General features: G+C 44.6%; 58 protein-coding genes and 1 pseudogene (2 of these 59 cut by a window edge). 21 read left to right on the top strand and 38 right to left on the bottom strand.

Annotated features, from left to right (window positions below):
• Window positions 1-506: the 3' portion of a TfoX/Sxy family protein gene (locus HC752_RS05560; RefSeq protein WP_190334123.1), read on the top strand. 97 nt of this gene lie to the left of the window's left edge; the window shows 506 of its 603 coding nt (coding positions 98-603); its start codon lies beyond the left edge, outside the window; its stop codon occupies window positions 504-506.
• Between the two features lie 193 nt (window positions 507-699).
• A complete protein-coding gene (locus HC752_RS05555) occupies window positions 700-1,266 on the top strand; it encodes an SOS response-associated peptidase (protein WP_238930420.1) in 567 nt (188 codons plus the stop codon).
• A 60-nt stretch (window positions 1,267-1,326) separates the two neighbouring features.
• Here the strand turns inward: HC752_RS05555 and HC752_RS05550 are convergent, their stop codons facing one another.
• The 3 genes from HC752_RS05550 to HC752_RS05540 all read right to left on the bottom strand — a co-directional run bounded on the left by HC752_RS05550 (window position 1,327) and on the right by HC752_RS05540 (window position 3,233).
• Window positions 1,327-1,710, bottom strand: a complete 384-nt coding sequence (locus HC752_RS05550; RefSeq protein ID WP_190334122.1) for a hypothetical protein — start codon at window positions 1,708-1,710, stop codon at window positions 1,327-1,329.
• 95 nt (window positions 1,711-1,805) lie between these two features.
• Entirely contained in the window at window positions 1,806-2,627 is an 822-nt protein-coding gene (locus tag HC752_RS05545; protein WP_190334121.1) for a helix-turn-helix domain-containing protein, read from the bottom strand.
• A 3-nt stretch (window positions 2,628-2,630) separates the two neighbouring features.
• On the bottom strand, window positions 2,631-3,233 hold the full coding sequence (locus HC752_RS05540; RefSeq protein WP_190334120.1) for a LysE family translocator: 603 nt from the start codon (window positions 3,231-3,233) through the stop codon (window positions 2,631-2,633).
• Between the two features lie 179 nt (window positions 3,234-3,412).
• Between HC752_RS05540 and HC752_RS05535 the strand changes: the two genes are divergently transcribed.
• The 5 genes from HC752_RS05535 to HC752_RS05515 all read left to right on the top strand — a co-directional run bounded on the left by HC752_RS05535 (window position 3,413) and on the right by HC752_RS05515 (window position 5,968).
• Window positions 3,413-3,901: an RDD family protein gene (locus tag HC752_RS05535; RefSeq protein WP_238930419.1), complete on the top strand. Its 489-nt coding sequence runs from the start codon at window positions 3,413-3,415 to the stop codon at window positions 3,899-3,901.
• 86 nt (window positions 3,902-3,987) lie between these two features.
• On the top strand, window positions 3,988-4,431 hold the full coding sequence (locus tag HC752_RS05530) for a GNAT family N-acetyltransferase (RefSeq protein WP_190334119.1): 444 nt from the start codon (window positions 3,988-3,990) through the stop codon (window positions 4,429-4,431).
• 176 nt (window positions 4,432-4,607) lie between these two features.
• Window positions 4,608-4,886, top strand: a complete 279-nt coding sequence (locus HC752_RS05525) for a hypothetical protein (RefSeq protein WP_190334118.1) — start codon at window positions 4,608-4,610, stop codon at window positions 4,884-4,886.
• 338 nt (window positions 4,887-5,224) lie between these two features.
• Window positions 5,225-5,746 (top strand): hypothetical protein, encoded by a 522-nt coding sequence (locus HC752_RS05520; RefSeq protein WP_190334117.1) that lies wholly within the window; start codon window positions 5,225-5,227, stop codon window positions 5,744-5,746.
• Between the two features lie 30 nt (window positions 5,747-5,776).
• Window positions 5,777-5,968, top strand: coding sequence for a hypothetical protein (locus tag HC752_RS05515; protein ID WP_238930418.1), 192 nt, complete (start codon window positions 5,777-5,779; stop codon window positions 5,966-5,968).
• 153 nt (window positions 5,969-6,121) lie between these two features.
• Here the strand turns inward: HC752_RS05515 and HC752_RS05510 are convergent, their stop codons facing one another.
• Window positions 6,122-6,784, bottom strand: a complete 663-nt coding sequence (locus HC752_RS05510) for a CatA-like O-acetyltransferase (RefSeq protein ID WP_190334116.1) — start codon at window positions 6,782-6,784, stop codon at window positions 6,122-6,124.
• A 175-nt stretch (window positions 6,785-6,959) separates the two neighbouring features.
• Between HC752_RS05510 and HC752_RS05505 the strand changes: the two genes are divergently transcribed.
• Complete coding sequence (locus HC752_RS05505; RefSeq protein ID WP_190334115.1) at window positions 6,960-7,532, top strand: chloramphenicol phosphotransferase CPT family protein; 573 nt, start codon at window positions 6,960-6,962, stop codon at window positions 7,530-7,532.
• Window positions 7,533-7,622: 90 nt separating this feature from the next.
• On the opposite strand, the gene HC752_RS05500 is transcribed toward HC752_RS05505, so the two are convergent.
• The 8 genes from HC752_RS05500 to HC752_RS05465 form a co-directional block, all read right to left on the bottom strand.
• Complete coding sequence (locus tag HC752_RS05500) at window positions 7,623-8,543, bottom strand: 5-oxoprolinase subunit C family protein (protein ID WP_190334114.1); 921 nt, start codon at window positions 8,541-8,543, stop codon at window positions 7,623-7,625.
• Window positions 8,533-9,225: a 5-oxoprolinase subunit PxpB gene (gene pxpB, locus HC752_RS05495; RefSeq protein WP_190334113.1), complete on the bottom strand. Its 693-nt coding sequence runs from the start codon at window positions 9,223-9,225 to the stop codon at window positions 8,533-8,535. The genes HC752_RS05500 and pxpB overlap by 11 nt, the downstream gene beginning before the upstream one ends.
• A complete protein-coding gene (locus HC752_RS05490; RefSeq protein ID WP_190334112.1) occupies window positions 9,225-9,959 on the bottom strand; it encodes a 5-oxoprolinase subunit PxpA in 735 nt (244 codons plus the stop codon). The genes pxpB and HC752_RS05490 overlap by 1 nt, the downstream gene beginning before the upstream one ends.
• Before the next feature lie 42 nt (window positions 9,960-10,001).
• On the bottom strand, window positions 10,002-11,309 hold the full coding sequence (locus tag HC752_RS05485) for a TRAP transporter large permease (protein ID WP_190334111.1): 1,308 nt from the start codon (window positions 11,307-11,309) through the stop codon (window positions 10,002-10,004).
• Window positions 11,310-11,321: 12 nt separating this feature from the next.
• Window positions 11,322-11,801, bottom strand: a complete 480-nt coding sequence (locus HC752_RS05480) for a TRAP transporter small permease (RefSeq protein ID WP_190334168.1) — start codon at window positions 11,799-11,801, stop codon at window positions 11,322-11,324.
• Between the two features lie 115 nt (window positions 11,802-11,916).
• Window positions 11,917-12,888 (bottom strand): TRAP transporter substrate-binding protein, encoded by a 972-nt coding sequence (locus HC752_RS05475; RefSeq protein ID WP_190334110.1) that lies wholly within the window; start codon window positions 12,886-12,888, stop codon window positions 11,917-11,919.
• Window positions 12,889-12,959: 71 nt separating this feature from the next.
• Window positions 12,960-13,781 (bottom strand): putative hydro-lyase, encoded by an 822-nt coding sequence (locus tag HC752_RS05470; protein ID WP_190334109.1) that lies wholly within the window; start codon window positions 13,779-13,781, stop codon window positions 12,960-12,962.
• Between the two features lie 96 nt (window positions 13,782-13,877).
• Window positions 13,878-14,774 (bottom strand): LysR family transcriptional regulator, encoded by an 897-nt coding sequence (locus tag HC752_RS05465; protein ID WP_190334108.1) that lies wholly within the window; start codon window positions 14,772-14,774, stop codon window positions 13,878-13,880.
• 220 nt (window positions 14,775-14,994) lie between these two features.
• Between HC752_RS05465 and HC752_RS05460 the strand changes: the two genes are divergently transcribed.
• On the top strand, window positions 14,995-15,879 hold the full coding sequence (locus tag HC752_RS05460; protein ID WP_190334107.1) for a DMT family transporter: 885 nt from the start codon (window positions 14,995-14,997) through the stop codon (window positions 15,877-15,879).
• A gap of 6 nt (window positions 15,880-15,885) precedes the next feature.
• On the opposite strand, the gene HC752_RS05455 is transcribed toward HC752_RS05460, so the two are convergent.
• The 8 genes from HC752_RS05455 to HC752_RS05420 all read right to left on the bottom strand — a co-directional run bounded on the left by HC752_RS05455 (window position 15,886) and on the right by HC752_RS05420 (window position 23,915).
• Window positions 15,886-17,991 carry a peptidase domain-containing ABC transporter gene (locus HC752_RS05455; RefSeq protein WP_190334106.1) on the bottom strand — a complete coding sequence of 702 codons (2,106 nt, stop codon included), beginning with the start codon at window positions 17,989-17,991 and terminating at the stop codon, window positions 15,886-15,888.
• Between the two features lies 1 nt (window position 17,992).
• Window positions 17,993-19,231 carry an HlyD family efflux transporter periplasmic adaptor subunit gene (locus HC752_RS05450; RefSeq protein WP_190334105.1) on the bottom strand — a complete coding sequence of 413 codons (1,239 nt, stop codon included), beginning with the start codon at window positions 19,229-19,231 and terminating at the stop codon, window positions 17,993-17,995.
• A 67-nt stretch (window positions 19,232-19,298) separates the two neighbouring features.
• Complete coding sequence (locus HC752_RS05445; protein WP_190334104.1) at window positions 19,299-20,285, bottom strand: MvdC/MvdD family ATP grasp protein; 987 nt, start codon at window positions 20,283-20,285, stop codon at window positions 19,299-19,301.
• Between the two features lie 21 nt (window positions 20,286-20,306).
• Window positions 20,307-21,341 carry an MvdC/MvdD family ATP grasp protein gene (locus HC752_RS05440; protein WP_190334103.1) on the bottom strand — a complete coding sequence of 345 codons (1,035 nt, stop codon included), beginning with the start codon at window positions 21,339-21,341 and terminating at the stop codon, window positions 20,307-20,309.
• Window positions 21,342-21,449: 108 nt separating this feature from the next.
• Window positions 21,450-21,686, bottom strand: coding sequence for a microviridin/marinostatin family tricyclic proteinase inhibitor (locus HC752_RS05435; RefSeq protein WP_190334102.1), 237 nt, complete (start codon window positions 21,684-21,686; stop codon window positions 21,450-21,452).
• A gap of 390 nt (window positions 21,687-22,076) precedes the next feature.
• The gene (locus tag HC752_RS25405) at window positions 22,077-22,232 is read right to left on the bottom strand and encodes a microviridin/marinostatin family tricyclic proteinase inhibitor (RefSeq protein WP_190334167.1); all 156 of its coding nucleotides are present in this window, start codon (window positions 22,230-22,232) and stop codon (window positions 22,077-22,079) included.
• Window positions 22,233-22,259: 27 nt separating this feature from the next.
• Entirely contained in the window at window positions 22,260-22,493 is a 234-nt protein-coding gene (locus HC752_RS05425) for a microviridin/marinostatin family tricyclic proteinase inhibitor (RefSeq protein ID WP_190334101.1), read from the bottom strand.
• Window positions 22,494-22,973: 480 nt separating this feature from the next.
• Window positions 22,974-23,915 carry a porin gene (locus HC752_RS05420; protein ID WP_190334100.1) on the bottom strand — a complete coding sequence of 314 codons (942 nt, stop codon included), beginning with the start codon at window positions 23,913-23,915 and terminating at the stop codon, window positions 22,974-22,976.
• A 506-nt stretch (window positions 23,916-24,421) separates the two neighbouring features.
• On the opposite strand from HC752_RS05420, the gene HC752_RS05415 reads away from it, so the two are divergent.
• On the top strand, window positions 24,422-25,204 hold the full coding sequence (locus HC752_RS05415; RefSeq protein ID WP_190334099.1) for an EAL domain-containing protein: 783 nt from the start codon (window positions 24,422-24,424) through the stop codon (window positions 25,202-25,204).
• Here the strand turns inward: HC752_RS05415 and HC752_RS05410 are convergent.
• The 4 genes from HC752_RS05410 to HC752_RS05395 form a co-directional block, all read right to left on the bottom strand.
• Window positions 25,161-26,096 carry a DMT family transporter gene (locus HC752_RS05410; RefSeq protein WP_190334098.1) on the bottom strand — a complete coding sequence of 312 codons (936 nt, stop codon included), beginning with the start codon at window positions 26,094-26,096 and terminating at the stop codon, window positions 25,161-25,163. The genes HC752_RS05415 and HC752_RS05410 overlap by 44 nt on opposite strands.
• A gap of 282 nt (window positions 26,097-26,378) precedes the next feature.
• Entirely contained in the window at window positions 26,379-27,140 is a 762-nt protein-coding gene (locus tag HC752_RS05405) for a DsbA family protein (RefSeq protein ID WP_190334097.1), read from the bottom strand.
• 11 nt (window positions 27,141-27,151) lie between these two features.
• Window positions 27,152-27,637 carry a protein disulfide oxidoreductase gene (locus tag HC752_RS05400; protein ID WP_190334096.1) on the bottom strand — a complete coding sequence of 162 codons (486 nt, stop codon included), beginning with the start codon at window positions 27,635-27,637 and terminating at the stop codon, window positions 27,152-27,154.
• Window positions 27,638-27,640: 3 nt separating this feature from the next.
• Window positions 27,641-29,713 carry a protein-disulfide reductase DsbD family protein gene (locus tag HC752_RS05395; RefSeq protein WP_190334095.1) on the bottom strand — a complete coding sequence of 691 codons (2,073 nt, stop codon included), beginning with the start codon at window positions 29,711-29,713 and terminating at the stop codon, window positions 27,641-27,643.
• A gap of 683 nt (window positions 29,714-30,396) precedes the next feature.
• Here HC752_RS05395 and cspE point away from each other — a divergent pair.
• Window positions 30,397-30,606, top strand: a complete 210-nt coding sequence (cspE, locus tag HC752_RS05390; RefSeq protein ID WP_004402847.1) for a transcription antiterminator/RNA stability regulator CspE — start codon at window positions 30,397-30,399, stop codon at window positions 30,604-30,606.
• Window positions 30,607-30,968: 362 nt separating this feature from the next.
• Here the strand turns inward: cspE and HC752_RS05385 are convergent, their stop codons facing one another.
• The gene (locus tag HC752_RS05385; RefSeq protein ID WP_190334094.1) at window positions 30,969-31,712 is read right to left on the bottom strand and encodes a flagellar brake protein; all 744 of its coding nucleotides are present in this window, start codon (window positions 31,710-31,712) and stop codon (window positions 30,969-30,971) included.
• Window positions 31,713-32,075: 363 nt separating this feature from the next.
• On the opposite strand from HC752_RS05385, the gene HC752_RS05380 reads away from it, so the two are divergent.
• The 4 genes from HC752_RS05380 to gnd all read left to right on the top strand — a co-directional run bounded on the left by HC752_RS05380 (window position 32,076) and on the right by gnd (window position 37,091).
• Window positions 32,076-33,083 (top strand): phosphotransferase, encoded by a 1,008-nt coding sequence (locus HC752_RS05380; protein ID WP_238930417.1) that lies wholly within the window; start codon window positions 32,076-32,078, stop codon window positions 33,081-33,083.
• A gap of 323 nt (window positions 33,084-33,406) precedes the next feature.
• Window positions 33,407-34,909, top strand: coding sequence for a glucose-6-phosphate dehydrogenase (gene zwf / locus HC752_RS05375; protein WP_190334166.1), 1,503 nt, complete (start codon window positions 33,407-33,409; stop codon window positions 34,907-34,909).
• Window positions 34,906-35,622: a 6-phosphogluconolactonase gene (gene pgl, locus HC752_RS05370; protein ID WP_190334093.1), complete on the top strand. Its 717-nt coding sequence runs from the start codon at window positions 34,906-34,908 to the stop codon at window positions 35,620-35,622. Before zwf ends, pgl begins: the two co-directional genes overlap by 4 nt.
• Window positions 35,623-35,642: 20 nt before the next feature.
• Window positions 35,643-37,091, top strand: coding sequence for a decarboxylating NADP(+)-dependent phosphogluconate dehydrogenase (gene gnd, locus HC752_RS05365; protein ID WP_190334092.1), 1,449 nt, complete (start codon window positions 35,643-35,645; stop codon window positions 37,089-37,091).
• A gap of 126 nt (window positions 37,092-37,217) precedes the next feature.
• Here gnd and HC752_RS05360 read toward each other — a convergent pair whose 3' ends face one another.
• From HC752_RS05360 to HC752_RS25400, 3 genes are all read right to left on the bottom strand, one after another.
• Window positions 37,218-37,655, bottom strand: coding sequence for a DUF5360 family protein (locus HC752_RS05360; protein ID WP_190334091.1), 438 nt, complete (start codon window positions 37,653-37,655; stop codon window positions 37,218-37,220).
• A 21-nt stretch (window positions 37,656-37,676) separates the two neighbouring features.
• Entirely contained in the window at window positions 37,677-38,003 is a 327-nt protein-coding gene (locus HC752_RS05355) for a DMT family transporter (RefSeq protein WP_190334090.1), read from the bottom strand.
• A 278-nt stretch (window positions 38,004-38,281) separates the two neighbouring features.
• A complete protein-coding gene (locus HC752_RS25400; RefSeq protein ID WP_446751423.1) occupies window positions 38,282-38,923 on the bottom strand; it encodes an acyltransferase family protein in 642 nt (213 codons plus the stop codon).
• 287 nt (window positions 38,924-39,210) lie between these two features.
• On the opposite strand from HC752_RS25400, the pseudogene HC752_RS24755 reads away from it, so the two are divergent.
• The 3 genes and pseudogenes from HC752_RS24755 to HC752_RS05340 all read left to right on the top strand — a co-directional run.
• Window positions 39,211-39,333 (top strand): annotated as a pseudogene (locus tag HC752_RS24755) (IS630 family transposase); the annotation flags it as partial.
• A gap of 862 nt (window positions 39,334-40,195) precedes the next feature.
• Complete coding sequence (locus HC752_RS05345) at window positions 40,196-41,197, top strand: metal-dependent hydrolase (protein ID WP_190334088.1); 1,002 nt, start codon at window positions 40,196-40,198, stop codon at window positions 41,195-41,197.
• 46 nt (window positions 41,198-41,243) lie between these two features.
• On the top strand, window positions 41,244-41,390 hold the full coding sequence (locus HC752_RS05340; RefSeq protein ID WP_190334087.1) for a hypothetical protein: 147 nt from the start codon (window positions 41,244-41,246) through the stop codon (window positions 41,388-41,390).
• 201 nt (window positions 41,391-41,591) lie between these two features.
• Here HC752_RS05340 and HC752_RS05335 read toward each other — a convergent pair whose 3' ends face one another.
• Window positions 41,592-43,403, bottom strand: a complete 1,812-nt coding sequence (locus HC752_RS05335; protein ID WP_190334086.1) for a glycosyl hydrolase family 18 protein — start codon at window positions 43,401-43,403, stop codon at window positions 41,592-41,594.
• Between the two features lie 1,729 nt (window positions 43,404-45,132).
• Here HC752_RS05335 and HC752_RS05330 point away from each other — a divergent pair.
• Window positions 45,133-46,131, top strand: coding sequence for a hypothetical protein (locus HC752_RS05330; RefSeq protein WP_190334085.1), 999 nt, complete (start codon window positions 45,133-45,135; stop codon window positions 46,129-46,131).
• A gap of 275 nt (window positions 46,132-46,406) precedes the next feature.
• Here HC752_RS05330 and HC752_RS05325 read toward each other — a convergent pair whose 3' ends face one another.
• Entirely contained in the window at window positions 46,407-46,883 is a 477-nt protein-coding gene (locus tag HC752_RS05325; protein ID WP_190334084.1) for a YHS domain-containing (seleno)protein, read from the bottom strand.
• Window positions 46,884-46,995: 112 nt separating this feature from the next.
• On the opposite strand from HC752_RS05325, the gene HC752_RS05320 reads away from it, so the two are divergent.
• The gene (locus tag HC752_RS05320) at window positions 46,996-47,838 is read left to right on the top strand and encodes an AraC family transcriptional regulator (RefSeq protein WP_190334083.1); all 843 of its coding nucleotides are present in this window, start codon (window positions 46,996-46,998) and stop codon (window positions 47,836-47,838) included.
• Window positions 47,835-48,758 carry a ribokinase gene (gene rbsK / locus HC752_RS05315; RefSeq protein WP_190334082.1) on the top strand — a complete coding sequence of 308 codons (924 nt, stop codon included), beginning with the start codon at window positions 47,835-47,837 and terminating at the stop codon, window positions 48,756-48,758. Before HC752_RS05320 ends, rbsK begins: the two co-directional genes overlap by 4 nt.
• 29 nt (window positions 48,759-48,787) lie before the next feature.
• Here rbsK and HC752_RS05310 read toward each other — a convergent pair whose 3' ends face one another.
• The 8 genes from HC752_RS05310 to HC752_RS05275 all read right to left on the bottom strand — a co-directional run.
• The gene (locus HC752_RS05310) at window positions 48,788-49,546 is read right to left on the bottom strand and encodes a DeoR/GlpR family transcriptional regulator (RefSeq protein ID WP_190334081.1); all 759 of its coding nucleotides are present in this window, start codon (window positions 49,544-49,546) and stop codon (window positions 48,788-48,790) included.
• 82 nt (window positions 49,547-49,628) lie between these two features.
• The gene (locus HC752_RS05305; protein ID WP_190334080.1) at window positions 49,629-50,048 is read right to left on the bottom strand and encodes a GNAT family N-acetyltransferase; all 420 of its coding nucleotides are present in this window, start codon (window positions 50,046-50,048) and stop codon (window positions 49,629-49,631) included.
• A gap of 238 nt (window positions 50,049-50,286) precedes the next feature.
• Complete coding sequence (locus HC752_RS05300; protein ID WP_190334079.1) at window positions 50,287-50,952, bottom strand: HAD family hydrolase; 666 nt, start codon at window positions 50,950-50,952, stop codon at window positions 50,287-50,289.
• Window positions 50,953-51,074: 122 nt separating this feature from the next.
• Window positions 51,075-52,610, bottom strand: coding sequence for a xylulokinase (locus tag HC752_RS05295; RefSeq protein ID WP_190334078.1), 1,536 nt, complete (start codon window positions 52,608-52,610; stop codon window positions 51,075-51,077).
• Between the two features lie 26 nt (window positions 52,611-52,636).
• Window positions 52,637-53,728: a sn-glycerol-3-phosphate ABC transporter ATP-binding protein UgpC gene (locus tag HC752_RS05290; protein WP_190334077.1), complete on the bottom strand. Its 1,092-nt coding sequence runs from the start codon at window positions 53,726-53,728 to the stop codon at window positions 52,637-52,639.
• 141 nt (window positions 53,729-53,869) lie between these two features.
• Complete coding sequence (locus tag HC752_RS05285) at window positions 53,870-55,339, bottom strand: extracellular solute-binding protein (RefSeq protein WP_190334076.1); 1,470 nt, start codon at window positions 55,337-55,339, stop codon at window positions 53,870-53,872.
• A gap of 133 nt (window positions 55,340-55,472) precedes the next feature.
• On the bottom strand, window positions 55,473-56,597 hold the full coding sequence (locus HC752_RS05280) for a carbohydrate ABC transporter permease (RefSeq protein WP_190334075.1): 1,125 nt from the start codon (window positions 56,595-56,597) through the stop codon (window positions 55,473-55,475).
• Window positions 56,594-56,861: the final stretch of a carbohydrate ABC transporter permease gene (locus tag HC752_RS05275; RefSeq protein ID WP_190334074.1), read on the bottom strand. Its footprint extends 629 nt past the window's final position; 268 of the gene's 897 nt are visible here — the last part of the coding sequence; its start codon lies beyond the right edge, outside the window; it ends in the stop codon at window positions 56,594-56,596. The genes HC752_RS05280 and HC752_RS05275 overlap by 4 nt, the downstream gene beginning before the upstream one ends.

Below are 56,861 nucleotides of genomic sequence, written 5' to 3'. Positions count from 1 at the left end.
ATGTCATTTTCGCGGTGGCGCGCGATGACCATGTTTTTCTAAGGGCTGGGGACCAACTCAAAGGTCAATTGGTTAAAATGGGTTGCGGCGAATACCAACCAGAGCCACAAATGAAGGGTGATTTTAAAATTGCCGCTCACTATTTTTCACTATTTTCCGATCTCGATGAATTCACTTTCGTGGAGGCGGTTCGCTTGTCTATCGACGCTGCCAACCGTGATCATCGAGCCAACCAACCTTTGCGGTTGTTGCCCAATGTTCGTCGTCTTCACCTTAAGCTGTTTCGTCGAATTGGTATTGGCTCGATGACCGAGCTTCAGCGAGATACAACCGCAGATATAGTGAGCAAAATCGTAAAGCTCGGGCTTGATTTGGATGTGTCGCCTAAGTTGCTTTACGAAATTGAAGGGGCGAGAACGGGCCAGCATTGGACGGTACTCCCCGAAGAAGAAAAGCGCAGGCTAGATGCCGATTATCAAATGATCGTAGGCAAGCAAGCATCCTAGCTGAGACTTTTCAATGCATCGTTTGATGCAGTTGTTGAGGGACTGATAGCCATAGTGGTTATCGCGATGTCAGCACGTAATAATCTACTCGTTTAGCAGATCTTCGGATCTGCTTTTTTTATTTTCATTTTTACAAATAGGTATGACGTAAAAACCGCAGACTATACTGAATCTGTAGGATTCAGTGGAAATTATGATGTGCGGCAGACTGAATGTTATGGACGATCCATTTGCTCAGCAGGTTTGTGAGCAGCTTGGTATTCGATTTTTGACACAACCCAACTCCGATGTCAGACAAACAGATACGCTTGCTACGGTAGGCGCAGCCCCATTTGGTTTACAACAATACGACCTTAGCTGGGGTATCAAGCCCCATTGGGCTAAAAAAGTCATCATTAATGCGCAAGCAGAAACGGTCGCTTCCAAGCCAACATTTCGAAGTGCTTATGAATCGTCACGCGTGGTAGTGCCCTGCAGTGGTTGGTATGAATGGGTATCACGTGAAGGTTTAAAGCAAAAGTACCTTTTCGAACCACCAAAAGATGAACCGCTTTATATGGCTGCGATTGGGTTAGAGTCCATGAACAATGTTGTTACATTAACGACTAAACCCGATAAAGTTTACGAACCTTACCACCATCGAATGCCGCTTCTCATCCCACCTAACGAAGTAGACCGGTGGCTATGTGCACCCTCAGTCGATACCACCGATTTACTTGAACGTTCCGGTGACTTGCTTTTGAAAGTCACAAAGTGTTGATTTATCCCTGCTAATTTTTGCTAAGTAACCTGAACTCGGGATAAACGGTTAAGTAGCCCACTAGTCTTCTATCACGTTGCAGCACCCGCTATAGGCTTCCTGACCGTGCACAAGGAGTATCGTCTCGTATTGATATACTTTATCGCTCATGTCATCAGAGCAGGTGTGAGTGTCGGCTAACGTTATAACAATCTGTTGGTGAAACTGGTCATCTTCAGCTGTGATGACCCATTTATTGGTGTGATTATCGGTCTCTATTGATTGTGTAACGCTGACCGAGAATTCGTCGGTAGAGAGTGATTCGAACGACGCTTTTTTCGGCGTGACTTCTAGGTACCAATCGGGCTCACTGCCTACGCAGTTCAATACGTCACTGGGGATAGACATCTCTTCAGTTGCAACATGAACGTTAAACATCATTAGGCTTAAAAGAAGTGTTCGCATCACCTATTCCTTCCCATATTCTATAGAATCGATAGTAAGTTCGACTCTATATTGAATTATTTTTAATATGCAACTGTACGTTATTGGTGTGCGAGCTAGGTAATGAAAAAGGACTGATAAAGCTTAGGGGTGATCGCCATGCGTTTTTTGAAATGACGTTGAAAATGCGCCTGATCAGAAAACCCAGTTTCAGAGGCGGTATCGGCTAAAGATAACCCACGTTTAAGTAGAGATTTTGCTTTGATTATCCGTTGGTCTAATTGGTAGGCATGAGGAGAAACACCATATTGCCGATTGAATGCTCGAATTAGCTGGTATCGACTCATGTCTACTTCATTTGCAAGCTTATCCAGTGCGACATTGACTTCCAATTGATCGCACAGCATCTCTGCTGCCCGATTCAATTTTGATTCCGTTTTCAGGGGCTTATTGAGGCTTGGGCTAACAGGATGTTCAAAGATACTTGCCAAGTATTCAACCATCAGCGATTCAGTCACCAACGCGTTTTTCTCTGATAAAAGCGATTGATAGAGCTGATGAAATAACCGATACAAATCAGAGCGCTGTTCGTATTGATGGAAGAAAGGTTGGTAATCCACACCGCTTTTTTTGGTCCACTCTTGCTGTAATTTGCCAATCCACTGGGTATCGACAAATAGCATTCGATAAGACCACTGCGTTTTGTCTGGATTGCAAGAATGCATGTCTCCGGGGTTAATCGTCACGGTGTGACCTTGATGCACCTGATGGGTGTGATTCAGGTTGCGATAGCTTGCACATCCACCATCGATAACACCAAAAGAAAACTCATCGTGGGAGTGAGCTTGATAGCATGCGAATGAATCAGACGCTGTGCGCATGTCGACAAATGGTAGGCTTTGAGATTGGGTCAAAAATACTGAATCATCTTGCTTCATGTTTTAACTCCACCACATCCCTATCACCGTTGCCGTTAATAGCAAACCCATTGTCCAATTGAATGCTCTTTGACGCTGAGTGCTATTGAGCCACTGACCGATAGCTTGCCCAAAACATGCCCAAATACCGACACCAAAAAGGCAAACTAATAAAGAGATAGTGACGAATAGCGGTAAATGCAAGTCTTGGGTACTGCTGCCAGCAACAAACAAAGACACGCCAGACGAAGCGTAAAGCCATGCTTTAGGGTTCAATACTTGAGTTAATGCACCCTTACCAAACCCCGGCGCATTCTGCCCAATATCCGTCGCCTTCAGCGGTTCAGGGGAAGCGGTAGCGATTTTATACGCTAAATAGATCAAGAAAACCGACCCGACCAATTTAAGGTAGAAAGTAAATGCAGGCAGGGTTAGTAAAAGTGAACCAATCGTTATCCCACTGAGCAGCACAACAATTGCGTAAGAAACAGATGCGCCAACGACATAAACCGAAGCCTTGCGTAAGCCGTATTGAGCGCCAGATGCCGCGGCAATGATATTCACCGGACCAGGTGTCGCCGCGCCAGCGAACGCGAAGACAATCATAGACAAGACTAAAGACTCCATTCTGTATTTCCTTGATTGACGTGGAAAGACAAACGTATCGAGATTGCTGACTGAAGTATTGAACGAAATTGCGGGGCACATATAATAGAACCTTCGCTCAGCCGTTTCATTTCACCAATGAAACCGCTAGATTTTTTCGTTCACGTTTTATTTTTAATAGAGTAAATGGATACGGTTAAATGAAAGTCGAACCGACAGTCGTTGATGTAAAAGCTGTAGAGATGGCGGATGCCAATCCAGAACAAATTCGACAGGGAAAACGGGGAGAGGATATGGAAGATACGCGTATTCTAGCGAGCCCCGGTAGGCGATATGTTGGGCAAATAATAGATGGTGCTATTTCTTGGGCGATTTTTCTCACAGTAATGGTCGTAACGGACTATTTACAGGTTGGAAGCGATGTTGAAGTTCTGACTTCTATCGCTGCTGCCGCCACCTATTTTATATTCTCGGATGCCCTGCCACGGGGTAAAAGCATCGGGAAATTGGTATTGGGTATGTCGACCATCAACAAATCTACGGGTAAAAGCTGTACTTTGTGGCGCGCATTTTTACGCAATATTTTATCGCCCATAATTGGCACTATCGACGCTCTCTTTATATTGGGTAAAGGTCGGCAAAGAATAGGGGATAAATTAGCGAATACGATTGTAGTGTTAGATAAATAAAGTTTTTGTAATCAAAGAGTTGTTTTCATACACTCTGAACACGACAATGTCGGAATAATTGGCTTAATTAAAGAACGGATTCTTATATGGATTTAATGAAAGCAACCACCGAACATGTCGCTATTGCAGCGGACCTATTTAACCAATATCGAGTCTTTTATGGCCACGAAAGTGATATCGGTGTCGCGACGACGTTTATCCAAGAGAGGCTCGAAAACAACGAGTCTGTGGTCTTTTTGGCTTTGAATGAGCAAGGTGAAGGCATCGGGTTTACCCAGCTTTACCCGACCTTTTCATCGGTATCTGCGCAGCGCTCTTGGATTTTAAATGACCTGTTTGTAACGGAGAATGCGAGAGGGAAAGGTGTAGGAAAAGCGCTCATGAACGTAGCGAAAGAATTGGCGGTAAGCACCAATGCCAAAGGTTTAGCCCTTGAAACCGCACGCGATAACCTTACTGCGCAAACGTTGTATGAATCTTTAGGGTATGAACGCGATACCACCTACTACAGTTACTTTTTGAGGGTGTAAAGTTCAGAGATTTTTTCTTCTAGAATCGGTACGTTGCCGTCATGCGTAAAGCTCTCTAGCCGATGACCTGCACCATCGTTCCACAAGAAACATACGGCAACTTGGATGTAGATACTTCACACCCTATTGTATAATCCCACAACAATGAGATCAGCAGATTCTAGAAATGGGAGATTATGATGAACGCGTTGGAGCACAAATTTAAGCGTTGGAAACAAAAACGAGAAGCAGGAAAAATCCGATACATTTTTAACTGGACCATTTTCTCTGGTTTCGTCGCTTTGCTGGCAGCGTATTCGATACCAGCTTTGTCGAAGCATGATGTTTCGGCTTTAGTCAGTTTGTCACAAGCCGCTGGGATTGGTTTGGGTGGCGGTTTCGTTTTCGGTGCGCTGAGTTGGTTCATCAATGAAACTTGGTATCAAAACGAGCTAAAAAAACGAGAAGAAGAGTAGGGCTTTAGAAAGTAGAGGAAAGCTTATCTTTTCAAGACGAGTTTCAGTATTTGGAAGCACACATAATGCTCTTAAACCTCAGCGTTAGGCATGGTCGAGAATCCAATGTAATATCGGTAGGTGTTATTGAAGTATCAATATAACTAAGCATCTTGAAGCTACTTGGGTATTTAAGCCAATCAAATATATTTAGGACGAGCGAAACATGGTACAAAAGTTTTTCATTGTTTTAGCCGCAGCGAGTTTACTGTCTGGTTGTGCATTGATGACGCCAACAGAGGCGGCCAACTTTCCTGAAAAACAGCCCACGGTTTGAAGTGAAGGGCCGAGAAGGGTGGATGCCTGGGAAGAATATTCGTTTTGGTGATTATTCCAGTAATGTCAGTAAAGGCAAAATTACGGAGCATAGAAACGTGTTTTTCAGTGGCTATTACATGGTCGAAAACAGTGATCGCACCGTCACTATTAAACAATTTGGACCAAACAATACGTCGGCTTCTCTGAATTACGAGCAAAACTGTATTGTGAAGAGATATCGAACTTTCCGCGATGAAGAACTGGATACTCGAAGCATCAAGAGAATCATTGCTCCACATATTGGCAGGCTTGAGTTTAATAACAAGCGCTGGCATTTAAATGAACTTGAGCTAGTTGATGATGCTGGGAATACTTTTAGGATCGAGTCGAGAACGATAGTTTTTAATAACAAAATAGTCGCCGAATACGTGTTAAATTATTCGAGAAGTTTTTTAAGAGAAGCCGATTATATTTGGTTGGATGAAACTCAAACGAGTGAGACAAAAATGATTGTGGCGACTTTGCTAACGTACCTCTCCACGGTGCAACCACTACCCTGCTAAGTGAGGTTTAGCTTAGTTGGATAACGGCGAATGAATCTAGCACTGTTTGATTTTGACGGTACCATCACCAACGAAGACACCTACACAAAATTTATTTTTTATTCTACGCCCAAGGTTAGAATGGGTATCGGCTTGCTGCTGGTATGGCCGATTATATTTCTTTATAAGCTTGGGCGGCTGCAAGCCTGTAAAACGCGCAGTCGCGCTGAAAGAGTGCGATAAAATATACGCGTATGGCGATACCTATGAAGATTTGCCAATGCTCGCGCTCGCAGACGAAAAATGGTACCAGTGGGAAATCGTGAACGAGTAAGTTTTGTTTTGGGTATACATTTGGGAGCACTGGGCTCCCATTTTTAGATCTAGCTTAAAGGATTAAAGCAATCCCGTTAGCAGCTTTTCCGGCTCAGCTAAGTATTGCTGTAGTTTGTCGTAGTACATTGAAATATGCCAACCATCCATAAGCGCGTGGTTCGCTTGTACTGAGACAGGCATATCGACGTAACCGCCTTTATCGATAATTTTCCCCCATGAAATGAGAGGAATGGTGGAGGGAATATTCAGGTTAACGGGGTGAACAAAGGAGGTAAACCGCAACCAAGGTAGGCACGATGTGTAGATAACGTCGTCATTCTCCAATTTGGCATCCAGAATGATGTTCTTTGCAATGCGTGACTTCTCGGATTCCATCAAATTATTAAACTGGGTAAAAGATTCGCCTTTCTCGACTACCCCAAAGCTAAAAAGTGGGGGTGCTTTGGTCATCGCAACAAAACCAAACTTCACAGACTCATATTCCACAATGTTGTCGCCATGCTCCCTCATTCTAAACTCTTTAATGTCATTGGCCGCCGCCAATACCGCGTAAGAGACCAAATTGAAGATCGACATCGAGTGTGTTTTGGCATAGTAAAATGAGTTGGTCAGTTCGACTTCGGCACAAAACCCAACATAGGGGAAGTCCTTTTGGCTGAAATGGTCATAATGCGGGGCTCGTCCCCACGTATTTTTATCAATCACTTTTGCTGACGTTGTCATGTTTGATTCCTAGCTTTTCATTTTTGTGTGAACATTATGAATTCAATTGCATTTTAAGGCGATATCTTCAGGTAACAAAGAAAATCAAGAATGCCCAGAAGTGGTCGGCTTAGCTTAGCAATGAACCGTTTCCTATCATTTACATTGTAAATTTGAAGAGAATAGAGAATAGAGAATGGATGTCATCTTACTGAATGGTCCTAGTAGCAGCGGGAAAAGCAGCATCGCAAAGGCTTTGCAAGACATGTTGGATGTGCCTTATCTACTCATAGGGATCGATACCTTCATCTCGCTTATGCCAGACAAGACCAATAAGCTTGGTGATATTCCCGAACCCGCAGAGGGTTTTTACTGGGAAACGCAACATACCAGTGGCGAGTCAATGTATCGAGTTCGGAAAGGACGATATGGCGAACAGGTGAACGACGCATACAGAACAACGGTTAAACATTTGGCAGACAGTGGGCTGAAGGTGATTGTGGATGAGATAGCGGATGGAAACCAAGAGGTTGAAATATGGCGGGCTTTACTAGAAAAACACCGCTGCTTTTATGTCGGAATCAAATGCAGTGAAGCGGTTTTAGATCAAAGAGAATGGGCTCGCGGCGACAGAAAAGTTGGGTCTGCGCGTGAGCAAATGCAGCGAGTACACCGCGGAGTGAATTACGATCTGGTTATCGACACAACGTCAGCATCCCCTCAAGAGTGCGCACTGATGATTACAGAGGCAATGAAGACGCCAGTGTAACTCCTTGCTATATGTTAAATATCAAGTGATGAGAAAGATGGTGACGCCTTTACCGTTTTATGAGTTCGACTTCATTCGCTCGACAACACGCTATTTAGTTTGCATGACTCGATTGAAGATGACGCGCTGCGCCTCTGCTTCGCCAACGTCCATTTGGTAAAAACGGATTTGGCTTCCGGGGGCGCGTTGCGCAAGCTGGCCAGCCCCTAACGCACTTAAACACCCTATTTTGGGGTAGCCCCCGATGGTTTGCCTGTCTCTCATGAGCACGATGGGTTGCCCATCTTTAGGAATCTGTATTGCACCGTAAGCAATGCCTTCTGAAATAATGCCGTCCCGATTGCAGCGAATGGCTTGACCAGACAGCCGGTAGCCCATTCGATCAATGTTGGATGAGACTTCATAAGCGCTGGAAAACAGAGTCATGATGTCGTTATTGGGAAAATCTCGGTACTGGTATCCGAGCATCACGCCCAATTCCAGTGGCACAGTATAGTCGGGGATCGCCCATTTGGGTGTCCGAGTGTTGATGTCGTCTTTACAAGGGATAAACCGTAAAACATCCCCTTGTTTTAACGCGCGGCCCCCTTCTATGCCGCCGATTTTCTCTCGTGATACCGTCGAAACGCTGTCGAGTTGTGGGTCGATAGTAAAACCGCCCTTCACCGCCAAATAAGCGCGCAGGCCACTGGCAGGAGAATCGAAACTCAAGGTATCGCCTTTTCGAATTCGATAAGTATTCCAAGGCTGAATTTTTTTATCGCCGATTCTGGTGTTTAGGTCTGCTCCTGTTATTGCAATGCAAGTATCTGCGAGTGCCTTTAAAGTAAGCTTTCCAAACGTGATTTCAAGCTGTGGTGCGTTTTGTGGGTTGTCGAGCATTCGATTTGCCCAACAAAATGCATGTTCATCCATAGGGCCGCCCGTGGTAATGCCCATGTGCTGATACCCGAAACGCCCGAGATCTTGAATCAAAGCAAGCAGCCCCGGATTAATGACTTCAAAGCTCATCGAACTGCCCTCCCAAGTCCAAAAATTCTTCGCGAGTAATGGGGCGAAAGCGCACTTGATTGCCGACCGCTACACGAGCCAGTGAGTCGCTTTCCCAATCGATCATCTTGAGCGGCGTTCGACCCACTATTTGCCAACCACCGGGTGTGGCGCTTGGGTAAATCGCCGTTTGGTTATCCGCCACGCCAACGCTGCCTGTGGGGACGTTTAAACGAGGGGTGGATTTGCGTGGCATGGTGATGCGTTCATCTGTCGTCCCCAAATAGGCAAAGCCGGGGCTAAACCCAATGGCGTACACTTGATAGATCTTATCGCTATGGATCTGGATAACTTCACTTTTGCTCAGCTTATGGTGATCGCAAATCTCTTGTAAATCCAGTGCGACTTCGTCGCCATAGTAAACGGGTAGCTCAACGACTTGTGAAGGCTGAGTTTTTGTATGGGCAGAACTTGATTCTCGAAGCACTTCTTTTAGATGGGCAATAATGGCGAATCGATCGGTTTTGTTGATGTCGTAGCACACCAGAATAGAGGTGTACGACGGGATAATGTCGATCACAATGTCGCCAAGGTTGTTGCGTATCCTGTCAATTGCCCAGCTGATTTGTTGCGCGACGTGTTCGCTAATTTGGTCGCCAAAGTACACGATACAGGTCATCTCATTGACCGGCTCAATGCGCATCAGTTGGCTCTCCTCATGACTGCCGCCGCTTCACTCACTCTGGCCGCGTGCTCGCCGTCGCCGTGAATGCAAATGGTGTCGACGTCGATGGACAGCTTTTTGCCTGTTATGGTGGTCACACAGCCTTCTTCGATGATTTGGCCTATTTGATTTTTGATGCGAGTGAAATCGGTATACACCGCCCCCGCTTTGTGGCGAGAAACCAGATAGCCTTCGTCGTCGTATGCCCGATCAGAAAACGCTTCAAACCACACCTCAATGCCGTGCTCTTGTGCCATGGCTCGAATAATGTCGTTATTTGGGGTTGCCATCACCACGAGCGGGCAAAGTGGGCGAACTTTGCGAACCGCTTTCATGATGGTAGCCAGAATGGTTTTGTCTTTCATCATCTGGTTGTACATCGCGCCATGAGGTTTGATGTAGCTGACTTCAGTGCCGTGTTTTTGGCAAATCGCATCCAGAGCACCAATTTGGTAGATCAATATGGCTTCGAGCTCTTGGGGGGCAATATCCATATTACGACGCCCAAACCCAACGAGATCGGGGTAGCCAGGGTGGGCACCAATTTTTACGTTGTTCTCGACGGCCATGCGAACGGTTTTGTCCATGGTCAGTGGGTCTGAAGCGTGAAAGCCACACGCAATGTTCGCCATGTCGATAAAAGGCATGACGTGAGAATCCTGTCCTTTAGCCCAGCCGCCAAAGGACTCACCCATATCGCAATTCAGTTTCATGTTTTGTCTCTTAAACGATGTCTTTTAAAAACGCAGATTCGATTATCTTTGTGTCATGGTGGTGGGTAAATAGGTCACGATCTCTGGAAATACGGTGATCATGACCAAACCCACTAAAATCAATAAGAAAAAGGGCAGTGCAGCGCGTGCCACATAGAGTATGTTTTTACCTGTGAGTGCCTGAATAACAAACAAATTAAACCCAACTGGCGGGGTAATTTGTGACATTTCGACAACCAATACAATGAATATACCAAACCACAACAAGTCGATGCCAGCTTGTTGCACCATTGGCATGACAACGGCGACGGTTAACACAACAACAGAGATGCCATCCAAAAAACACCCGAGAATAACGAACAGTACCGTTAGGTAGATAAGCAATTCAAACGGAGACAGAGTCAACGTCGCTATCCATTCCGCCAATGCGCGAGGAATGCCCAAAAAGCCCATTGCCAGTGTCAGAAAGTGCGCACCAACCAGAATCAGCCCAATCATGCAGGAACTTTTCACCGCACCGAGCAAGCTGTCAAGAAAGGTGCTCAGCGACAAAGAACCCGTCATCCACGCCAGAATGAGTGCGCCAAAGACGCCCAGTGCCGCGGCTTCGGTTGGTGTAGTCAGCCCACCGTATATGGAACCGAGTACGAACAGGATAAGGCTGACGATTGGCAGGAGTTTTTTGAGTGCCGCCACCTTAACGGTGAAAGACACGCTTTCTTTATTGTGTGCAGGGAGCCCGTCTTTAGTGAGTAGTGCCCATACCGCCGTATACCCCATAAACATCATCACCAGCATAAGCCCAGGTAGGGCTCCAGCGATGAATAGCCGGCCAATGGACACTTCTGCGGCCACACCATAAACGATCAAAATGATAGAAGGTGGGATCAGTAACCCCAGAGTGCCAGAACCCGCAAGCGTGCCGATGGCCATTTTTTCGCTGTAACCTTGGGCTTTAAGCTCCGGCAGTGTCATACGCCCTATGGTTGCCGCTGTTGCGGCGGAGGATCCCGATACCGCCGCGAAAATACCGCAGCTCAGTACGTTAACGTGCAAGAGCTTCCCCGGAAATCCACTTAACCACGGGGCAAGCCCTTTAAAGAGATCTTCAGACAGGCGAGTTCGAAACAGCAGTTCTCCCATCCAAATAAACATCGGCAAAGCCGTGAGTGACCAACTGGTGCTTCCACCCCAACTTGAGGTGGCGAACAGCAAGCCGATTTGTTCATTGCCCGTCATGTACAAACCGAGCACTCCAACGCCAATTAAAGCAAGCGACACCCATATCCCAGCGGCGAGCATGAGGATCATGGTGAGTGCCAAGATAATAGAAATAACAGAAATATCCATGAATGCTTTTCCTTACTCCGTCTCGCCTTCGTGGGCTTTGTATGCCGGTGCTTGCCCTTTCAATGCCATAATGAGGTTGTCGAGCACGGCCAAATTAAGACCAAACATGCCCAGCGCAACAGGCACTTGTGGCATCCACAACGGGATCGGAATGTAGCCATGGGTGACTTCTTCAAAATCGTAGGATTCCCACACCATATGGGCGCAGTAAAAGCTCATAAACGTTACCAAGAGAAAAGCAAAAATAAGGATGAACGTCTCTTGATAGTGCTGTATACGTTCAGGTAAACGCTGAATCACCAATGTCACGCGAATGTGCCCGCCTTCTCGAAAAGCGTATGCCAGCCCAAAAAAAGTGGATGCGGCCAACGCGTAACCAGAAAAATCTTCGGCTGACGGCACAATAAACCCAAACAATCGTCCCACCACCTGAGCCAGAATGATCAGCATCATCAGAACGATGCACAACCCAGATGAGTAGCCAGACAGCATATAAAGCGTGTGTTTAAACGTATTCACTGAAAAACCCCACAGCAATACTTCGGTATTAGGTCAATCGACCTCAGTTCAAAGAAAGGCTCTGAAAGCAGAGCCTTAAGGTAATGTATTATTGGTTGTATCTGTCGAGCACCATTTTTACTTCTGAAGGGGCTTCTTGTTCCCATTCTTTCGTCATGGTGACGCCAATCTCTTTCAGCTCAGCCAGCAGCGTTTCTGATGGTTGCGTAACTTTAATGCCGTTATCTGCAAGGATGGCAGTATCACGAGCTTCACGCTCTACAACGAGATCCCACGCCGATTTTTCTGCTTTCTCAGCCGCCGCCAGAATGCTCTTTTGAGCGTCTTTATCTAATCGTTTGAATGCACGCTTGTTCACGACGACGAAGTTTTTAGGGATCCACGCTTTTACTTCGGTAAAGTGACTGAGGTAATCCCACGCTTGACCATTGGCGCCTGTGGATGGTGAGGTGATCATCGCATCAATAATCCCAGTACTGAATGCTTGAGGAATGTCAGGCAATTGCACGGTGGTGGGGGTGGTATTCATCAAGTCAGCAAGGCGCGATGTGGATGGGCTGTAGGCGCGCATTTTGCTGCCTTTCAGATCCGCTAACGATTGAATCGGTTTCTTCGTGTAAAGGCTCTGCGATGGCCACGGTGCGGTGTACAGAAGCATCAACCCTTCTTTGCTGAGTTGTTTTTCAACTTCCGGTTTAGCGGCTAACCATAGCTTTTTGGCTTGGTCGTAATTGGTCGCAAGGAAAGGAATGTTGTCGTGTTTAAAGATTGGGTGCGTGTTTCCCATGATGCCGATGAACACTTCCCCAAGCTGAACTTGACCAGTCCGCACAGCACGCGGAATTTCAGGGTGCTTCATTAAAGAGGCGCCAGAATAGACCGTGATATCGACGTCGCCATTGGTATCGTTTTTGATGTCTTTAGCAAACTGATAGGCGATTTGAGTCGATAAGTGACCATCACCGTACGGCGTCGGCATATGCCATTTCTCGGCAAGCGCACTGTGAGCGAATAATCCACTGATAAGTAACGTGGCGGCGGTTTTTGCTTTCCATTTCATGATGTTAATCTCCATTTATATCGCTTAACATTTATATCGCTTAATTAGTAGCTTAAGTCATTGCTGATCAGCTACAGCACTGCCAATTCATCGTTTAGGCAATCTGTGATGAGCATTTTTCCGGGTACGTGGGTGATCGCAATCGGGGGTTTTGCATTAGCAATCGCCACTTGGGGGGTGACACCACAGGCCCAAAAAACAGGGAGTTCGTGTTGGTGTATGTCGACGGCATCGCCAAAGTCAGGTTGTGATAGATCATCGATCCCTATCAGGGTAGGGTCGCCAATATGGACGGGAGCACCGTGTGCTTTAGGCAAGCGGGAGGTGACTTGGATGGCACGAATCGCATCTGATGCAACAAATGGGCGCATGGACACCACCATATTGCCGTGAAACCGGCCACTTGGCGTCGTTGGAATATTGGTTTTGTACATAGACACATTGGTTTGGGACTCGATGTTTCTTACCGTTAGCCCTGCGCGCTCAAGCGAATCTTCGAACGAAAATGAGCAGCCGAGTACAAACGTGACAAAATCGGACTGCCACAGGCTGTGAATGTCGGTCACGGTTTCTGCGTGTTCCCCGTGTCGAAATACCTTGAATTCTGGCACATCCGTTCTGATGTCGATGTCTTCACCAAGATCAGACAACAGAGGATGCCCAGGTTGAGAAACGGCAATTAACGGGCAAGCGGCGGGATTGCTTTGGCAAAACCGTAAAAAGTCGTTTGCCCACTCTTGCGGCAGTATCACGATATTGCCTTGAACCAGCCCAGAGGCGACACCACTGGTTGGCTGGTTGAATTTTCCAAGTCGGATTTTTTTTCTTACTTCAGACGCTTGAGCAAGTCGCTGAGCTTTGTAGGCTGAAGGCTTAGAATGTGTATTGAGCATTTCGCAAAGCAGTCCATTGTTAAAGAAATGTAACTCAAGTGTTGCTTTGTAAGTGCATAAAGTCCAATTATGGTTTTTTACTTACTGGTATAAATTTTATTTATCACCCTGTTCAAATTTCTCTGCCACTCTCACGGCAATCTCTGCGGCAAGCTCAGCCGCACTGTTAAATGCAACCGAAGGATACGAAGCGGTAAAAGCCAACGCAGAGGGCTCCCAGTGAGCATCCAATTTTTTGAGTACACCCCGCTGAATATCGGAAGAGACTGTCGCCAACGGCAAAGTGGAAATGCCAATCTGATCTAGAGTGAGTTTAAGGCAGGCAGACAGTGAACTGGACGAGAAAAACCGCGCGGGAAGCCCGTCGATCTGCATGCATTTTTCGCTGATCTCGGAAAAAGGCTGAGTGTTGCGAGAGTACGTAATGATCGGGTATTGAACCATCTCTTCCAGCGATAAGGTTTTATCGGGTAAAGGTAGGTCGGTGCTGGCCACCCACACCAATGGAAATTGGCAAAGATCGTGATTGGTGATCCCGGGCTCGGCAACCGGTCCCATTAAAAAAGCCAAATCCAGTGAGCGATCAAGCAGCCCGCTCTTCAAGTTACCAGTGACATCAACCGTCATGTCCACATTGAGGTTAGGCAGCTCATGATGAAGCACTTTGAGGAAATCGGTTAGCCAAGTATGCGCAATGGTTTCAGATACCCCCAAACGCAGTGTTCCTGAAAGTAACCGGCTGATGTCGGCACGTTTGTGCATTTGTTCCGCCATATACAGCATTTTCTCAGCATAAGGTAACAGGTCTTTACCTTGTGCTGTGAGCACAATTGGGGAAGTGTCTCTGTCGAACAGCTTAACCCCCAACTCTTCTTCTAATCCCGCTATTCGTGTGGAAATGGCAGGCTGAGTGGTGAACTGTTGCTCCGCGGCTTTACGAAAGCTACCCAGCGTTGCCACCAGTACGAAAGTTTCAATGCGCTTGAAATTCATGACGTATTCCTTGCCTATTATTCGTTCTATCAATGTTCTTAAGATATACGAAGTGATCTCAATATGCTTGGTGGGTGAGCGTTATTGGTTAAAACATGGCGTGCAATTTATGTTCTGCGAAAAACAATAGATCGCCATTATCGGAACCGCAATTTGATTTGTAATTGTGTTTTTTATCAACCTAATACACAGTGAAGTCTTATTAGAAAAGGATAAAGAAATGACGACAGCCAACTTTTTACGATTACTATGCCTCGCGGCGATTTGGGGGGCGTCTTTTCTTTTTATGAGGATCGCCGCCAACAGCTTTGGTCCTGCGTATTTAATCGAATTTCGGGTGCTGTTTGCTGCCATCAGTTTGCTGCTGGTGTCTGTGTTTCTTAAACGTCGGCTGATTTTGCTTCAGTACCCTAAGCACTTTCTGATGATTGCGTCTTTCAACACCGCTATGCCATTTATGCTTTTCGCCTATGCGGCTCAAACATTGAATGCGTCTACCTTGTCTATTTTGAATTCGACAGCGGTGATTTGGGGAGCGGTGATTGCGTATTTTTGGCACAAGACTCCCTTGTCGCTCAAAGGGGGAGTTGGTTTAGTGCTGGGGGTTATAGGTGTCGCTGTATTAGTGGGGTGGGATGCCGTAAACATTGGTGAAGAAGCGACATTGCCTATTATCGCCGGAGTGATGGCCGCATCCTGTTATGGGATAGCGACTAACTACGCCAAGAATGCACCCAAGATTTCATCGTTCGATAATGCGCACGGAAGTATGTGGGGGGCTGTGATTTTGGTGCTGCCTTTATTGCCCTGGCTACCGATGCCTGAGATGCCGACGGTATTTGAATGGTCATCGGTCGCGGTACTGGGTGTGTTGTGTACAGGGTTGGCGTATCTGTTGTACTTTCGTTTGGTGACGGATATCGGACCTGCATCCACGCTTTCTGTGACTTTTTTGATTCCGTTTTTTGGTATTTTATGGGGACATTTGATACTGGGTGAGCCGATCGGGTTTAACACAGTAATTGGCACCATACTGGTGGTCAGTGGCACCATGTTGGTCACAGGCTTCTCACCGAAAAGCCTGCTACGCCGTCATAGTGCTTAGGTGGATCTAGAGCTCACTGATGTTGACCACCCTATCCGCACTTTTGATGGTTTCGGGGCGATGGGCGATCATTACACGAGTAAACGGAAGCCCTTTAATGTGCTCGTTGATTCGGCTTTCATTTTCAACATCCAAATGGCTGGTGGCTTCATCCAAAAACAAAATCGCTGGGCGATGGTAAAGTGCTCTAGCCAGCAATAACCGCTGGGTTTGACCGCCCGAGAAATTCGACCCCATATCCGACACCAAACTTTGGTAGTTCATTGGCAGTTTGGCTATGTCTTCATGAATGCCAGCCATGTGCGCGCATTGCATCATCATTTGGTGGTCGGGTTCTGGTGAAAAGAAGGTAATGTTTTCTTCTACCGATCCGGTAAGCAGCGTGTCGTCTTGCATCACCGAGGCAATCCTGTCTCGATAACTTGACAGCCCTAAATCTCGGATGTCTTCGCCATCGATCAATATTTTCCCAGACGAGGGTTGAAGCAACCCAAGCATTAACTTCATTAATGTCGACTTGCCACAGCCAGAAGGTCCCACCAAAGCGATGGATTCACCGGCAGGTATGGTGAGATTCATATTTTGGAAAAGGTAGTCGTCATTTTCAGAATATTTGAACGACAGATCGACCAGCTCTATGTTGCCGCGCATCTGGGTTAAGTTACGCCCTTTCTCGCGGTGCGGCTCTTGTTCGTGCAGGGCAATATCGGCGATACGGTCAAGGTGCAAGCGAAGCATTTTAAATTGAACGACTTGTTCTATCAGCATCGACATTCGGGTGGTTAATTGATCTTTGTACGCTAAGAACGCAAACACCATACCGATGGTCATGTCCCCACTCATTACCGCCATGGCGGCAAGGAAAATGATGAAGATGTTTTCTAACCCGAACAGCAACTGGTTTGCCGAGTCAAAGCCAATACTGAGCTTACCCAGTTTGATATCGGCATTGATGACGGAGCTGTAGCGATTTTGCCAAGTACTTTGGCGCATGGATTCGGCATTAAAAAGGCGGATGGTTTGAATGCCGCGAGCCGTTTCCAAAAATTGGCTTTGTTCTTTCGCTCTGGCTTCAATGGAGGTTTCTGTTGCCTGTTGCAGTTTACTGTACAGCGCGAGGCGAACCGTGAGGTAGGTAAGAACCACACACAAGACAACGGCAGTCAGAAATGGGCTGTAAGCGAGCATGACGGCGAGTATCGCAATTGACATGATGCCGTCGACAATGGTTTCGACTAAACCTGTCGTCATGCGCTCACGTACTTGATTGAGGGATCCGAAGCGAGAAACCAAGTCACCGATGTGGCGAGTTTCAAAGTAGCTCATGGGTAGGCGCAGTAAATGACGAAGCAGATTCGCGCCCATTTGCAGATTTAGCTGGCTGGATAACCGAAGGATCAACCAACTTCGAATCGCTTTGGTGGTGATGTTAAACAGCAAGAGCAGGCTGAACCCAGCGGCTAAGACGACCAGTAATGTATCATCGAAGCTGACTAGCACCTCGTCCACAACCAGCTGAATGTAATAGGGGCTAAGCAGCATTAAAAACTGGAGAAGAATCGACAGAAACACCAGTGTGGATAATGCTTTTCCAAGGCCTGAAACACGTGTCCACAATTGGCTGATGCCCATGTTTTGGCGTGCATCTTTTTGTTCAAATTCTTTCGTTGGAATGAGCTCAATGGCAATACCCGTGTAATGTTTACTGAATTCAGTAAGAGATAAGACGCGGGTGCCTGATGCCGGGTCATTAATGGTGACGGTATTTTTTTTGACCCCTGTTAGTACCACAAAATGGTTAAGATCCCAGTGCACGACGCAGGGCAACGTGAGCTTTCCGATGTGCTCCAATGGGCATTTTAGTGCTCTGGCGGCCAGCTGCATTTTGTCGGCGGTTTGAATCAACTGTTGGATGTTGATCCCTTTCATTCCGGGCGAATAAAATCGACGTGCAGCAGGCATATCGAGTTTATACCCATAGTAGGACGAGACCATCGCCAAGCAAGCTAAGCCGCATTCCGTGGCTTCCGTTTGCGAAATCATGGCGACTTTTCGGTTGCCGGAATACTCCAGTAGCTCAGTAATATGAGGCTCTTTCTCGGCGTGATCCATTCTATATCTTTCCTAATAATCCGTAGATAGGCTCTAATATCCAGCCCATGACGCTGCGGCTTTCCAGTAAAATATCCGCTTCCAATAGCATGCCATTTTTGAGCGGTATGTCCGTGCCTTCAAATCGGATGAACGCTTGTTCGAGTGCCACTCTAATACGGTAAACGGGTTCGTTAATCGGAACGGGCGTTTCGCCTTTTTGCAGTAACACCGTGTCTATTTGTTCCACATTGCCGTTTAGGTAGCCAAATCGTTGATAGGGGAAGGCCTCTAACCTGAGTTTGACGATATCGCCTTTTTTCACAAAGCCAGCAGAGCGAGTTGGCAAGAACAGTTCTGCCACCAGCTTGGCATTTTCAGGCAGTAAGCTGACCAACAGTTTGTTGTCACCTACGGTTTCCCCTGTCACCACATTGATGCCTGTTGCCTTACCATTTTCATTGGCAGTGAGGACATGAATGGCGTTCCCTTGCGCCTGACTGAGTTGCTGGCGTATTGAGGATTTCTGTTGCTCAAGGTCTAAAATACTGAGTTCATTCTGTTTGGGTAAAATAGCCAAATCAGACAGTAAAGTGTTTCGTGTTTTTCTTAGTTCAAGTTCACTGGCGGTAACGTGCTCTTGCTGAGCTTTAATTTCAATTAATGCTTCTTTTTGAGTTTGTAAGTCTAATGCTGAAAGGTGGCCATTTTGAAAGAGCTTTTGGTGCTGCTTTTGTCTTTCTATTTGTAGTGCGTACTTCTCTTTGATCAGGGATTTCTGAGCATCTATTGCGGTGAGTTGATGGTCGATGTCTGAAACCAGTATTTTTTGTTTGGCTACCTGTTGTTGGTGAAGGTTATTCTGAAATTGAATTTCTTTGTCTATGTATTGGTACTGCTTCTCAAACTCTTCAATCACGGTTTGATTCAGATCCAGCCCATTAGCAAGTTTGTTTCTCGAGCGAATGGTGATCAAAGGATCGCCTTTCTCAACTTGCTGACCCTCTTGGATATGAACCGTTTCGATGATGCCTTCACGTTGCGAAAAGGATTTGATAATGCCTTTATCGGGTAAGATATAGCCCTGAACCGTCTCTTTTCGGCTGTATTCGGCGTAATTTAGGTATAAGCCCAGCAAGGTGACGGAAACGAAAAGAATGGTCACAATGAGATAAATAGACAAAGGTTGCGTGAGCAACACATCGCCGTGGAGTCGTTGTTTTTGGGCGTCAATGACAGATTGACGATACAGCTGGCTCAAAACGTTTCTCCGGTATTAAGAATGCCCGAGCATGGGGGCGTTCGGGCAGATTAAGGCAAACTTACGGTTATCGACCACCGGATACCAAGTTTTGAGCAATGGCTTCACAAATGCCTAGCTTTTGGTAGATGTCCATCCAGTAGAACTCACCGCATGGGTTGATCTCTAGAAATTTGTATTGACCATCTGGCGTTAAGATAAGATCTGCTGCGCCATAGTTTAGCTTGAGCTCTGTCGCGAGACGGATCAGCTTATCGGCTTCTTCTTGCGGCAAGTCAAATGGCTGCCATTTATCGAGCGTGTAAATACCGCGTTTACGCCAGTCGGTTTCCATCCCCTTCATAATCGATGGGTCAATGGATGCACAGTAAACCTGGTTGCCAACAACGGTCGCACGCAACTCAACCTCTTTCATGACATGTTCTTGGAACACCATTGGGCACAGGTTTAATTCTTCCAGCTTTTTTAGGTGTTCTTCTTTGACTTTATTGGTAAAGACCACTTGCTCGACATCGTCATTCCAAATCGAAAAGGCGGTTTGCATCTTCGTGATGATTTTACCGTTGTTATCAGCAAAGAAATCGCGCACGGCTTCTGGCGAGTTACTGGTGAGTGTATTGGGTAGGTTTAACCCCACTTTTCTTGCCAGCATCAATTGATACTCTTTATTGGATGCGTGGCGTATATCCCAGTAATCATCAAGTTTGTAGCACTCTAGGCTGTCGAGATAGCCCAAAATGGTTCGCTTGCTTTCTTCTGCTGAAGGTTGCTTGAGCTGCATGTCCATGTCGGCAGGTAAGCCTTTTGCTGGATAGAATCGTCGATACCAAACGGCTAATATCTCGTCACCTTTGACGACATCGCCATGTTCGGTAATGAGCGTACTCTCGTTGCCTTTATTATTCTGATGGGTGGCAATTTGCACCTGAGTTGGAAAGAGATCCGTATTAAAACGCACGGGTACAACGCCAGCTTGTTTCAGCAGTTCTGAAATGGTATCAATACTTTGATTGTCTTTTGAATGCGTAATAATGAGAACTTTATTTTTAGTCATACTTGTACCAGCTGTTCCTTGCTATTGACTGTATTTGATAAGTGTTTGGGCGATCTGTTTAGAAATAGGGAGGCCTAATTCTGCCTCTAACATTCCCCATTCACCCGCAGGGTTCACTTCTAAGAACTGATATTTGCGAGTCGTATCTAATATGATGTCAATAGCGCCAAATTTTAGATTCATAGAGCCCATGAAAACGCGTAATTTTTGTACGAGAGAGTCCGGGATATCAGTGTGTTGCCAATTGGATTGCGTTGGCGCCGCTTTTCGCCAATCGAGCAGTTCTTTTTCATCATTACTGCTCAAATTCACTTTGGCTGGGAAACAATGTCCATCGACATAGGCTATGCGCAATTCCGCTTGTTTTTTCACTTGTTGCTGAAAAATCATGGGAGAAAAGCGCAGCGATTCGAGATCCGCTAAGTGAGATTCGGTCACTTTCGATGTGTAAACAAACGCGGGCGGCTTGCCCATAGTTACGGTGAGCGGCGTGTGCATTTTTGCCACAATATTGCCATTGCATTGTTTATAGAATGCTTTTACTTGGTCTGGAATATTGGTAAATAGTGTTGCAGGAACGTCGAGCCCTGCTTTTTTGGCCATTCTAAGTTGTAGCCATTTACTTTCTCCAGCCCGTTGTGTGTTTGGGTGATCAAGCCAGAAAACATCTTCAAAACTGTAAAGTAAAGACTGCTTAATACACTCAGACTCACGTGTTGCTTGGGCTAATACGTCTCCCTCTAGCGCGGAAGATAAATTGCTGACTCTGTTTTTTCTATGCCATATCGCGCCAATGTCTGATTCGTTGATAGACCAGCCTTCCGTTGAAATCACTGTATCAATGCGTGCTTTTTCCAGATATTGCTTTTCTGATATTGGCGAGTCAAAAGGGAGGCTTTGTAAACTTCCACCGATTTGAATATTCAAGGGGAATTGGTCGCTGTTTAAGCGAATAGCCTCTACACCCGATGCCGTAAGGTGTTCTGTCACCCAATCAACAGGAAAGGTGTCCTCAGAATGAGTGATGCATAGGATACTTTTGTTTTTTATCTGCATATTCGTTCTTTTAATATCACCCCCAAAGTTTGGGGGTGATAGCTTAGAGGTTGTGTCTAGGCAATGGATAAAAATTCTATCGTGTGTTGCCTAAACCCGATTTGGTATTTAACAATCTGGAAATACAATTCCTGGAGATTCGAATTCAAATGCAATTGCAGATATACCTTCATCATCATCAGATGGCGATTTACGAGTTGCAGTTTCTGATTCGGAATCGAGTGGAAATATAATATTACTAAAATTACCACGGTTAACAACACCACCTGAAACTTGGTTGATTTCTTCTTCAGTTAATGTCTCTGCTTCGATAAAATTATTAAAAAATGGAGTGTTCTTACTCATTTGTATGTTCCTTTTTAATTTAATGTTAGTGCCGTTAATTGGCATATTTATGTGAACACTATTCCGTCGACGAATCGGCATTATCTGCCGTTCACCCTTTTAAACATACATAAAAGCAATTAGTTAAAAAATGACAATGTTATCATTAACAAAATAATTTCTCATATTTGAGAATCATTTAGGCTGGAATTTAAATTCTATTTCACCCCTGAAATTTGACCGTGATGAAGCTTATTTTATTTCGCAAAAAAAACGATTTAATTTGAATCAAGGTCTATTTTTAATCTGTACGAATGTTATTTATACACTGTTTTATTGTAAGTTAGTGTTTACTAAAGTATTCACCTTACATAATGTAAGGTGAATGTTCATGGTAAAAAAATTCCTGATTTAAGGGTCGAATTTGATTTCGATACCTTTATCGCCGTCAGAAGGGTACGTCATTGACACATTAAAGCTTGTAAAACTACCCGAGCATTGAGTCGTTTTCGCGTCGTTTAACCCGTCAATTTGTGACTCGATGAAATAGCTAAAAAAGGGTGCTATTACTCATGTTTTCTTCTTTTGGCTTATTTAGAACGACGGGAAGTCGTTGCCTTCATCATTGTCGGATGGGTGCTTCATTGTTACTAGGTCGCCCGGCTTAAGAACGAACTCTAGACCTTCATCATCATCAGATGGTGCTTTCATCGTTACGACGTCAAAGTTACCAATGTAACCACCAGCACATTGCTTAGTTTCTTGAGCGCTTAGCTCTTCGATTTGAGACTCAATAAAGTGACTGAAAAAAGGTGTGTTCTTGTTCACTTTTCATTCCTTGTTAAAGTTTGTTTGTAAATTAATTTATTAATTATCAAAGAGATAATCGTTGATATGAATATCAAAGGGAGTTTTTCAAAGCAAACGATTAACAACGTATGACGGGGAATATCAGAGAGAATTCGAGTCATTTCACGAACGACGCTGATAAATCAAAGAATGACCTTGGGTTCAAAATCTAAGACCGTAAGTTCGGATAGTGAATCTGAAGTGAGGGAGGATTCACCGTTTTTAATAAAATAAATAATAAAATGCATATATTGAATAAAAATGCACGTGAAAAGCCACTCAGATGAATGTGTGAATTTAGTGTATGAAATTGATTGGTTATATGTTGGAAATAACAGTAATAACAGTAATAACAGTAATAACAGTAATAACAGTAATAACAGTAATAATAGTGTCGTCGTTTGGGTTTCTTCGTTCGTTAGGGTATAAAGCCAGCTAAGGTGGCCGGCTCTATTTTTATTAGAAGTCGTAACGTAAGCCCATTTGAAGTTCGTTGTTGGCCTCTTTTATCTGGTTGATACGATAGCCTACATAAGTCCTTAAATGTTCGTTAAAGGTATAAACCGCTTCCAGAGCAAATTCATCCACAATGTCGGTCTTTGTAGTGTCGTTTTTCTGTGTGTTGTAGGCACCGACAAACGACATTTTTTCTATATTGTATTTTGCCATCAACTCATAACCGGTGAAGTCATTAAGTTGGTTCCCAACCACACTTTTCCCCATCGTGTATAAACCAGCAAAATTGAGACGCTCTAACTGCACATCACCAACAAGGTTGAATTGTTTTTCGGTTTCATCGCCTTGCTTCTGGTTCACGTAACCGGCACCAATCCGAAACCGTTCCAAACTGTAAATCCCAGAAATGCCATAACTTCGGGTGCTGTCGTTGTTGTCTTTATCGGCAAATAGGTAATCTCCAGAGACAGTCAGTTGTTCAAATTGGCTTTTATAGACCAGCGCGTTTTCTCGTTTGTCTTTATTCCCATTCACGATGTCGGCTGCTTTTGCGCCAAATGTGGCTAAGGTATCGGTGAAGTTACTTAGCATGACTTGAGCCGAATCTTGTTTTCCGTAAGAGACAGAACCAAAATCGCCTTTAACACCCACATAGTAGTAGCGATTCGTTAAATCTTCTTCGCCCGAGAGCTCGGCCTCGTATTGTCCAAAACCCGACAGTTGATCAGTAATAGCCGATTTGCCAGATAAGGTTACGCGGGCACGGCTCATGTCCTTAAACGTGCCTTTGTTGCCTGTTTTATTTGTGTCTGAGACACTGAAACGTCCTTCTGCGCGTCCACCTAAATCTAATCGTGTCCCGTCTTTATCATAAATCGTTACCGCAGAAGCCGAAGGTAGGGCGATAGCCGAAAGAATGGCCGTTGCTAGCATGGTGTTGTTCATGTTTTGGTCCTTTACTCTTTTTATCCAATGTCATGGTTAAGCTCACTTTCCTTAATAAACAGCCAAAGGAAGTTCGATGTTATTTCTATTAAGTTGAATAAGATCGTGCGGTGTTGGCACTTGGGTATCTATGACGTATTTTGATGGTGTTCCCAACAAGGCTTGTGTCAATCAAGAATGAAAGTGCCATGAAAGTATCTTGGGATAGTATGATTTTCTTGGTAAAAAAGTAAATGTTAATGTAAGTGCTCGCTAATATCACAAGAATGACGTCGGTATGTAAAATTAACGTCAGAGGTGGTGTCTAAAATATATATTTTTACAATTATTTTGTCTTAAAATTGCGAATTGCGTTTGTTAGGCCGCATATAAACTCGATTTGCTGCAAAACGGTTTGATTCGCTGCTCCACACTGCTTATGTTATTAAGCAATAGTTTAAGGGTGGACTGAATCAGAGCAGTTGCTCTAAAAGAAGTGGTAGTCGAGCTTATAGGGTAGTCGCTAAATGAGCATAGATGTAAAACAATCTGTTATTGAAATGCATTTCCAGAACGGGAAAAGTTCTGTGACTCCGCTACCTCAAGACTTAATTGAATCAGACCGGCCTCGTTTTCAGTTTAAAAATGAAATTATTGTGAGCGAAAGTAAGAAGCTGCTCGCGAGTGAGTTACTTCTTTCTCAAGAAGATGCAGCCGTCCACACGACGTTTATGAAGGGAAAGCTAGGTAAACGCCTCGCCAAAGATATTCTTGAACAACAACTTCATTTTTTAATTTATGTTAACCCTGCTTCTTTTCCTTTCAAATGTTTATTCCTAAATGTAGAAAGACACGCACTTTGTAGTCAGAAGACCATCAACCTACTGATTGCCGTTCACTTTCACTTAAAGTGTTATGGAAAATCATTGGTTGTAGAAACCACAGAACGTCAATATTCGATAGAAGATAGAGACTATCTTCAAGGTGTCACTAAGTTGAAGGAAGTCGGGGTAGAACTGGCTCTAGACGACTATCAAGTTGGGGATGACTTTAGGGATGAAGAGCTCAGTGCGGGTTTGTACGATTACGTAAAAGTGGATAATCCGTTTTTCGATCTTCAGGCGGATGTTGCTAATAAGAAGCTAGCGGTTATCCTTCAGAAAAAATCGTCGAGTGATGCTAAGTGGATTGTGGAAAGAGTCGAAGATCAGAACTCGCTTAACCACCTTTTACCTTATGCTTTTTGGGGTTATCAAGGCTACCTATTCAATCCGATACAGGCACATTATCCTGAGTATTCTTTGTTTTAGCTCCCTGAGTGTTTAAGCGTCGTTTGGTTCGCCATAAATTCAGGAAGTTTGGAAGAAGTGATGCCAATATCATTCCTAGCATTAAGCCTACTTGCGTATTGTTGTACGTTTCATTCATCAGTAAAACACCTCCTGCAATGCCCGCAATTGGGTTCGCAATACCGCTGAATGTGAATTCGACGATGGTCATTTTCCGGATTAACCACACATACATTCCGTAAGCTAAGGCCGTATTCAAAATAATGATCCAAGCGATGCCAAGCCAATTCATTGCACTAATGTTGTGATGGGTAATGGCTTGGAAAACGAATGGGTCAAGCCACCACTGAATACCCGCTGCGGCACCGAGGGCTGTGCCACCAATAATGAGCTGCCAGCTTAAAACACCCCACCAGTGCATGTCTTTCGACAGTTGTTGTGTCAGCGTACTGCCGATAATAATGCACCAAATCGCACAGAACATCGCAATCAAACCTGTTGTCCCCAGTTCAATTTGGCTTGGATCGAAAAGAAACCAAGCAAAGCTCACCAAAGATACCCCAGAAACCATTTGGATGTTCGAAGGCTTATGCTTAAACCACAGCCATTGGAAAACCATTGCGAAGATAGGGACAGAAACCATTCCTACGCCCGATATAGCAGCTGGTAATGTGGCTGCCATAAGAAAAATCATGGCAAAAAATGCGCTGATATTCACTAAAGAAAGAATGACTAAAGGCTGCCACTGATGCCTTTTGGGTGTGATGGGGCGAAGTGCAAATAAAAGAAGACCAGCTGGGAAAGCACGAATAAAACCCAACAATAATGGCGGCCATTCAGACAGGGTAAATTGCGTGACGGCGTATGTTGTTCCCCAAAAAAAAGCAGGGATCATCGCGAGAAATATATTCATGTTAACTATGTTTATATAAAGATAATAAGGGCAATGTACTCCTATTGTAGCTTTATGTAAAGTATCTCTACATAAAGATAATATGTGAGTGTGCATTTTGAATTGATGTCTGCCTATTCGATGGGGGGGAGAGGCGTGCGAAAAGAGAGAGGAAGTCGCTCAGGTTAAGAAGAGTGGGCTGCCAATGAAGGCTACCCACCTTATTTAGAGATAACCGCTTCACAGACGCATGTTGGTCTACCGACTCGTCGCGTGAAGCTAAGGTGTTTTGATCTTTCGCAGTTAAATTTTGTTTGAGTTCAATTCTTTTTGAACCGCTTCTTTAAGTTCGCTGTAAGGTAGGAATCCTGGAATAATTTCATCGTTCATGATAAGTGCAGGGGTTCCACGTAAACCGAGTTGACGGAATGCCTGCATATTACGAGATACAATGGATTGTTCACGCTCACCTGTTTCTAAGTACTTTTCCGTGCCCGTTTCTTTAGCAATGCGATTGAGTGATTCGGCATCGTGTCGAGTTGGGTGGGCGACTAATAGCCTGTGAACTTCTGCAAACTTCTCGGGTGCTTTCTCCCAGACTTTTAATGCATAGAATGCAGAGTTTGTGTTGGTGCCACTGGCAATTTGTTGTTGTAGAGGGACATAGATATTCACAATTCTTACGTTGTCCATCTCTGTGAGTAGCTTCGCCAAGCCGATTTCTAAGCGCTTACAATATGGGCAGTTATAGTCGGTAAAGTTAATGATGGTCAGAGCTGGATTGTCGGCACCGGATTTGCTGTGTTCTGGTGCTTGTGTTAACCAATCTCTTTGTTCCTTTAGTGCGGCTTCGACTTGCTTTTGCTGAGTAACATAAGCCTCTAAGCTCTTGCTCAAATCCTCAATAATTTGAGGGTGCCCATTTAATATGGCATTGATTTTCGCCAATTGCGTGGTTTGCTCTGGAGTCAATGTTACCGGAGCTTTGTTTTCTTCTGCATAGCTTGGCATCACCAAGCTAAACGCGAGGCCTAATCCACCAAGCCATTGTGTAACGTATGTCATTTTCTGAATCCTTATGCCAGCAGTAAACGTAGCCATAATCCCCAAGGAGTAGAAAATCCTGTGGTCATAGACTGAATTTCACCATCTTTAACGATGGCGATCGTAGGAGTGATTTGGGCTCGCCAGTATTGATTGATACTGCCCTCCAAATCATTCATTACCGTGAAGTTGTAGTCGTTATTCTCCATGTATTCGAGTAGGCGGTCATCTTCACCAGATGCTAAAGCAATGGAAACCACTTCATAATAATTGGACAAAATCTCAATGCTTGGTGTTGTTAGGCTGCATACACCACACCATGTTGCCCAAAAATAAACCAAGACAGGCTTATCATGGCTTAACGCCGTAACATTAATAAAAGAACCATCGATTGCTTTTCCCTGGGTAAGCGGCATGTCTCGGAAATCAACATGCTTGGTTCGCCACCAATCGAGCAGACCCGTAAGCAGAATAATAAGCAAGAGATAGCCCGTGAGGTTTCTTACTGTTTTAAACATCGGTTATTTTCCTCTTGCTAGATTGAGAGATTGTGAAATGGCGTCTTGGGTAAGCAGAACGGGAAGGTCATTCCCTAAAGGTGCATTAGGTCCATATACCACATTAAGCGGTACGCCATATCGACCGTGACTCATCAAAAATTCAGTAATTGTATGACTGGGTGTTGTCCAATCCCCACGCATTAAAACGATGTCAGACGCTTGCATAAGCTCATACGTTGGGGATTGCAGTATGATTCCAATCTTGTTTGCTTTGCAGGTAATACACCAATCTGCGGTGATATCGACAAATACGAGTTTTCCACCCCTGACATGTTGGGCGATGGCTTGTGTGTCCAACTCTTGCCATGGTAAATCATCGACAATGGGTGTTGCCCCATTTGACGAAAGTGCCCCAGCTATAGTCATGCCTAATCCGAATATCAGTAATACAGAGCTACCATAAATCGTGACGTTTTTGATGCCATGTTTTGCAGCCAACGCAATCAGCAAAAGGGCAAATGTAATGACACTGACTAACGTAGTCAAAAATTGACCTAGGTGCTCAGAAAGTAATGAAATCAGCCAAAAGGATGTTAAAGACATCATCAAAGCAAAAATGACTCGCATTTTATTCATCCAAGGACCAGGTTTTGGCAGTAACCCAATCGTTCTAGGGAATAAAGCGAACATAAACCAAGGAAACGCTAAACCCATGCCCAAAAACGTAAATATGAGCAGAATGTCAAAAATATGGCTACCTAATGCGAAAGCAACGGCCGTACCTAAAAACGGAGCACTGCAAGGCGTGGCTAGCAGTGTTGCAAAGGCGCCTTGGAAAAAGGGTTTCGATAGCCCTTTCCCTCTGTCACTCGCTAAAGCACTTGACCATGAACTAGGGAGTTTAAATTCAAAAACGCCGAATAAATTTAAGCTAAACCCTAAAGTAACAACCGCTAAGAAGATCAAAAACCAAGGTTGTTGGAATTGGATCCCCCAGCCAACGGTGTTACCTGTCCATTTTAGGAGTATGAGGGCAACAGCCAGTACCCAAAAGGAAGCGATGATGCCCATCGCAGAGGCAAGGAATTGAGCTCTGTGCAAGGCCGGCTTATCGCCAGAAAGCAACACACTATTGACTTTGATTCCGAGGACGGGAAGCACACACGGCATCACATTTAATATCAGCCCCCCAAGGAAAGCGAACCATAACATCAGCGCTGTGTTTTGAGTATCGAACTCAACATTTCCTACTGAATACGGCGCGATCATTTCTTGTAAAAGTAGGTTATCTTTTACGGTAATGCGCAATTCTTGATTGGTTAAATCTGGTATCCCTAGGGCGTTTGAAACAGGCACAATGGCTGTTAGTTGTTGGTTATGAATTGAGAGGGTTGGAGCTTGAAAATGGTTATCACTTGGCTCCAATGTTTCGATAAAAAGGTTTGGTCTTTCCCAACCAGTTTCGTTTCTCAAGGTAACATTGAGTAGCCGGCTATTTTCATCCCAAATTACGCGTGTCACCGTCGTATTGCCATGATCAAGTGGAATCAAAGACATCGCTTGATTGTGAAGCAGCATGGTTTCACTATCCGGCGACAGTGCTTTAGGATCAAAACGTAAACGAATAGGGTAGTCGGCCAGCACGCAGATGTCGGTGCAACTGGGTAACGTTAGTGTTGCGTTCATTTCTGTCGCTGTTTGTGGGTTGTTCAACATGATATCCAGTGGAAACGCCACATAATCTTGATAGCCCAACACGGTTAAACCGAATTGCTGATAATAATTTGGGGTAGGCCAGTACCATTGAATGTTCTCAATGTTAGAAGCGGTGGAGTAATCGATAGAGGGCGCCACGCCCCCTTCTCCGGGGGTGCGCCAGTAGGTTTTCCAGCCATCATTCAACCGTACTTCCAGCAAGGCATGAACGGTTTTTGTCTTAACGTCTTGTGTGCCAGTGAGTGATAGTTTTACTGATACAGGAGGGTGTCTATCGTTTTGAAGCCAAGAAGTGGTGTGCGCAGCACCGTAAGAAGATAGCGACACAATACAAGTAACGTAAGCAAAAACGTATCGGAATATAGATGGTATGTTCAAAGCATGCTCTTTTGGGTAGACATTAAGCTCAGTTAAAATATAAACAGATTTTACCGGTTTACCTAACTTGTCTCCTCTTTATGAGCTTTCGTAAGGTATGACAATGGGTTTCTTCTTTCAGCCCTGTACAACGACGGACGGAAATAAGTGTGGGTTTGTTAAAAACGACACGAGATACTTTCAACGTCGATTCAAAACCTACAGCAGCGACGCCTTAGTCTTGTTTGGAAGCCAGTTTAATTCTCGCTTATCCTAGCCACTAGGCTATAAGACCTGTTAGCCGCATAAAATATTCCCAAAATAAGGAAAATTTTGCAGAAACAGACAGTTCGATAGAATGAGAAATGAGATACCGCAACAGCAGTTTCATGAATTGTGTGTGAATGTTGTCATTTTTGCATGCGTATATCACAATCGAAGCGATTTTTTCCTGTTAAAGGAAGAAAATCGTGTACACAGATAAAAAAGTCGCGTAACTTGGTAATTGGCCTGTACGTAGACCCGTTTATTTGTTGTTTCTGACTCTAAGAAGTCTTCTTTAATTGACTGTTTCTCAGTTTGTTCATGAAGTGTTTTCTTTTCGATGTTAAAACCTCTCATAAATAATTCTCGATCTGGCTGACAAACAATCATGGCGCGAAGGTCGCTCTGTGAGATACAAAGATACAATTTAGGAAATACCCATGTCTAAGACAACTGGCACAGTTAAGTGGTTTAACGAAGAAAAAGGTTTTGGTTTTATTACTCAAGAAGACGGTGGTGCAGACGTATTTGTTCACTTCCGTGCTATCACCGGTGACGGATTCAAAACACTTGCTGAAGGCCAAAAAGTATCGTTTGAAGTTGAGCAAGGTCAAAAAGGCCCTCAAGCTGCAAACGTTGAAAAAATCTAATTAAGTTTAGATTGATAGAATGCATCGCCCCGCTCTCTCACCCGAGGTAGCGGGGCGAATTCGTTTTATCACAAGTAATAATTCGTAGAATTGTTCGTAATACAAGCTTAGGATCTGGTTAAGAACCTAAGCTTTTTTATTCCCTGAAACTCTTTTTATTCCCTGAAACTCTTTGTATTCCCTGAAACTTTCAGTTCTCTTTTCGACAGGTAAATATTATCTATCTTTGGAAGCCGCTATGAATGGTAGGCGCTATCGAATCGTCTTACGGTCGAGGCAAGATCCCTTTTCAAAAGCAGTATTAAATAGAAATTGCAGTATTAAATAGAAATTATGGCTGAATGGCAGTGTGGTCTCTCAAGCTAGGCTTTTAGAGCGAGCTTTGAGCCGTCAAACTTCAAATGGCTCAGCAGAAGTTGGACACTCTTTTCCCCTTTATCATCAAACATCATCCCATAACGTGCATAATGGTGGGACTTCTGCATGTTGCAAATCTTACCGGTAAGTTGAGGCAGATCCAGCTTCTCACGTGTGCGTTCCACGATGCTGACTTGTACGGCTTCCCCTATTTGGAATGTGCGTGTCAAAGGGCTGGTTATGATACGACACCCCCCTTTGGATATGTCACGTACTTCACACTCTAAGCGTTGCCCGTCATAAAAAACAATGGCCGCGAGTGACACGTCGTACCTAGGTTCTTTACGAAGTTGAAGCACCTTCATATTGGCAGGAATAGAGATCATGATCATGCGAACGGGGTTGTTTATGATGTGCATGATTTGACAACGAAAATAGATAAGTGCCCCTTCACCACGGGGTGAAATAGCACGAACATTGACCCAAAAACCTTCCTGAAAAAAGTATTCGTAATCTTCATCTGAAATATCAGGTGCGCCCAACAATATGTAGTCTGTTCCAATGGTGCCAATAAAAGGCGTTGTACCTTTATAGTTGATACCAACCGGTGTCGAGACGTTGATTGTCGCTTCACTGCTGTGTTCAATCATTGCTAAAGCGTCAGAGCTTTTAAGCGTTGTTTCAGCACCTCTAAAGTTATCCTTATTACCATTACTTTGTAGGTTTGCTGTCGCCGAATTGTCCGCCATGATAATCCTTTTTGACCCTTATTGCCTCGTACTAAGCCATTGTAAGGCGATGAAAAATAGACGCACGACAAGAATTGCGGTGTTATGTGCTTCGATGCATTTTAGTCGCGATTGTCGCCCTGACATTATAAATTAAGTTTTAAAAATGAGTTTATTCAGCGTCACTGAATGTGAGCGGTGCAAGTAAAAAATTCGCAGAATTGAGTCATAAAATCAGGTTCCTCTCGGCAAATGGCATGAAACAAAAGATGGCTTATTAATCCAGTTTAGTAATGGTTTTCTCTATTGGCGAATCATGTCTGTTTAAGAGAGAATATAGACCTAGTATAGATGTTGAGTTGATCAAATGTCGGGAATGGGGAAATGAGTAAAGAGTATGCCATGCAAGAGCCCTATGAGAAGCAATTGATTCAGACGCTTTGGGGCGGCTTTGGGCGACTTGAACGCTGGTATTTGAACTCAAAAGGCGACAGTGATGCGATCGAGAATAGCGTCATTGCTAAATGGATAGAGTTACCCGAAACACTCGCACATCCAAGGGGCTGGAATACGGAGCGATCCACCAATAGAAAACGAAAATCTTACATTATAGAAGCCAATTGGTATTTGAATTTTTCCACCCAAAAAGATCCAAGATGCCTTATGCCCATAGGGTTGAAAGTTGATTCCACTCCATCACAATACGTAATAGTGATGTCTGATTTGCGTGATGATGGTTTAACAGAGGTGGTTAAGGACTCGGATGTTAGGCACTGGAAGCTTTGTCTGAAATGGTTAGCCAATTTTCATGCTAAGTATTTGGGTACCAGCCCCAACCTATCTAATCAAGGTGAAACCCTATGGGCTCAAGAAACCTCTTTATGGTCGCAAGGGACCTATTGGCATTTGGATACTCGCCCCGATGAACTTCAAGCAATGGCAGCAAGCCCGTTTAAACAATACGCAAAAGCCATCGATTCAGTACTGAAATCGGCGCCATTTCCCACGCTCGTCCATGGTGATGCCAAGCTAGCGAACTTCTGTTTTTCGCCGAATGTGGATTCTGTTGGCGCAGTGGATTTTCAATATGTAGGCAAGGGGTGTGCAATGAAAGACGTCATGCTTTTCATAAGCAGTTGTGTGCCTATGGAAGAAGCCAAAGAGGTTGAAAATCTGTTGTTAGATTACTACTTTTCCCAATTTGAAGATGCCATGTCGTTCTATCATCCAGAACACAATGCAAAATGGGTTATTCAGAGCTGGGAACCCTTTTACTATGTGGCTTGGGCAGATTTTATAAGGTTTCTCTATGGCTGGAGCCCAGAACACTGGAAAATCAACGAATACTCAATTTCATGTGCTACAAAAGGGCTCGAATACGTTGTGAGGTAATGCTTTTGATGGAATACCTTATGTCGAATCGATCCCTTCTTTTTGTTGTTAATGATAATTATTATTATTTGTTATATTGTAAATGTTACAGAAATTTTGTAGTTTTTCTCAACAAAATTGAAATAGGTAAGTTTTTGGGATGCGTATCGTAATAAGCTGAGGTAAAGTAGCACGCTATTTTACCTCAGTTAAACACTGAATAGCCCATAGTTCTTACCTCTCGGACTGATAGTTAACAACTATTGTTAATTTACCTGTGACATTGATAGGGTTTGTGAATTCTAGTTTTGTCTCAATGAAAACCCCTCTTTTAAGGAAAGATGATGGTAATACCTGAAAACAGCTGCATCGTTATCTTCGGTGCCTCTGGCGATTTGACTTACCGCAAGCTGATCCCTGCGCTATACCATTTATACGCAAACAAGCAGCTTCCAGAATCCTTTGCGATTTTAGGCGTCAGCCGTACTGAGTACAGCGATGAATCTTATCGCGACAAGTTAAAACGCTCCCTTCAGGAAATGGAAAAAACGGAACCTGAAACGTTAGATGCGTTCATTAACTATCTGCACTACCAAGCGATAGACACTTCTGACACCGCCGATTACGCCAAGTTGGTTACCCGTTTAGATGAACTCTCTAAAAGTTACCAGTTTGAACAACGTAATACTCTCTTCTATTTAGCGACACCACCAAGCCTTTACAGCGTGATCCCTGCTAGCTTAGCGGCGCATGGTTTGAACGATGAAAGCGAAGGTTGGAAGCGCCTGATCATCGAAAAGCCATTTGGTTACGATTTGGAGTCTGCGCAGAAGTTGGATAAAGAAATCCATGAGCATTTTCAGGAACACCAGATTTACCGTATCGACCATTATTTAGGCAAGGAAACGGTACAAAACTTGTTAGTCTTCCGTTTTTCTAACGCCATGTTCGAGCCATTGTGGAACCGTAACTTTATTGATTACGTGGAAATCACCGGTGCGGAATTCTTAGGTGTAGAAGAGCGTGGCGGCTATTACGACGGTTCCGGTGCTGTGCGTGATATGTTCCAAAACCACTTGCTACAAGTGTTGGCAATGGTGGGTATGGAGCCACCTGCTCAAATCAATGCCGACTCAATGCGTGATGAAGTGGTGAAAGTGCTTCAGTGCTTGAAACCACTGGATGATAACGATCTTCGCAATAATCTTGTGCTGGGTCAGTACACGGGTTCGGATGTGCGTGGCGAATTCCTTCCAGGATACCGTGAAGAGACAGGGGTAGCAGAAGATTCGCGCACCGAAACGTACGTGGGCTTGAAAGCGTACATCAACAACTGGCGTTGGAACGGTGTACCATTCTACGTTCGTACAGGTAAGCGCTTACCAACACGTGTAACCGAAGTCGTTATTCACTTCAAACGCACGCCACACCCAGTATTTGGTTTGGATGCCCCAGAAAACAAGCTGATCATTCGTATTCAGCCTGATGAAGGCATTCAGATGAGCTTTGGTTTGAAAGAGCCAGGCGCAGGTTTCCACGCGAAAGAAGTGAAAATGAACTTCCACTACGCCTCTCTGGAAGAAGCGCAAATGCTGACAGCGTATGAGCGTCTACTTCTTGACTCACTGAATGGCGACGCGACGCTATTTGCTCGCAGTGATGCCGTCGAAGCGTGTTGGAAGTACGTTCAGCCGATTCTGGACTTCAAACAAGATCCTCAATCACTGTTTGGCTACGCCTGTGGAACATGGGGGCCAATCGAGTCTGATAAGCTACTTCAGCGAGACGGTCGCGCATGGCGCTTCCCTTGTAAGAACCTTACTGATACGGATTACTGCGAACTATGATCAATCATAAGATCTTCCAAACTGCGGATCAGGTAGTAGAAAGCCTAGCAAACGAGCTGAAAGCGTTCAGCGAGCAAGGCAAGCCTGTGCACATTTCATTATCTGGTGGCAGCACGCCAAAGATGTTGTTCAAGCTGCTTGCGACAGAGGCTTACGCAACATCTATCCAGTGGAACAACCTCCACTTCTGGTGGGGTGATGAGCGCTGCGTTGCACCGGATGATGCAGAAAGTAACTACGGCGAAGCGAACGCATTGTTGTTCAGCCAAGTAGAGATTCCGGCAGACAACATTCACCGCATCCGTGGTGAAGACGAGCCAAAAGCAGAAGCTGAGCGCTTCGCCAATGAAATGGCAGAGGTGATCCCAACTGAAAACGGCACGCCAGTGTTCGATTGGATTCTGCTTGGTGTGGGTGCTGATGGCCACACGGCTTCGTTGTTCCCAGAGCAAACCAATTACAACGATGAGAGCCTATCTGTTTTGGCCTCTCATCCAGAATCCGGTCAAATCCGCGTGTCGAAAACCGCCAAAGTGTTGGAAGCGGCGAAGCGCATCAGCTACCTAGTGTTAGGCGCAGGCAAGACTGAGATCGTACACGAAATTCACACCACTCCAGCCGAAGCATTGCCTTATCCGGCGGCGAAAATTCAGTCCAAAGCGGGCGAAACGGAGTGGTACTTAGATTCAGACGCAGCAAGTAAAATTGCCTGATCGATTAATGGAGATGAATAATGAAAGGTGATATCGGTGTTATTGGCCTAGCAGTAATGGGTCAGAACCTTATCCTAAACATGAACGACCACGGCTTCAAAGTTGTGGCTCACAACCGTACTGCTGCGAAGGTAGACGAGTTCCTAGAAGGCCCGGCGAAAGGCACAAACATAGTGGGTGCTTACTCTCTAGAAGAGCTAGTAGAGAAGCTAGAAGCACCACGCAAAGTGATGCTCATGGTTCGTGCTGGTGCAGTTGTGGATGCATTCATCGACAACCTAATCCCGCTTCTAGATGAAGGCGACATCATCATCGACGGTGGTAACACGAACTACCCAGATACAAACCGTCGCGTAGCGCATTGTCGCGAGAAAGGCATTCACTTCATCGGTACGGGTGTATCTGGTGGTGAAGAAGGTGCACGTTTCGGACCATCGATCATGCCGGGTGGTTCTCCAGAAGCTTGGGAAGCGGTTAAGCCCATCTTCCAAGGTATCTCTGCAAAAACTGACGCTGGCGAGCCTTGCTGTGACTGGGTCGGTAACGACGGTGCGGGTCACTTCGTTAAGATGGTACACAACGGCATCGAATACGGTGACATGCAGCTTATCACTGAAGCATACCAGTTCATGAAAGACGGTCTTGGCCTTTCAGCTGACGAAATGCAAGCTGTATTTGCTGATTGGAACAAGACTGAGCTAGACAGCTACCTAGTTGAAATCACAGCTGACATCCTTGGCTACAAAGATGAAGACGGTGAAGCTCTTGTTGAGAAAATCCTAGACACAGCCGGTCAGAAAGGTACGGGTAAGTGGACGGGCATCAACGCACTAGACCTAGGTATTCCTCTAACGCTTATCTCTGAGTCGGTATTCTCTCGTTGCCTGTCTGCACTGAAAGACCAACGTGTTGAAGCTGAAAAACTGTTCGGTAAGACTATCGCTCCAGTGGAAGGCGACAAGAAAGAGTGGGTTGACGCACTTCGTCAGGCTCTACTGGCTTCAAAGATCATCTCTTACGCTCAAGGTTTCATGCTAATGCGTGAAGCATCGAACGAAAACGGCTGGGACCTAAACTACGGTAACGTAGCACTAATGTGGCGTGGTGGTTGTATCATCCGCAGCGCATTCCTAGGCAACATCCGTGATGCGTACGAAGCAAACCCAGACATTGCGTTCCTGGGTTCTGACGAGTACTTCAAAAACATCCTACAAAACAGCCTAGCAGCATGGCGTAAAGTAGCAGCGAAATCTCTAGAGTCTGGTATCCCAATGCCATGTACGATTTCTGCGCTATCTTTCCTAGACGGTTACACAACAGCTCGCCTACCTGCGAACTTGCTTCAAGCTCAGCGTGACTACTTCGGTGCTCACACATACGAGCGTATCGACCGTAAGCGTGGTGAATTCTTCCACACAAACTGGACTGGTACAGGCGGCGACACCGCTTCTACTACTTACGACGTATAATTACCTCGTAATCCAAACTTAATGCCACTCGCATATCATAGCGAGTGGCATTCTTGCAGAGCCAAGTATCTAGAGGTTACTTGGGTATAAATCTGTTCCAAATTAAAATGTTCTACTATCTTTGTTTTAGCTAACTTGCTCGCGTAAAATAGGCTCGTCTGAGCATCGCTTTGCTTTAATAAACTGTGTCAACAAACACCAAGAAGAAAGCCCAAGTAACCAAAGATTTACCCCCCACCAAAAAACGTCAAACTCTCTCATGATTGTCCAATATGAGATAGCCATGATTCCTGCACAGAACATGAGTGACAAAGAGAAAATTGAGAGAAAATTCTTATTCACTTGGCTTATACCACTAAATCGACTGACTAAACCCAAGACGACAAACATAATATCCATAGGGAAGAAAGACCAGTTCCATGCCACAACGATCTTGTTTTTATGATCGGAGTACATATATTCCGGCGGAATGGAAATAGTATTTGTAGTGTCTAGAATCGCTAATATCCAATAAGCTGCCATTCCTAGCTCTGTTATAGTTAATAGCGTGTTTTTCACGTTCATGTAGTTGTATCCCTTTTAGAACTAAATACTGTTTGAAAATATATGGACGATCAATACGCCCGAAATTATCATAGACATCCCCAATATTGCTGGTAAATCTAAGTTTTGTTTGAATATGAAAAAACCAACGAGGGAAATCAATACAATCCCAAATCCCGACCAAACAGCATACGCGACACCTATTGGTATGGACATTAAAGTGAGCGATAGAAAATAAAAAGCACCTGCATAACCTAAAACAACAATTATAGAAGGTATAAGATTTGTAAAACCTTTCGATGATTTTAGGGATGATGTTGCGATTACCTCAAATATAACTGCTACGAACAGATATAACCAATTACTCATAAATAATCCAAATATTCCTTGAAGTGTAAATTACTCAAAATGTGGCTTGACCTCTGAGTGGTTTATTATTTTCCTTTCCCTCAGATTTAAGGATGGCTTCTCAATTAACTTGTAAAAAATCAGTGCACATAAGATGCAAATGGGTATAGACGCAAGCATGATAGTTAGAAACCTAATGTCATCTGACTCCGAAATAGTTCTGGCGAAATATCTATCTATGATTGCTATAATTGGGGCATGTATAAGATATAAACTATATGAAAATACACCAAGCGACATTAACATCTCAATATCTTGGGTGTTCCAAGTGCATTCATTGAAATTAACAAAAAAGAAGTAGATACAGCAAGTATCGTATCCAAATATATCAAATAATCATGAGCGTTTCTTATGCCAATAACGATACAAGATAAGACCAGTATAACAAATAGAAAAACACCTAAAACCAAAAGTTTTCCTGCATTCTCTTTATTTATTGAAGAACCAAGATATGAACTGAGCATACCCATAACAAAAAATAGTATGAGACCTAGAAACTGTGGAGGAACTGATGTTAATCCTATAGCTTCAAGAATAATAATCGTCGTGTAGACTAGAATTGACACGCCAACAAGTAGTGATAAGGCGCCGAATCTTCTCCATATATACAAGAAAAACAAGAATAGAAAGTATAGTTTAAACTCTAGAGCCACTGACCAAAAAACATAATTTATCTGTGTTCCACCAAAAAGGTCATTCAGCAATAAAAAATGACTGATAATTCCTTCGAGAGTAATAGGAATGGATATATCCCATTGAGAACCATCTGGCACATTAAGGAATAAATATACAAGAGCTAGGGAAAACAATAGCGCACAATAGTATGGAGGGATAATTCGCAAAGCTCTTCTAAATACAAACCTCCTCTTACTAGATGTAATGGTAAAGTTATTATCTAGAGTTTTTATATTTATTGATCGGTTGTACTGCTGATTAAATTATTATAACTCCTGTGGGAGTGAAAATGTTTTATTGGATTTGTGGATAGATGTTCGACGTAAGTCTCCGAGATTTGAAATTAACAATAGCATTAATTAATAAAGTGTTAATGTCATCGAGATATTAATAATAACAGTAATAGATGAATATTTGCTTTGCTTTTATTGCTTCAAATCAAGGAAATAAATATATTTATTGAACATGGTTGATTTATTTAGTGATGAGGATCATGCTACACACTATGAAAATGACTCTAACCGAAAGCCAACAACAAGAACTCGATAGCCAGCATGGTAAGACTCGTGATAGCCGAGTGTGTGACCGGATAAAATCGGTGCTACTTGCATCTGAAGTTAGCTGTACACCTCCATAGTCTCATTTAGCTCAACATATTTCTGTGCCAGACGCTCATTAGCGCTCTTTAAGTCGTCTGCAAAGGTACAAGAACTAAAAGTTAAAATTAGGAGAGCTATTGATTTAAAGCGCATTGTAAATACATTCCTAGAATAGACGGTTTTTTCCTATTGCAAATCGCTGCTCGTTTTTGAGGCTCCTACAAGTTATTCCCTTATCGGGGAAGGATTAGGGCACAAGCTCAATAATCCGAAATTATTTTCGATTTTCAATCGGATATTGACTTGGTTACTCGTAGCCGTTGCAATCAGTTTAAGGTTCGAGACCGTGTATCTTCCTATTTTTTACCCTACTTCATGAAGTTCATCGCAAACCCACTTTCTTGATAAAAAATTACATAAATTCGATTGAATATTGAGAATGAAGTCATTAATATTTTCGGCTTGATTACGCTAGGTGAATAATTTCGAGCGTAATGATTCATGCAGTTTGAGGTTCAAGATGTTCAATAAGTACTATGTATTCGTTCCAAGTGAATTGGAAAATGAAAGCAAAAACAATAATAACGCGTCATGCGAAAAAGAAGCTCAACGTCAGGCATTGGTAAAGCAAGCCCAGGAAGAAGCGCTTTAATCCAATACATTTGGATTCCGCAATTCCACTGCTCCATGCATTGAAAAAGCCTCGAAGACCATATCGATCTTCGAGGCTTTTTTGTGTGTCCAGACCGCGTTTTAGATACCCAGATTAGCGAACTCGTTCATTACCTTTTACACTGAAATCACGCCAAATTTGATGATCTTAGATTTAGGTAACACAGTATAACCGTGTTCGGCTAAAACCTTATTTGAGGGTACTTGATGGATCCATTAACGCAGGGCTTATTGGGCGCTTCTTTGCCTCAGTCGGTGAGCAAAAAACAGCATTTGATTGTGGTGGGAGTGTTAGGGTTCCTTGCTGGCATGGCGCCAGATTTGGATGTACTCATTCGTTCATCAACCGACCCACTGCTGTTTTTGGAATTCCACCGGCAGTTCACTCATTCCCTCCTGTTCATCCCAATTGGAAGCTTAATCTGTGCTTTGGTTTTGCACCAGCTTGTCTCAAAAAGGCGCGGGCTTTCATTTAAACAAAGCTGGGTCTTTTGTGCACTAGGTTATGGCACTCATGCCCTGCTGGATTCCTGCACCAGCTATGGCACACAGCTGTTTTGGCCCTTGAGTAATGCACGTTATGCTTGGAACACGGTGTCTATTATCGATCCTGCATTTACGCTTCCCATATTGGTACTACTTATATTTGCAATACTGAAGCGAAACCCTTTGTTTTCCCGTGTCGCCTTTCTTTGGGTACTGGTCTATCTGACGTTTGGAATGATTCAAAGAGACAGAGCGGAAACGGCAGGCTGGCAATTGGCTCAAGAAAGACAGCACGCACCGATTAAACTTGAAGCCAAACCAAGTTTTGCGAACCTTTTACTTTGGAAAGTGGTTTACGAAACCGAAGACAGTTATTACGTGGATGCGGTGAGGGTGGGAACGTCTGTGAAAACTTACCCCGGTGAGTCCGTGGCTAAGTTGGATGTCGGGCGAGACTTCCCATGGCTCGATCCGAATTCACAGCAAGCCAAAGATATCGAACGTTTCCGCTGGTTTTCTAATGGGTACATCGCGCAGGACCCAACCGACGAGTTACGTATCATCGACGTACGTTATTCTGTTGTGCCAAATCAGCTAAATGCACTTTGGAGCATCAGGTTATCTCCAACCGCTTCTGAAGAAACGCACGTAGAGTACGCGACTCACAGGGACAACTCCCCAACGTCCAGAGCGTTGTTTCTTGACATGCTATTGGATGATTGATGGAAGCCACTTTGGTGGCGTATAACATAGGGAAATTAATCACTTGATGAAGTGGAAAAAAACGGCGGCAAAATCGTTATTCCCAAAACCGCTCATGCTGACGAAAGTGGATTCTTTGCTATTTTCCTTGATTCAGAAGGAAACAGAATGGGGTTACATTCCCCAAATTAATTCAGAAAAAGCTAACGCCTGATTACGGGTAACGAATAACGCCAAGATCAGGTTTCAGTCTTTAACCCCGCACATCGACTCTATTTATTTGAAAAGCCTCGAAGAACACAATGGGTCTGGAGGCGCTTTTGGTGTTGTAGGGAAGTGTAATTTGCCAAAAAAACCCCTGTTTTGGATGAACCAGAGCAGGGGTTGAATGAGAGAATACTAATTATTGGTGGTATTAGTTAGCTGGTTCCCAGTTACCCCACTTATCTTTTTGATACGCCACTTTAGGGTTATCGCTGCCTGCAGGAGCCCAACTCCGTGCATACCATTTTTCATTTTCGAACATTACGAACGTACCTTGCTGATAAGTCTTGGTAGCATCCCACTGTTCAACAGTCGAATCGGTTGGTTTTGTTGTCTCAGCTGGTTGCGTTGGCTCAGCTGGTTTTGTTGTCTCAGCTGGTTTTGTTGGCTCAGCGGGTTGCGTTGTCTCAGCTGGCTGCGTTGGCTCAGCTGGTTTTGTTGGCTCAGCGGGTTGCGTTGGCGGAGCAATCGGCTTGATAGAACCAGCCTTAATGCCCGTTAAGACTTTACAGTCTTCTTCAGACAGCTTGTTTCCATTTACATCAATGAATCCACACGTATTAATAGCGTTAGTCATGTCTAGCTTAGTCTGAGTCGCTTTATAACCTAAGCCTTCACGTGCTGCATTGATGTGGTAGCCAGGGTCGTGATCAACCATCCAGTTGAAAATACCGCCTAGATTACGTTTTTTAGCGTACACCGCTTTCGCGTAAACAGTTCGAGGTGTATCAACACTTATGAACTGTTTGGTATTTTTGTTGAACAGGAAGTCTGCGTTGGCATCTATGTCGGTATAAATATCATAACCTTGTAGACCAGTAGCGCCTGTGCTCTTGTAGCTGATCAGTTTGTTTGCGTAATCAAAAAGCTCAGAAGAAGCCGGATCATAACTTTTGTTTGTTGATCTATCCGGTGTAAAAGAGCCCACCAACGGAGAAACACTGTCAAGTTTCACTTCACCTGCGTTACGGCTGTAGTTTGTATAACCGATATGAATGACGTTTGATGGAATGCCAAGTACATCGATCATATAGTCAATTGATTTCTCAGCAGAGTGGAAAGACTCGTCATTTTTTAGCTGTTCGCCTGACAAGTTGGTGTGGTGGGCAAGTTTGTCTTGCCATTCGCCCATAAAGTCGTATGTCATTAAGTGGATATAATCCAAACCGTTATCAAGCAATGCTTTGATGTTTGATGCGTCCAGTTTTGTAGCAGGTGCACCAGCAGCGATAGCAATTTTCTTGGCTTGTAGGCCGGCAGTGTCTAGAGCCGTACGCAGCTCTTTAATAAGAAGGGCGTAGTTCTCCCCATCCTCTGGTAACCATGAGTTTTTCTCAGCACCATTTCCACCTGGGTATTCCCAATCGATATCGATTTGGTCAAACATTGGATATAGAGTGAACCACTTTACAGCACTGTCGACAAACACTTTACGAGTCTGAGCAGAACTTGCCATGCGAGAGAATGGTTCAGATAGCGACCAGCCACCCACACTGAAAGCAAGCTCTAAGCCTGGATCGCGTTTCTTCATTTCACGAAAAACGGCAACTAGTCCCCCTGCGGCTTCCTGACCGTTTTCAAAGTTAGATTGACTCGGGCCGGCTCCTAAATCTTTATGGAGATCTGACCACGGGTCGGTAAACACAATGGTGAAGTCAGGGTAACCACCCGCTGCACACACTCTCTCTGTAGACTCAACTGCAGTAATAATCGTCGGGTCACCAATCTTGGCACCACAAAGCGACATGAAAGAATACACTAACTTGTCGTATTTTCCTTCAATTTCATTGACATTAAAGCCACGTTCGTACAGACCCCAGTTAGAGATATAACCTGATACTGGTAATAATGACGCATTATCTTCGTAGGTATTAAATACCTTTTCTGCTTGAGTCCATGAAGGACCAGCACTATACGCAGCGGTACTGCACGCCGCTAATATAGCTAAACTTACTATTTTCATAGATGTTTTCATTTTATCTACCTTTAATAAATAACAAAAAATTAAGTTTTAATGATTTTGAATGTTTCTTGTTTCACCAAGATTATCTTTGTTACCGCTAATAATTACGTTATATATTTTATTAAATTTGATCTATATGCATCATGGTTTATATCTGATTTATTAACACTATATATATAAAAAAAATGAGATAAAATTTATTACAAATCATAGTGTTATATTTTATTGTCAATTTGTTGTTATTATATTTTTCTTTTATTAATATTTGTTTTGTGATTTTTATTCTAATTAATTTACGCCAAAAAAACTCAGTCTTATAAGTGAGATTTATTTATTTTTTAAAATTTTTTGGAATAAAAATTCAAAGAAAGTGATGTCTTATAATGGTTAGGGGTAGAATTCCTTATAATGAGTTTTCTATGTTGCTGAATATTTATTTACAGATGAATATACCGCACGGAGTTACCTATTATTCCGTTCCTTATACTGTATTTTTTGTATCCATCATTTATATTTTTGATCGTGATTCAGAATAATTATAGGAAGGTCATTTGGCATGTTATCAATTAAAAATAAGGTGCCAAACTTCAAGCGCTATAACGACATGTTGCAGTAACCCCAAAAAGGTAACCGAGGCATCAATGTTGCCCGTCGTTTAGCTGAACTAGACCGCTTGGTTAAATCAGAAGTCAGGGAAATGAAGAGCTCATTCGCTGCTGAAGACTGTAAAAACAATATTGTTAATATATAGAGAATCCTAGATCGAATGAGTTCGACTTCATACATTTTTAAAATATTAAAGTTATTTAATATTGGCGATTTTTAGTTACTTATTGGTAGTTTGATTAATATAAGAACGTTTAAAGGGTAATATTATCTTTATTTAGTGGGTTTACACTGGAACCGAACATTCTGTATATGGCTTGATGGATAATGTGATATGAAGACAAGGCTTTATGAGATAGATTCATTTAGATTCATTTAGATTTTTGTCCGCAAATTTTGTTGTGATTTTTCATGATACGTATTCTGCACATATGGCAGATCATGCACCTGTTACCGATCTCGAAGCACCCGCATTTGGAGCCGTTACGCCCATATGGGTATTCATTCCTTTTTTATTATTCGTGGGTTCGTGATTCTCATGAGCATAGAATAGGGCAGTGCACGCCAAGTTTTTACGTCACGTTTTTCTCGCTTGTTTCCTGCCTATTGGATCGCATGAGTTCTAACCAGTATTATTACCGTATATTTTAGTGGTTCTTAATTCTTGGTTGATTGGGCGTAATTTCTTTCCAATTTAACTATGGTTAATGAGTGGTTCGAATATTCAGCGGTAGATGGAGCATAGTGGACTCTTTTTCCGAAAGTGAAATGTTACTTACCGGTATTTGTCTTGTTGCATTTGAAACTGATAAAGTATTTTCAGCAGGTGGTGCCTTAGTCTTAATTACATCAACCGCTGTATTATTTCATCCTTTCAATGCACTATACTTCCATCCATCTTACAACTTCCATCCATCTCTCAACTCCCATCAATCTCACATGTGTGATCATGCTGGTTTCTCTACATTTTCCTATTGAAACCGTCAATATCTACATCAAAATAAAGGGGGATATTGAATGCCAACGGGTCTGATTGCCTGTTGGTGGATAGCGGTCTAAACAACCTGAATTCAGGTTAAATAATCATCATCAAATAGATGCTCGCAATCTATCGAGGGAAAACATGCAAATTTCTACGCTTTCTCGCACGTCACTGACGTTTTCAATACTGATTCTGGCTATACCAGCTCATTCCATTGAGCTGACAGAGAAGCAGATCGAACTCAGCATCAATACTCAAATGGCTTGGATGAAAGACAAAGGTGCTTTTTCTGAATTGGCTGCCTGCAGTGGTAAGCCAGAAGCAACCATCACGAAAGGCATCCGTAGCCTTCTAGAAAAGTGTCTAAAAGGTGATGAGAATCAATTTGAGCTTTGCTATCGCAATGAGCTTAAATCTGTACTCGGGGTAACGGATGCGCGCTTAGAAGCCTGCATCGGTCAATACGGTAATGATGAAGAAGACCAGTATTACGCTCTAAAAGAGAAAGAAGAGAAACTGCTGGATAAAATCGATGAACTCTCAAGCAGTGGTGATGATTCCGACGTTCACCGAGATAAAATTGAAGCGCTAGAGCAACAATTGCAAGATCTATATCGAGAAATGGAACCATTGGAACAAGCCGCCGCGGAACAAACCAATCGCGAATGGGAAATCGCGACAAACGAGGTGCGGAAGATGAACAAAAAGCTTGCTCCACTTGAAGAGCATCCAGAGCATAATATGCCACTCGAACTCGATGAACCTTGGCGTGGAATGCCACCCAACTTTGATCATCTCCCAGATGAGCAACAGATGGCAAAAGAAGCCCAATGGTCGACTTGTGCCAATATGATTGTAGATGTGACCCTTTCTGCGGAAAGCATTGGTGCAGTAAAACGTCAACCTGAAGCGTACGGCATTACCGATGAGCAAAATCAGCAAGCATTGCGAGAACAATACCACGCTTCTTATGGCACTTTCCTCGATACGATCGATAGAAAGATTCTAGAAATCAGCTTAAATGATTGGGAGTTTGCACATACCGCCAAAGGCATGTACGACATATCCAAAAAAGCGTGGGATTGGTGTCAAGCGCAGCCCCCTGAACAGTTTATTGATATTGATGACTCTCGCCTCTAAACAGAGCACAAAGGGAGTGTCGTTTTAAGAGCACTTCTAACGGGGCGAGCTTTCAGGCAATAACCAATAACCGATAGCCAATAAACAATAAACAATAAACAATAGCCGATAACCTAAGAAATCCTCATCGCCAGAGCCGGTGGTTTAGGGATGGCAATGAAAAAAGCCCCGTTAGGGGCTTTTTTCATGGGCGCTAACCCAAGACAGGGAATAAAAAGATCCCTTGCAAAGGACATGGACAGAGGGAGAGAGTCTCAATGCAAGGGAGGGGAAACTTACAGCTTATCAGCGCTTACGCTTTTGATTTCAGGCCAGTTTCCGTTCGCGGTTTTAACAAACCCGGTCACATCTTCTAACCAGCGTTTTTGTACTGATTTATCTAGGTTTAGGTACAGCTTGCCTTCTTCGACCTTCCACGCCAGTGGATCCGTATCAAATTTCTTACCCATTGCGACGCCAAATGCACAGTAGCCACCGTATTGTGGTGCGTATGCTGCTGGGTTAGCGCGGAAAGCATCGCGGTTTTCAGCAGAAGCGAAATGGTAAATCGCATTTTTGTAAGTCGCTGAAAATTCTGGGTTGCCGACGGTTGGCTCACTTGCTGTAAAGTAGGCCACTGGGTCGTAGCCCTTAATTGCGAGGTCATTGGTGTCAGCACTTACGTCAATATCCGCTGCCAGTACCGAGAAAGGCAGCATTGCGATTCCACCAAGAGCGACAAAGCGTTTCAACGTTTTTTTTGCAACAGACATATAAAGACTCCTTATTTTCTTTTTCTCGTCCGATGTGAAGTAATTTAAATGAGAATCTCGGTCTATTTGGGTACATAAGTGCGTAAAAGTGTGCCAATAGTCCGAGGTTTCCATGGATGCTTTATCTAAACTGATACAACAACTTTCTATGCGGTCTGAAGTTTTCTATACGGGGCAGCTCTGTGGCGCCTCGTCATTTGGGACTGATGAAAAGAATCAAGGGCACCTTCATATTGTGCGTGAGGGAAAACTGATCCTGCGTGATCATAAAGGGAAGGAAATGAAGATCGATGAGCCCTCTATTGTGTATTTTCCTCAAACCGTTCCTCACGTTATTGAAGGGCTATCGGATGGGGCTAAATTGGTGTGTTCTACAATTGAATACAGTGAAGGGAAGTGGGAACTGATTTTTTCAGCGTTGCCAGACAGCATTGTGATTCCGTTTAGAGCATTGCCAGCATTGTCGCCCATAATGGAAGGATTGTTTCTTGAAGCGGAAAATGCAGAATTAGGTCAGCAGGTGATTCTAGATAAGTTGAGTGATGTCATGATGATCATGCTTTTTCGCCATATTGTGGAAAGCAATTTGGTGAAGCAAGGCGTACTGTCTGGGCTATCACACCCACGGCTGTCGGGTGTGTTGGATATGATTCATCAACTTCCTTATAAAGCTTTCACGATGGAAGACATGGCGGAAAAAGGCGCGATGTCGAGAACGGTTTTCATCGATACCTTTAAAAAAGTGGTGGGCATGACTCCCGGCCATTACATCGCGCATTGGCGCATTGGAGTGGCACAATCGCTTATGTTGCAAGGCAAGCCGATGCATTGGGTATTGGATCACGTGGGGTACGAGAGTTATTCCGGTTTCAGCAAGGTGTTTCGGAAAATTACTGGGGTGTCTCCCCGTCAATGGATGGCATTAAGAAAAGAGGCTGATGAAAGAAAATTATGAACGGAATTGTTGTGTTAGGAAGCATCAACGCTGATCACGTTTTGCAGGTTGCAGCGTTTCCACGCCCCGGAGAAACCTTAAAAGGTCGAAACTATCGGGTTATTGCGGGGGGAAAAGGTGCGAATCAAGCGGTGACTGCTGTACGGTTGGGTGCCGACACCCATTTTATTGCGTGTGTTGGTGACGATCCTTTTGGCTTAGGGATCCGAAAACAATATCAATCGGATGGAATTAACGTCTCTGGGATAAAGGTGGAGCCCGATTGCGCCACTGGCATTGCGATGATCCAAGTGGCAGAAAGCGGCGAGAATACCATTTGTCTTTCGGCAGAAGCCAATGATCGCCTTACTGCAAAGGTGGTGTCGGATTTTTCGGCAATCATAGAGCAGGGCGATTACTTGTTGGTCCAACTCGAAACGCCGATTTCAGGTATAGAGAAAGCGATAGATATCGCGTATTGCGCCAACAAAAAGGTTGTACTTAACCCAGCACCGGCAAGAGCACTCTCCAATAACCTGCTTTCCAAACTTAATCTCATCACCCCCAATGAAACGGAAGCTCAAATCCTGACAGGAATTGACGTGACGGATCCTGTATCTGCCTCGCAAGCGGCGCAAGTGCTCCATCAAAAAGGCGTATTTACTGTGCTGATTACTTTGGGCGCAAAGGGGGTGTGGGTAAGTCAGGAGGGTATTGGCTACTTGATTCCAGGTTTTACAGTGGATGTGGTGGATACCACTGCCGCTGGCGACACATTCAATGGGGCGTTATTAGTCGGGTTATCCAATGGCAAATCGTTGGAAGATGCGGTCATCTTTGCCCAAGCCGCGGCGGCAATCTCGGTAACACGGCTGGGGGCACAAACGTCCATTCCATTCATCGATGAAGTGGAAGCGTTCTTAAAAAATCAAGGAAAGTGAATGAGGGCGAAGGGTGCCCCTCAATGCGATTAGCACACCACCAGCTCCACATCATGCTGCTTGATCACGTCAACCAAGTCCGAGGCTGGTAATTCATCAGTAAACAACGAATCGACTTGAGAAATATGCCCTAGGTTCACCATGGCACCACGGTTGAACTTGCTGCTGTCGGCCGCCAATAATGTTTGGCGTGAGCTGGCAATAATGGCTTGTGCTATTTTCACTTCAGAATAATCAAAATCGAGCATGCTGCCGTCGGAATCAATACCCGAGATGCTTATGATGCCAAAATCCATCCGAAATTGTTCGATGAACTCTCGCGTGGCTTCCCCAATAATACCGCCATCTTTATTGCGGATCTGACCGCCAGCGATGATGACGGTAAAGTCCTCTTTTGGCATCAAAATACTGGCAACATTGATGTTATTCGTGACCACTTTGAGATCTTTATGGTTGAGCAATGCAGTCGCCACCGCTTCCGTTGTTGTACCGATATCAATGAACATGGAGGCGCCATTAGGAATTTTCTTGACCAATTCAGTCGCGATACGGGCTTTTTCTTCCTGATGGCTGATTTTTCGGGTGGAGTAGGCTTCATTTTCTGTGCTGGAGTAGAGCGATGCCCCACCATGATGGCGGCTGATGAGCCCTTGTTGAGCAAGTTCATTAAGATCGCGTCGAATCGTTTGGGGGCTGACGTTAAACGTATCAACAAAAGCTTCAGTGGAAAGGAACCCTTGCTCGTCCAATAAAGCGAGTATTTCATGATGACGTTGCGTTTGTTTCAAGGTTAACTCCGGATCGTGATAGAGGTGACTTCAGGTAACATACCCAAGGTCATTTGGGGCGTTTACCTTGGGTTTCCAACCATCATATCAAAGTCTTCTGATAAAATATTTTATCTGTGCCATCTTGTGGGTAACCCACGTAACGACCCACTTCGCGAAAGCCATGATTTTGGTAAAATTCGGGCGCCTGAAAATTGTAAGTGTCTAGAAACACCTTTGTAATCCGCATTTTTCGAGCTTCCCTTTCAGCTGTTTTCAGCAGCTTAGTGCCAACGCCTTTACGCCGAAGGGTCTCATGAACCCAAATTCTATGGATGTGGAGAGAATCATAGAATAAGTGCGCTGCAATCCCACCAATAATTTGGTGGTGCGGATCTCGAATAAACAATGCCAAAACCTTTTCATCTAACCCCTGAAAAAAGGGTTCATTGAATTCTTTTAAAGCTTGATAAATCGATTCTAAATCGTGTTTGCTAGGATGATAAGTCACTTCTATGATCATGTAGCCTACCTGAATATTAGAGCAGTAAGCCCAAGGTGGCTTGCAATATCACCTTAGGAGGAATAGGGTTTTCAAAAAGTATATACCCAGCTTACGGAAGATGCAGGGTTCGAACTGAATTTTTTTGATGCATATTGAAAGAGTTAAACAGTAGCCCCGCTTCTTATGTGAATTTCTTGCGACAAAAATATCGTTTGTCGTTCGTATGAAGATTTAGGCGTTGCCCATTCGGTTTTTGTTACTCACGGTTGGTTAGGGCACCAAGCAGCGTTTGTGCATCTTGAACAAGGGTGACATCGCTAGAGAATTTGTGCCGGTTTTCCTCTATAGGCACACCAATGACTTGCATTCCTGCAAGGAGCCCTGCTTTTGCGCCGAGTACGCTGTCTTCAATCACCGCGAGCTTGTTTGGCTCGATATCAATGAGGTAAGCGGCGCGCAAATACCCTTCAGGTGAAGGCTTTCCACTCTTTACATCATTTCTTGTAACCATCGTCATACCTGGCGTTTCAATGTGAAGAGCAGCGAGGCTGGCATTAACCAAGATCCGATCCGAATTCGTCACAATCGCTTGCGGTACGCCCAGTTCATGGAAGACTTTGAAAACTTCACAACCGTAAAGGGGGGTGACTTCGTTGCTGTGAGCGCAAAAGTATTGATAGTTAGAGGCTCGATAATCGTCAAACGAAACGGTTAAATCGTATGTATTGCGAAAGTACTCGAAGGTTTCACTTCCTTCGGTTCCCAATACGTTTTGAATGTCGTCGTGCGTCGGGTTTACCCCATACTGATTCAGTGTGTGGCGAATGGCTCGTTCGTGGATGGGTTCGCTGTCGGCAAGGGTGCCGTCCATGTCCCAGAGTACGCCGTCGAATTTGAGTTGCTCTGTGTCTATTTTTAACATGCGTTTTCCTTGTTCTGCGTATCGGTGAGCCAATGTTGCTCAATATACACTGAGCACTGTGCAAGTATCCGAGCTCCATGTCTTATCTTTGCTTGTGCTCAATTAAAGTACAGAGAAAAAGTTTAAACGTTCGGCAAGATCGCGTCTTCTAATGTATCGAGTTCGCTGTAAAGGTCGCTTGTTGCCGCCTTGATTTTATTGAACATCGGGTACATGAGATCGTATGTCTCTTTCCATGCTGGGTTCGGTTGGATTTCCTTTTCGTATTGAACCATGTGTCGCGCTGCATCGGACAATGTATTGAAATGCCCAGTGGCCGTTGCGGCAATCGCCGTCGCACCTATTACGCCACACTCCGCTTCTTTAGGTACCAGTATCGGTGTGTTGTACATGCTGGCTTTGATTTGCAGCCAGAGTAGAGATTTCGCGCCGCCGCTTGCGGCAATAATGCGTTCAACGTTGGTATCGGAGCCGTGCTTGGTACGCACATCGCTCATTTGCTCGATTTGTCTGCGAACAGCAAACGCGACACCTTCCAATACACTTCGGTGCAGATCGGCTAGGTTATGGCGACTGTTTAACCCAAAAAATTGTGCACGCGAGTGACGAGTGGCACCGAGCCGTTCTCCGGTCAAATAAGGTAAAAAGAACAGTTGTTGGCTACCGGCTGGCGATTCGGCGGCTTTTGCCGTTGCCGCTTCATACGACAGAGCGTTTTCGTTCATGGCTCGTCTTGCCCATCGCACCGCATCGCCTCCCGCATCCAATAATGAAAATGCCCCCCAAAGATTCCCGGGGATCAATACGTTGCAGACTTCTTCGTGCCTTACAGGCGCGCTATTTGCGATGGTGATGATGGAAGAGGTGCCCGTCACATCGGAGCCTATGCCGGGCTCGGTCACGCCCGAACCAACCAACGTCACAGGGAAATCACCACCTCCCACCACCACGGGAATTCCCTCGGGCAACCCCGTTTCTTGCGCAGCCTTAAATGAAATGGCCCCAAGTACATCCAATGGATCGCGTAAGGGGGGCAGTAAACGACGTGGCACACCCAACTGTGACAGCATGGTATGCGACCATTCTTTGGTTTCAGCATCCATTAAAAAACTGGCAGATGCTTCTGTCGTGTCAAACGCAATATGGCCGGTTAGCCGAAAGTTGATGAAATCTTTCGGCATCAATACTTTCCAGCTTTTTTCCAAAAGTTCAGGTTCATTGTCTGCAAACCATTGCAGTTTGAACCCTGGCCAAGCCGGAGTGGGTGGGTTAGCGGTATGGGCTAAACAACGCTCTATTCCGAAGCGATCTTGATATTGATGAACGTGGTTTATGGTGCGTTTGTCGTTCCACAGTGGCACATATTCACGTGTGGGTTGACCAGCCTTGTTGATCAGTACGGTGCCATGCATTTGACCGCAACATGCCACGGCAACAATATCGGATTTTTGCTGCCCAATTTGCTGGATAACCGCATGAATGGATTCACATGCACCCTGCCACCAATCGGCCGGACGTTGTTCGCACCAACCATATTTGGGGACATGTTGATCGTGCTCTTTAGCCGAAAAAGCCAGGATGTTTCCGTTCTTATTGACGGCAGCCGCTCGCACCGATCCTGTTCCTACGTCAATAACCAAAAATAGGGGGGTTGCCATGGTGACCTCTTTGCCAATCTTAGGTGTCAGTTATCTATTCGTAATTCACTGTTTATATCGAAATAGTGTGCTTTTGACATGTCGATGTGAATGCCGCACAACTGGTCTAGGGTTGCTGGGAAATGACTGTCTATCTGGGCGGTAAATGGTGCGCCACCTAAGTCGGAAATCACCAGTGTGTGCGAGCCAAGAGGCTCTATTGCCCTAGGGTGAACAGTAACGACATTGCTTGCATCGAGAGTGGGGGCATCTTGAGTGTGTTCAGGACGAATACCCAGTACGACTTGGGCATCACAGTACGGGTTGAGTGACATTTGATGATCCGGTGATACATCAAGGGTTTCGCCCGTGTCTAAGGTAACAACGGTTGCGTCGGGTCCCACCGTCACACGGGTAAAGTTCATGCTAGGGGTGCCAATGAATTCCGCCACAAATCGATTGGCGGGTTTCTCATAGATCTCGATGGGTGAGGCAAATTGCTCGATGTGTCCATTTTGCATCACCACGACGCGATCGGCCATGGTCATGGCTTCCACTTGGTCATGGGTAACATACACCGCCGTTGTGCCGAGCTTGCGTTGGAGTTGTTTGATTTCCGTGCGCATTTCAACGCGCAGTTTCGCGTCTAAATTGGATAGGGGTTCATCAAATAAAAACAAGTCAGGGTGCCTAACGATGGCACGCCCTATGGCGACTCTTTGGCGTTGACCACCGGAAAGATGACGAGGTTTTCTCTCAAGCAGTGCGTTAATGCCAAGCAATTCACTTGCATCCGACACTCTTTTTTTAATGACATCTTGAGGTTCCTTCCTCACCTTCATGCCGTAAGCGATGTTCTCGTATACCGTCATGTGTGGGTATAGTGCGTAGTTTTGAAACACCATGGCACAGTTACGTGTCCCAGGTTGTTCATCGGTGACGTCACGCTCTGAAATGGCGATTTGCCCATCGGTGACGGGCTCCAAACCCGCGATCATTCGCAATGTGGTGGTTTTCCCGCATCCAGATGGACCGACAAGAACCACAAATTCCCCCTGTTTAATGTCGAGATTCAGATCCGGTATCACGCGGATATCACCGTAGGATTTGCTGATGTTGGTTAAGCTAACGTGTGTCACTGTGACAACTCCCTGTCTGGTGGGAACACGCTGCCAGCGATGAAACTGGCAGCGTCTAAAGCGCCCATTTTTCTCGGATAAACCTATTTTTTCTGAGGTATACCTATTTTTTCAGGTAAACCTATTTTTTCTCAGGTAAATCTATTTTTTCTCGGGTAAACCCATGGCACTGCGATACGCTTTCAGTTGAGAATCCCGACCGAAATCATCCGTTAACTGGTTCCATTGCTTTGCGATGCTGTCCAGCGCTTCTTGTTCCGTCACCTTTCCTGCCAATGCGCGCGACAGCTCGATTTCAAGAATCTCGGTGTAAGCGAAGAAGCCAGGAATCCGTAAATCAAGTGCAACGTTTGGTGCATCTAATGATGCGCGTTGCGCCGCTAGGTAAGATTCCGCCTCTGGTTTGGAGAATATCAACAACCAATTATCAATGTTGTTATAGTGGCTCAAGCGGTATGGGTTTACCCCGGTATTGGCGGTGACAATGGCTTTCGAGGATTGCTCTTGGCTGGTGACGGTTTTCACAAAATCCCACGCGGCAGGTTTGTTTTTAGAAGATTGCGGAACAGCTAATTGCCAGCCACCAAAGGCGAGGAAAGGCGAAGCGACCACGTCATCGTATTTATCCCATTGACCTTCTTTAATGTTCCACATGGATTTTGAACCGGGCAGCATGGCGGTGCGAACATTTCCAACGATGCGTGATTCTTTTGGGTTTGCCCCTAATATGCCGGAGTCTGCCCAGTCGATATTCATCGCGACTTTCCCCCCAGCGAACAAGGGCCTCACATCACCAGAGCCGTTGTTGAGTGCGCCCGGTGGGTTATAGTTCAAGCCCCGCTTGTAGTCTTTCAGTGCTTGTAGCCAACCCGCGTTGTTAATTTGGGCATTCATGGTTTCGGGGTCAAAGAACATGGCGCCCGGATTTTTCGGATCGTTGGTGTAGCTAGCGGCGTGTGAGAAGAAATACCAGAATTGCTGTCCGCCGCGTTTGTAGGCTTCCGCTGTGCCGTACAATCCTTGGTCTGGGCGATGGAAAAATTCGGCAATGTCGTAGTATTGATCCCATGTCACCGGTGCCGCGAGAGCGTAGCCATATTTGTCTTTGAATGCCGCTTGTTCTTTTGGATCATTAAAAAGGTCGGCACGGTAATTCAGCATGTGCATGTCGCCATCCATTGTGGCTGATTTCACTTTGCCATCCCATAACATTAAGCGTTCACGGTATACAGGGTGAATATCGTTCCAGTATTCCCCTTCCTGCATGCTTTTCGGCATTTCAGACAAGAAAATATTGAAGTCGGGTAACCATGCAGGAATGTAAGAAATGACGTCGATCTCACTTGAACCGGTTTGCATTCCCGTCAAAAACTTAGGGAAAAGTTCACCAAATGGGAATTCCACAATTTTTACCTTGCCGCAAGTTTGGGTTTCCCAAGCACTCCCTGCCGTGCGAAGCGCTGAAGCGATAAAAGGACCATTCTGCGAACCCACGGTGACGGTAACGCCAGAATAATCGGGGTTACAAGCCGCCAGTGCATTGCTGGAGATTGCCGTTGTCCCTAAACAAAGTGTGACAGCCAGCGTAGAGGTGCGTAATTTTTTTTCCATGTTTAATTCCTTCTAATTTTGCCCGAGCACAGAGGCTGGGCATCCATGGGTAGATTCAAAAGACCTTTAAGTCTGTTGATGATCGATAGAGCTATTTTATTGACCCAAAGAGCTATTTTGTTGATCCAGAAAGCTATTTTATTGATCCAGACAGCAGTCCAGATCGCATCAGCCGACCGAGCAGAGTAACGACGATGATCATGGGCAGAATGGATATTAAGGTCGCAACGGATATTGCCCACCATTCATCGCCTCGGCTTGAATTTTGTCCTGCTAGTACAACCGGTAAGGTTTGCCAACGTGAAGACGTAAGCAAGAGTGCGAAGAGAAATTCGTTCCAAATGAAAGACAGTGTGATCATGGACGTCGCAATCAACCCAGGTTTCGACATGGGCAGAACGATGTCGAAAAAGATGCGCAGTCTTGGCACATTATCCACCATCGCGGCTTCTTCCACTTCAACCGGAATGGTTCGGAAGAAATCGCGCATTAACCATACGGCTAATGGCAAACCAAATGCGGTATACGCGACCACCATGCCGAAAAAGCTGTCGAGCAATTGGACACCCTGCTTTCCCAGCTCGGCGTAGAACAGGTACAGCGCAAACGCAGACACAATAGGGGGGAACATGCGTTGAGAAACAAACCAAAATGTCACGTCGTCGTTGCCCAGAACAGGGCCAGGTAGCGGCAGTTTGTTCACAAAGAATGACGAGGTAAATGCGCACACTAAGGCAATAAATATGGCTTGAGGAATGGCGACCCCCATGACCTCATTCAGCAGTAAAAACCCACCAATACCCACGATGGCAAATGTCACCCCCGCGAGGAAACGAATGCGAAATTCAAACCGAGCGATCCCATAGGCGGCCATGGAACCCAACAACACAGACAGCGCGGTGGACACCAGTGCGATCAAAGAGGAGTGCCAGAAAGGCCCGACGAAATCGCCACGAATGCCAGACATGACTTCCCTAAAAGCATCCAGCGTTGGGGAAAAATCGATAAACGGCAGATACGTAGCACCGCCATTGACCGCCTGAGGGGGTTTGAATGCGGTAACGGTGACCCAGTAAAAAGGAGCGAGTAGAAACAACAACCAAACCAAACATCCGACAATGGCGATCCATTGGCTTAGCGACATGACCGAACGCACACGATGCGGTTTCGTTATTTGTGCATTTTCACTCGATTTTCGCATGGTACGGCTCGCTTGCGTTGTGGAGGCAGACAGTTTGTTGGTGGCGAAGTCGGTCATGAGTGCCTCTCCACGACAGGTTTAACGGCGGCAAGGTACACACTACCCAGCACAACAATGACGATCAGGAATAAAAAACTGAGTGCAGACGCTTCCCCTAAATTGAACGTTTTAAACCCTTGATTGTAAGCAAATAGAGTGAGAGTTTCGGTGGAGGTGCCAGGGCCTCCACCCGTTAAAATGTAGACGGTATCGATGATTTTGAAACCTTCGACGATACGGATAAACACCACAACAACCGACAGCGGCAACAACAATGGAAAG

It is taken from the genome of Vibrio sp. S9_S30, assembly GCF_014694455.1.
In the GTDB taxonomy this organism is placed as follows: domain Bacteria; phylum Pseudomonadota; class Gammaproteobacteria; order Enterobacterales; family Vibrionaceae; genus Vibrio.
This window is presented reverse-complemented; position numbering and strand designations above follow the sequence as displayed.

What these genes read in the sequence shown, in the direction of transcription:
- pgl (WP_190334093.1), top strand. Translation starts at nt 34,906, where the DNA reads ATGATCAATCATAAGATCTTCCAAACTGCGGATCAGGTAGTAGAAAGC.
- HC752_RS05490 (WP_190334112.1), bottom strand. Translation starts at nt 9,959, where the DNA reads ATGAAACTGAATTGCGATATGGGTGAGTCCTTTGGCGGCTGGGCTAAA.
- HC752_RS05335 (WP_190334086.1), bottom strand. Translation starts at nt 43,403, where the DNA reads ATGAAAATAGTAAGTTTAGCTATATTAGCGGCGTGCAGTACCGCTGCG.
- HC752_RS05510 (WP_190334116.1), bottom strand. Translation starts at nt 6,784, where the DNA reads ATGACAACGTCAGCAAAAGTGATTGATAAAAATACGTGGGGACGAGCC.
- HC752_RS05355 (WP_190334090.1), bottom strand. Translation starts at nt 38,003, where the DNA reads ATGAGTAATTGGTTATATCTGTTCGTAGCAGTTATATTTGAGGTAATC.
- HC752_RS05520 (WP_190334117.1), top strand. Translation starts at nt 5,225, where the DNA reads ATGCCTGGGAAGAATATTCGTTTTGGTGATTATTCCAGTAATGTCAGT.
- HC752_RS05320 (WP_190334083.1), top strand. Translation starts at nt 46,996, where the DNA reads ATGGATGCTTTATCTAAACTGATACAACAACTTTCTATGCGGTCTGAA.
- HC752_RS05415 (WP_190334099.1), top strand. Translation starts at nt 24,422, where the DNA reads ATGAGCATAGATGTAAAACAATCTGTTATTGAAATGCATTTCCAGAAC.
- zwf (WP_190334166.1), top strand. Translation starts at nt 33,407, where the DNA reads ATGGTAATACCTGAAAACAGCTGCATCGTTATCTTCGGTGCCTCTGGC.
- HC752_RS05500 (WP_190334114.1), bottom strand. Translation starts at nt 8,543, where the DNA reads ATGAGCTTTGAAGTCATTAATCCGGGGCTGCTTGCTTTGATTCAAGAT.
- HC752_RS05295 (WP_190334078.1), bottom strand. Translation starts at nt 52,610, where the DNA reads ATGGCAACCCCCCTATTTTTGGTTATTGACGTAGGAACAGGATCGGTG.
- HC752_RS05445 (WP_190334104.1), bottom strand. Translation starts at nt 20,285, where the DNA reads ATGACTAAAAATAAAGTTCTCATTATTACGCATTCAAAAGACAATCAA.
- gnd (WP_190334092.1), top strand. Translation starts at nt 35,643, where the DNA reads ATGAAAGGTGATATCGGTGTTATTGGCCTAGCAGTAATGGGTCAGAAC.
- rbsK (WP_190334082.1), top strand. Translation starts at nt 47,835, where the DNA reads ATGAACGGAATTGTTGTGTTAGGAAGCATCAACGCTGATCACGTTTTG.
- HC752_RS05550 (WP_190334122.1), bottom strand. Translation starts at nt 1,710, where the DNA reads ATGCGAACACTTCTTTTAAGCCTAATGATGTTTAACGTTCATGTTGCA.
- HC752_RS05325 (WP_190334084.1), bottom strand. Translation starts at nt 46,883, where the DNA reads ATGTCTGTTGCAAAAAAAACGTTGAAACGCTTTGTCGCTCTTGGTGGA.
- HC752_RS05330 (WP_190334085.1), top strand. Translation starts at nt 45,133, where the DNA reads ATGCAAATTTCTACGCTTTCTCGCACGTCACTGACGTTTTCAATACTG.
- HC752_RS05420 (WP_190334100.1), bottom strand. Translation starts at nt 23,915, where the DNA reads ATGAACAACACCATGCTAGCAACGGCCATTCTTTCGGCTATCGCCCTA.
- HC752_RS05545 (WP_190334121.1), bottom strand. Translation starts at nt 2,627, where the DNA reads ATGAAGCAAGATGATTCAGTATTTTTGACCCAATCTCAAAGCCTACCA.
- HC752_RS05410 (WP_190334098.1), bottom strand. Translation starts at nt 26,096, where the DNA reads ATGAATATATTTCTCGCGATGATCCCTGCTTTTTTTTGGGGAACAACA.
- HC752_RS05455 (WP_190334106.1), bottom strand. Translation starts at nt 17,991, where the DNA reads ATGGATCACGCCGAGAAAGAGCCTCATATTACTGAGCTACTGGAGTAT.
- HC752_RS05505 (WP_190334115.1), top strand. Translation starts at nt 6,960, where the DNA reads ATGGATGTCATCTTACTGAATGGTCCTAGTAGCAGCGGGAAAAGCAGC.
- HC752_RS05405 (WP_190334097.1), bottom strand. Translation starts at nt 27,140, where the DNA reads ATGACATACGTTACACAATGGCTTGGTGGATTAGGCCTCGCGTTTAGC.
- HC752_RS05300 (WP_190334079.1), bottom strand. Translation starts at nt 50,952, where the DNA reads ATGTTAAAAATAGACACAGAGCAACTCAAATTCGACGGCGTACTCTGG.
- HC752_RS05540 (WP_190334120.1), bottom strand. Translation starts at nt 3,233, where the DNA reads ATGGAGTCTTTAGTCTTGTCTATGATTGTCTTCGCGTTCGCTGGCGCG.
- HC752_RS05385 (WP_190334094.1), bottom strand. Translation starts at nt 31,712, where the DNA reads ATGGCGGACAATTCGGCGACAGCAAACCTACAAAGTAATGGTAATAAG.
- pxpB (WP_190334113.1), bottom strand. Translation starts at nt 9,225, where the DNA reads ATGCGCATTGAGCCGGTCAATGAGATGACCTGTATCGTGTACTTTGGC.
- HC752_RS05285 (WP_190334076.1), bottom strand. Translation starts at nt 55,339, where the DNA reads ATGGAAAAAAAATTACGCACCTCTACGCTGGCTGTCACACTTTGTTTA.
- HC752_RS05280 (WP_190334075.1), bottom strand. Translation starts at nt 56,597, where the DNA reads ATGACCGACTTCGCCACCAACAAACTGTCTGCCTCCACAACGCAAGCG.
- HC752_RS05485 (WP_190334111.1), bottom strand. Translation starts at nt 11,309, where the DNA reads ATGGATATTTCTGTTATTTCTATTATCTTGGCACTCACCATGATCCTC.
- HC752_RS05515 (WP_238930418.1), top strand. Translation starts at nt 5,777, where the DNA reads ATGAATCTAGCACTGTTTGATTTTGACGGTACCATCACCAACGAAGAC.
- cspE (WP_004402847.1), top strand. Translation starts at nt 30,397, where the DNA reads ATGTCTAAGACAACTGGCACAGTTAAGTGGTTTAACGAAGAAAAAGGT.
- HC752_RS05480 (WP_190334168.1), bottom strand. Translation starts at nt 11,801, where the DNA reads ATGCTGTCTGGCTACTCATCTGGGTTGTGCATCGTTCTGATGATGCTG.
- HC752_RS05345 (WP_190334088.1), top strand. Translation starts at nt 40,196, where the DNA reads ATGGATCCATTAACGCAGGGCTTATTGGGCGCTTCTTTGCCTCAGTCG.
- HC752_RS05555 (WP_238930420.1), top strand. Translation starts at nt 700, where the DNA reads ATGATGTGCGGCAGACTGAATGTTATGGACGATCCATTTGCTCAGCAG.
- HC752_RS05535 (WP_238930419.1), top strand. Translation starts at nt 3,413, where the DNA reads ATGAAAGTCGAACCGACAGTCGTTGATGTAAAAGCTGTAGAGATGGCG.
- HC752_RS05435 (WP_190334102.1), bottom strand. Translation starts at nt 21,686, where the DNA reads ATGAGTAAGAACACTCCATTTTTTAATAATTTTATCGAAGCAGAGACA.
- HC752_RS05530 (WP_190334119.1), top strand. Translation starts at nt 3,988, where the DNA reads ATGGATTTAATGAAAGCAACCACCGAACATGTCGCTATTGCAGCGGAC.
- HC752_RS05525 (WP_190334118.1), top strand. Translation starts at nt 4,608, where the DNA reads ATGATGAACGCGTTGGAGCACAAATTTAAGCGTTGGAAACAAAAACGA.
- HC752_RS05465 (WP_190334108.1), bottom strand. Translation starts at nt 14,774, where the DNA reads ATGAATTTCAAGCGCATTGAAACTTTCGTACTGGTGGCAACGCTGGGT.
- HC752_RS05475 (WP_190334110.1), bottom strand. Translation starts at nt 12,888, where the DNA reads ATGAAATGGAAAGCAAAAACCGCCGCCACGTTACTTATCAGTGGATTA.
- HC752_RS05460 (WP_190334107.1), top strand. Translation starts at nt 14,995, where the DNA reads ATGACGACAGCCAACTTTTTACGATTACTATGCCTCGCGGCGATTTGG.
- HC752_RS05470 (WP_190334109.1), bottom strand. Translation starts at nt 13,781, where the DNA reads ATGCTCAATACACATTCTAAGCCTTCAGCCTACAAAGCTCAGCGACTT.
- HC752_RS05305 (WP_190334080.1), bottom strand. Translation starts at nt 50,048, where the DNA reads ATGATCATAGAAGTGACTTATCATCCTAGCAAACACGATTTAGAATCG.
- HC752_RS05380 (WP_238930417.1), top strand. Translation starts at nt 32,076, where the DNA reads ATGAGTAAAGAGTATGCCATGCAAGAGCCCTATGAGAAGCAATTGATT.
- HC752_RS05340 (WP_190334087.1), top strand. Translation starts at nt 41,244, where the DNA reads ATGAAGTGGAAAAAAACGGCGGCAAAATCGTTATTCCCAAAACCGCTC.
- HC752_RS05360 (WP_190334091.1), bottom strand. Translation starts at nt 37,655, where the DNA reads ATGAACGTGAAAAACACGCTATTAACTATAACAGAGCTAGGAATGGCA.
- HC752_RS05440 (WP_190334103.1), bottom strand. Translation starts at nt 21,341, where the DNA reads ATGCAGATAAAAAACAAAAGTATCCTATGCATCACTCATTCTGAGGAC.
- HC752_RS05400 (WP_190334096.1), bottom strand. Translation starts at nt 27,637, where the DNA reads ATGTTTAAAACAGTAAGAAACCTCACGGGCTATCTCTTGCTTATTATT.